The sequence below is a fragment of the Actinoplanes nipponensis genome, assembly GCF_016862275.1.
GTDB lineage: Bacteria > Actinomycetota > Actinomycetes > Mycobacteriales > Micromonosporaceae > Actinoplanes > Actinoplanes nipponensis.
This window is the reverse complement of record NZ_BOMQ01000078.1, coordinates 1-50,850: the sequence shown is the minus strand read 5'-3', so window position 1 is coordinate 50,850 and position 50,850 is coordinate 1. Positions and strand designations below refer to the sequence as shown.

General features: G+C 73.5%; 39 protein-coding genes and 2 pseudogenes. 25 read left to right on the top strand and 16 right to left on the bottom strand.

Annotated elements, in window-relative coordinates; translation table 11 throughout:
• On the bottom strand, window positions 1–596 hold a 596-nt coding region (locus Ani05nite_RS32950), incomplete at its 3' end, for a PadR family transcriptional regulator (protein WP_203774854.1).
• A gap of 62 nt (window positions 597–658) precedes the next feature.
• On the opposite strand from Ani05nite_RS32950, the gene Ani05nite_RS32945 reads away from it, so the two are divergent.
• The 3 genes from Ani05nite_RS32945 (at window position 659) to Ani05nite_RS32935 (ending at window position 4,656) form a co-directional block, all read left to right on the top strand.
• Complete coding sequence (locus Ani05nite_RS32945) at window positions 659–1,840, top strand: FAD-dependent oxidoreductase (protein WP_203774853.1); 1,182 nt, start codon at window positions 659–661, stop codon at window positions 1,838–1,840.
• Between the two features lie 85 nt (window positions 1,841–1,925).
• The gene (locus tag Ani05nite_RS32940) at window positions 1,926–3,443 is read left to right on the top strand and encodes a GGDEF domain-containing protein (RefSeq protein ID WP_203774852.1); all 1,518 of its coding nucleotides are present in this window, start codon (window positions 1,926–1,928) and stop codon (window positions 3,441–3,443) included.
• A 94-nt stretch (window positions 3,444–3,537) separates the two neighbouring features.
• Window positions 3,538–4,656, top strand: coding sequence for a sugar ABC transporter substrate-binding protein (locus Ani05nite_RS32935; protein WP_203774850.1), 1,119 nt, complete (start codon window positions 3,538–3,540; stop codon window positions 4,654–4,656).
• On the opposite strand, the gene Ani05nite_RS32930 is transcribed toward Ani05nite_RS32935, so the two are convergent.
• Complete coding sequence (locus Ani05nite_RS32930) at window positions 4,649–5,305, bottom strand: Pr6Pr family membrane protein (protein WP_239130874.1); 657 nt, start codon at window positions 5,303–5,305, stop codon at window positions 4,649–4,651. The genes Ani05nite_RS32935 and Ani05nite_RS32930 overlap by 8 nt on opposite strands.
• A 61-nt stretch (window positions 5,306–5,366) precedes the next feature.
• Window positions 5,367–6,905 (bottom strand): M4 family metallopeptidase, encoded by a 1,539-nt coding sequence (locus Ani05nite_RS32925; RefSeq protein WP_203774846.1) that lies wholly within the window; start codon window positions 6,903–6,905, stop codon window positions 5,367–5,369.
• 159 nt (window positions 6,906–7,064) lie between these two features.
• Here Ani05nite_RS32925 and icmA point away from each other — a divergent pair, with 159 nt between their 5' ends.
• From icmA to Ani05nite_RS32910, 3 genes and pseudogenes are all read left to right on the top strand, one after another.
• Window positions 7,065–8,738 (top strand): coenzyme B12-dependent isobutyryl-CoA mutase large subunit, encoded by a 1,674-nt coding sequence (gene icmA, locus Ani05nite_RS32920; protein WP_203774844.1) that lies wholly within the window; start codon window positions 7,065–7,067, stop codon window positions 8,736–8,738.
• 94 nt (window positions 8,739–8,832) lie between these two features.
• Window positions 8,833–9,747: a tetratricopeptide repeat protein gene (locus Ani05nite_RS32915; protein ID WP_203774842.1), complete on the top strand. Its 915-nt coding sequence runs from the start codon at window positions 8,833–8,835 to the stop codon at window positions 9,745–9,747.
• Window positions 9,748–9,764: 17 nt separating this feature from the next.
• Window positions 9,765–10,832, top strand: a pseudogene (locus tag Ani05nite_RS32910) (arginase family protein); the annotation flags it as partial.
• Window positions 10,833–12,170: 1,338 nt separating this feature from the next.
• On the opposite strand, the gene Ani05nite_RS32905 reads toward Ani05nite_RS32910, so the two are convergent.
• Window positions 12,171–14,099 carry a penicillin-binding transpeptidase domain-containing protein gene (locus Ani05nite_RS32905; RefSeq protein ID WP_203774841.1) on the bottom strand — a complete coding sequence of 643 codons (1,929 nt, stop codon included), beginning with the start codon at window positions 14,097–14,099 and terminating at the stop codon, window positions 12,171–12,173.
• 215 nt (window positions 14,100–14,314) lie between these two features.
• Between Ani05nite_RS32905 and Ani05nite_RS32900 the strand changes: the two are divergent.
• Together Ani05nite_RS32900 and Ani05nite_RS42460 are read left to right on the top strand one after the other, a co-directional pair.
• Window positions 14,315–18,043: pseudogene (locus Ani05nite_RS32900) on the top strand (NAD-glutamate dehydrogenase); the annotation flags it as partial.
• Window positions 18,041–19,279 carry an NAD-glutamate dehydrogenase gene (locus Ani05nite_RS42460; RefSeq protein WP_377897458.1) on the top strand — a complete coding sequence of 413 codons (1,239 nt, stop codon included), beginning with the start codon at window positions 18,041–18,043 and terminating at the stop codon, window positions 19,277–19,279. The pseudogene Ani05nite_RS32900 and the gene Ani05nite_RS42460, both read left to right, overlap by 3 nt.
• A 96-nt stretch (window positions 19,280–19,375) precedes the next feature.
• Here Ani05nite_RS42460 and Ani05nite_RS32895 read toward each other — a convergent pair whose 3' ends face one another.
• Complete coding sequence (locus Ani05nite_RS32895; RefSeq protein ID WP_203774839.1) at window positions 19,376–20,167, bottom strand: alpha/beta fold hydrolase; 792 nt, start codon at window positions 20,165–20,167, stop codon at window positions 19,376–19,378.
• A gap of 52 nt (window positions 20,168–20,219) precedes the next feature.
• On the opposite strand from Ani05nite_RS32895, the gene Ani05nite_RS32890 reads away from it, so the two are divergent.
• Together Ani05nite_RS32890 and Ani05nite_RS32885 are read left to right on the top strand one after the other, a co-directional pair.
• The gene (locus Ani05nite_RS32890; RefSeq protein ID WP_203774838.1) at window positions 20,220–20,825 is read left to right on the top strand and encodes a TetR/AcrR family transcriptional regulator C-terminal domain-containing protein; all 606 of its coding nucleotides are present in this window, start codon (window positions 20,220–20,222) and stop codon (window positions 20,823–20,825) included.
• A 142-nt stretch (window positions 20,826–20,967) separates the two neighbouring features.
• Complete coding sequence (locus Ani05nite_RS32885) at window positions 20,968–23,100, top strand: heavy metal translocating P-type ATPase (protein ID WP_203774837.1); 2,133 nt, start codon at window positions 20,968–20,970, stop codon at window positions 23,098–23,100.
• A gap of 318 nt (window positions 23,101–23,418) precedes the next feature.
• Here Ani05nite_RS32885 and Ani05nite_RS41515 read toward each other — a convergent pair whose 3' ends face one another.
• From Ani05nite_RS41515 to Ani05nite_RS32870, 3 genes are all read right to left on the bottom strand, one after another.
• Complete coding sequence (locus Ani05nite_RS41515) at window positions 23,419–24,561, bottom strand: TetR/AcrR family transcriptional regulator (RefSeq protein WP_239130873.1); 1,143 nt, start codon at window positions 24,559–24,561, stop codon at window positions 23,419–23,421.
• Entirely contained in the window at window positions 24,542–24,967 is a 426-nt protein-coding gene (locus Ani05nite_RS32875; protein WP_203774836.1) for a thiol-disulfide oxidoreductase DCC family protein, read from the bottom strand. The genes Ani05nite_RS41515 and Ani05nite_RS32875 overlap by 20 nt, the downstream gene beginning before the upstream one ends.
• A 1,037-nt stretch (window positions 24,968–26,004) precedes the next feature.
• Window positions 26,005–27,462: a glycoside hydrolase family 3 N-terminal domain-containing protein gene (locus Ani05nite_RS32870; protein ID WP_203774835.1), complete on the bottom strand. Its 1,458-nt coding sequence runs from the start codon at window positions 27,460–27,462 to the stop codon at window positions 26,005–26,007.
• A 172-nt stretch (window positions 27,463–27,634) separates the two neighbouring features.
• Here Ani05nite_RS32870 and Ani05nite_RS32865 point away from each other — a divergent pair, with 172 nt between their 5' ends.
• From Ani05nite_RS32865 to Ani05nite_RS32855, 3 genes are read left to right on the top strand one after another with little or no spacing between them, the layout of a single operon-like run.
• Window positions 27,635–28,813, top strand: coding sequence for an ROK family transcriptional regulator (locus Ani05nite_RS32865; RefSeq protein WP_203774833.1), 1,179 nt, complete (start codon window positions 27,635–27,637; stop codon window positions 28,811–28,813).
• A gap of 52 nt (window positions 28,814–28,865) precedes the next feature.
• A complete protein-coding gene (locus Ani05nite_RS32860; protein ID WP_377881531.1) occupies window positions 28,866–29,687 on the top strand; it encodes an ABC transporter ATP-binding protein in 822 nt (273 codons plus the stop codon).
• Between the two features lie 8 nt (window positions 29,688–29,695).
• Entirely contained in the window at window positions 29,696–30,601 is a 906-nt protein-coding gene (locus Ani05nite_RS32855) for a ribokinase (protein ID WP_203774831.1), read from the top strand.
• Here the strand turns inward: Ani05nite_RS32855 and Ani05nite_RS32850 are convergent.
• Genes Ani05nite_RS32850 through Ani05nite_RS32835 form a run of 4 tightly spaced genes read right to left on the bottom strand, consistent with a single transcriptional unit; the run spans window position 30,595 to window position 32,906 of the window.
• Window positions 30,595–31,485: a methyl-accepting chemotaxis protein gene (locus tag Ani05nite_RS32850; RefSeq protein WP_203774830.1), complete on the bottom strand. Its 891-nt coding sequence runs from the start codon at window positions 31,483–31,485 to the stop codon at window positions 30,595–30,597. The two genes, Ani05nite_RS32855 and Ani05nite_RS32850, sit on opposite strands and share 7 nt — an antisense overlap.
• Window positions 31,482–32,024: a PAS domain-containing protein gene (locus tag Ani05nite_RS32845; RefSeq protein WP_203774829.1), complete on the bottom strand. Its 543-nt coding sequence runs from the start codon at window positions 32,022–32,024 to the stop codon at window positions 31,482–31,484. Before Ani05nite_RS32845 ends, Ani05nite_RS32850 begins: the two co-directional genes overlap by 4 nt.
• Window positions 32,025–32,076: 52 nt before the next feature.
• Window positions 32,077–32,442, bottom strand: coding sequence for a DoxX family protein (locus Ani05nite_RS32840; RefSeq protein ID WP_203774828.1), 366 nt, complete (start codon window positions 32,440–32,442; stop codon window positions 32,077–32,079).
• Window positions 32,439–32,906: a DUF6232 family protein gene (locus Ani05nite_RS32835; RefSeq protein WP_203774827.1), complete on the bottom strand. Its 468-nt coding sequence runs from the start codon at window positions 32,904–32,906 to the stop codon at window positions 32,439–32,441. The genes Ani05nite_RS32840 and Ani05nite_RS32835 overlap by 4 nt, the downstream gene beginning before the upstream one ends.
• 86 nt (window positions 32,907–32,992) lie before the next feature.
• On the opposite strand from Ani05nite_RS32835, the gene Ani05nite_RS32830 reads away from it, so the two are divergent.
• The 4 genes from Ani05nite_RS32830 (at window position 32,993) to Ani05nite_RS32815 (ending at window position 37,920) form a co-directional block, all read left to right on the top strand.
• A complete protein-coding gene (locus Ani05nite_RS32830) occupies window positions 32,993–33,766 on the top strand; it encodes an enoyl-CoA hydratase/isomerase family protein (protein ID WP_203774826.1) in 774 nt (257 codons plus the stop codon).
• Between the two features lie 74 nt (window positions 33,767–33,840).
• Window positions 33,841–34,401, top strand: a complete 561-nt coding sequence (locus Ani05nite_RS32825; RefSeq protein ID WP_203774824.1) for a hypothetical protein — start codon at window positions 33,841–33,843, stop codon at window positions 34,399–34,401.
• Window positions 34,402–34,441: 40 nt separating this feature from the next.
• Entirely contained in the window at window positions 34,442–36,238 is a 1,797-nt protein-coding gene (locus Ani05nite_RS32820; protein WP_203774822.1) for an Hsp70 family protein, read from the top strand.
• Between the two features lie 59 nt (window positions 36,239–36,297).
• Entirely contained in the window at window positions 36,298–37,920 is a 1,623-nt protein-coding gene (locus Ani05nite_RS32815) for an acetolactate synthase (protein ID WP_203774821.1), read from the top strand.
• A gap of 9 nt (window positions 37,921–37,929) precedes the next feature.
• Here the strand turns inward: Ani05nite_RS32815 and Ani05nite_RS32810 are convergent, their stop codons facing one another.
• From Ani05nite_RS32810 to Ani05nite_RS32800, 3 genes are read right to left on the bottom strand one after another with little or no spacing between them, the layout of a single operon-like run.
• On the bottom strand, window positions 37,930–38,265 hold the full coding sequence (locus Ani05nite_RS32810; RefSeq protein WP_203774820.1) for a PLDc N-terminal domain-containing protein: 336 nt from the start codon (window positions 38,263–38,265) through the stop codon (window positions 37,930–37,932).
• 38 nt (window positions 38,266–38,303) lie between these two features.
• A complete protein-coding gene (locus Ani05nite_RS32805; RefSeq protein WP_203774819.1) occupies window positions 38,304–38,606 on the bottom strand; it encodes a DUF202 domain-containing protein in 303 nt (100 codons plus the stop codon).
• A complete protein-coding gene (locus Ani05nite_RS32800) occupies window positions 38,603–38,944 on the bottom strand; it encodes a YidH family protein (RefSeq protein WP_203774857.1) in 342 nt (113 codons plus the stop codon). Before Ani05nite_RS32800 ends, Ani05nite_RS32805 begins: the two co-directional genes overlap by 4 nt.
• Before the next feature lie 269 nt (window positions 38,945–39,213).
• Here Ani05nite_RS32800 and Ani05nite_RS32795 point away from each other — a divergent pair, with 269 nt between their 5' ends.
• From Ani05nite_RS32795 to Ani05nite_RS32775, 5 genes are all read left to right on the top strand, one after another.
• The gene (locus tag Ani05nite_RS32795; protein WP_203774818.1) at window positions 39,214–39,993 is read left to right on the top strand and encodes an electron transfer flavoprotein subunit beta/FixA family protein; all 780 of its coding nucleotides are present in this window, start codon (window positions 39,214–39,216) and stop codon (window positions 39,991–39,993) included.
• A 14-nt stretch (window positions 39,994–40,007) separates the two neighbouring features.
• Window positions 40,008–40,958 carry an electron transfer flavoprotein subunit alpha/FixB family protein gene (locus Ani05nite_RS32790; RefSeq protein WP_203774817.1) on the top strand — a complete coding sequence of 317 codons (951 nt, stop codon included), beginning with the start codon at window positions 40,008–40,010 and terminating at the stop codon, window positions 40,956–40,958.
• Window positions 40,959–41,060: 102 nt separating this feature from the next.
• Window positions 41,061–42,236, top strand: a complete 1,176-nt coding sequence (locus Ani05nite_RS32785) for a cysteine desulfurase family protein (protein ID WP_203774816.1) — start codon at window positions 41,061–41,063, stop codon at window positions 42,234–42,236.
• A gap of 237 nt (window positions 42,237–42,473) precedes the next feature.
• Window positions 42,474–43,595, top strand: a complete 1,122-nt coding sequence (gene mnmA, locus Ani05nite_RS32780; RefSeq protein WP_203774814.1) for a tRNA 2-thiouridine(34) synthase MnmA — start codon at window positions 42,474–42,476, stop codon at window positions 43,593–43,595.
• Window positions 43,588–44,586 (top strand): uroporphyrinogen decarboxylase/cobalamine-independent methonine synthase family protein, encoded by a 999-nt coding sequence (locus tag Ani05nite_RS32775; RefSeq protein ID WP_239130871.1) that lies wholly within the window; start codon window positions 43,588–43,590, stop codon window positions 44,584–44,586. The genes mnmA and Ani05nite_RS32775 overlap by 8 nt, the downstream gene beginning before the upstream one ends.
• Before the next feature lie 106 nt (window positions 44,587–44,692).
• Here the strand turns inward: Ani05nite_RS32775 and Ani05nite_RS32770 are convergent, their stop codons facing one another.
• On the bottom strand, window positions 44,693–45,109 hold the full coding sequence (locus tag Ani05nite_RS32770) for a type II toxin-antitoxin system PemK/MazF family toxin (RefSeq protein WP_203774810.1): 417 nt from the start codon (window positions 45,107–45,109) through the stop codon (window positions 44,693–44,695).
• A 171-nt stretch (window positions 45,110–45,280) separates the two neighbouring features.
• Here Ani05nite_RS32770 and ligA point away from each other — a divergent pair, with 171 nt between their 5' ends.
• From ligA to Ani05nite_RS32755, 3 genes are all read left to right on the top strand, one after another.
• Window positions 45,281–47,584 carry an NAD-dependent DNA ligase LigA gene (gene ligA, locus Ani05nite_RS32765; protein ID WP_203774856.1) on the top strand — a complete coding sequence of 768 codons (2,304 nt, stop codon included), beginning with the start codon at window positions 45,281–45,283 and terminating at the stop codon, window positions 47,582–47,584.
• Window positions 47,585–47,740: 156 nt separating this feature from the next.
• Window positions 47,741–49,963, top strand: a complete 2,223-nt coding sequence (locus tag Ani05nite_RS32760; protein WP_377881539.1) for a putative bifunctional diguanylate cyclase/phosphodiesterase — start codon at window positions 47,741–47,743, stop codon at window positions 49,961–49,963.
• A gap of 8 nt (window positions 49,964–49,971) precedes the next feature.
• Complete coding sequence (locus Ani05nite_RS32755) at window positions 49,972–50,448, top strand: GNAT family N-acetyltransferase (RefSeq protein WP_203774808.1); 477 nt, start codon at window positions 49,972–49,974, stop codon at window positions 50,446–50,448.
• Window positions 50,449–50,850 lie beyond the last annotated feature (402 nt).

Sequence of the window (50,850 nt, the reverse complement as noted above, 5' to 3'; positions counted from 1 at the left end):
TAGCCGAAGTCGGCGAGCGTCTCCGCGATCAGGTTCTCATCCCAGCTGAGCCGTCCGGTGTGCAGGTCGTCGACCAGCGCCCGCAGCCAGCCCAGCTCGGCGCGCAGCAGGGTGGCGCGGTACTCGTCCTCGATCAGGAAGAGCCGGGGCAGGCCGGGCGGCGCCTGCTGTTCGAGCTGCGTCACCTTCCCGGCCAGCGCCTCGATCCGGCGTTCCAGCAGGGTGGCCGCCTCGGCCGGGTCGAGGATGGGCAGGAAGGCCAGCGCGACCGGGAACTCGGGGAACTCCCGGGCCGGCGCCGGCAGCATCGCGGTCAGCCAGCGGCGCAGGGTCGCCTCGCCGGCCGCGGTGATCTCGTAGACGGTCCGCTCGGGCCTTCCGGCCTCGCGCGCCGTGCCGCCGGGCCGGGCCAGCCCGTCCCGGACCAGCCGGTCCAGCGCCTGGTAGACGCTGTTGCGCTGGGCCACGTTGACCAGCTGGTCCTGCCCGCGGTCCTTGATCATCTGCTGCATCCGGTACGGGTGCATGGGTGCCTCGAGCAGCAGGGCCAGCAGCACCATCGCCAGCGTGGACCGGCGCGGCTCCGCAGACGTCATGGGCCCAGCCTAGGGGTTTCCCGGGGTTGCCTCACGCTAGTCATAAGATGCATATTCATTCTATGACTAAGACAGCCGTGGTCGCGGGTGGCGGCATCGCCGGCGCCGTCGCCGCCCTCGCCCTGCACGACGCCGGGTTCGCCCCGGCCATCCACGAAGCCCGCGACGCCGGGGCCGACGAGCGCGGCGCGTTCGTCACCGTCGCCGTGAACGGCCTGGCCGCCCTCCGCACGCTCGGCCTCGACCCGGCCCGGATCTTCGCCGCCGGCTTCCCGACGCCCACCCTGGACCTGCGCAACGCCGCGGGCCGCCGGCTGGCCCGGCTGCCCCTGGGCGGCCCCGACCCGGACGGCATCACCACCACGACGATCCGCCGCGCCGACCTCTACCGGGCCCTGCGCGCCGAGGTCGAGCGGCGTGGCATCCCGCTCGCGTACGGCAAGCGGCTCACCGGCCGCACCTGCTCGCCGACCGGCGTGACCGCCCATTTCGCCGACGGCACCACCGCGGGCGGCGACCTGCTGGTCGGCGCGGACGGCCTGCACTCGCGGACCCGGGCGGCCCTGGACCCGGCCGCGCCCGCCCCCCGTTACCTGGGCCTGCTCAACGCCGGTGGCTTCACGGCCGGCCCGGTCGGCGCGGCGCTGCGGCCCGAGCCCGGCGTCATGCAGATGGCGTTCGGGCGGCGGGCGTTCTTCGGCTGGGTCGCGGCCCCCGGCGACTCGGTGTGGTGGTTCGCCAACCCGCCGCGCCGCCGGCCCGTCGAGCCGGAGGAGTTCACCCCGGCCGGCTGGCGGGCGGAGCTGCTGGAGCTGTTCGCCGGCGACGCGGCGCCGGCGGCCGCGCTGATCCGGGCCAGCGCGGAGATCGTCGGCCCGTGGAACACCTGGGACCTGCCCCGGGTGCCGGTCTGGCGGGACGACCGCACGATCCTCATCGGCGACGCCGCGCACGCCGTCTCGCCGTCCTCGGGACAGGGCGCGTCGATGGCGATCGAGGACGCGGTGACGCTGGGCCGCTGCCTGCGGGCCCGCTCGGACGTGGCGGCCGCGCTGGCCGACTACGAGCAGCTGCGCCGCGACCGGGTGGAAAAGGTGGTCGCGTACGGGCGGCGCAGCGGCAGCACCAAGACGGCGGGGCGGGTCGGCGCGCTCGTCCGGGACGCGCTGATGCCGCCGGCCCTGCGCCTGCTGCACCGCAAGGGCGATCCGGCGGCCTGGATCCTCGACCACCGGATCGGCTGAAACCCTCATCCGCGCCGCCGCTGTGCCGACAAACCGTTGAGCCGTACCGGCTGGCCCACGGTAAGGACCGACGAGTGAGGTGATCATGCACCGGCGGAACGCACGTCCGGGGCTGCGCGCCGACCCGCTGGCCGTGGCGTTGATCCTGCTCGCGCTGACCGCGGTCGTCGGCTTCGGCCTGCGGCGGGCCGGCACGGGCCCCCAGGTGCTGGTTTTCTGGCTGCTCATGACCGCGGTGCACGTCAGCTTCGCGGTGACCTCGGGGCAGCTGGCCCGGATCGGGGCGCCGGCCGCCCGGCGGCTCTGGCGGTACTTCGCCGCGGGCGGCGCCGCCTTCGTCGTCGGCGACCTGGCCCAGCTCGTCGCGGTGGTCCGGGCCCCGCTGGCGCCCGAGTCGCTGGTCGGCACGGAACTGCAGTACGGCTCCGTCGCGGTGGGGATGGTGCTGCTGGTCGCCGGCCTGCTCCGGTACCCGCTGGGGGAGATGACCGAGAGCGCGCGGGCCCGGCTGCGCCTCGACGCGGCCACGGTGCTGGCCGCGGCCACCACGTTCGGCCTCTGGCTGGTCGAGGCGCCGGCCGGGCCGCACGACGCGGGCTGGGCCCTCGGCCTGGTCGCGGCCCTGCTGGTGATGCCCGGGGTCTTCCTGGTGGCGATCTTCGCGGTGCTGCGGCTGCTGCTCAGCGGGCGGGCCCCGTTCACCCGGATGTGCGGGATCGCCGGTGGCGTCGCGGCGGTCCTGCAGACCGTGCTCCAGTCGGTGCCCGGCTCGGTCTATCTGACCTGGCGGTACACCCCCTGGCTGCTGGCGGCCAACGTGGTCGCCAGCACGCTCGTCGCCCTGGTGGCCCGGGCCCAGCAGCGCGGCGCGCAGCACGCGGCGCAGCCCGCCGGGCGGGAGGTGGACCGGCCCTACAGCGTGCTGCCGTACGCCGGGATGGCCGCCGTGTGGGCCCTGACCGTGGCCGTGCTCCTGACCCGCGGGCTGGACGCGCGTTCGTGGGTGGTGGGCAGCGGCGCGATGGTGACCACCGGGCTGGTCATCGGGCGCCAGCTCAACGCGTTCCGGCACATCACCGAGCTGCTGCGCGAGCGTGACCAGCTCACCGCCCGGCTCACCGAGCTGGCCTACCACGACGCGCTCACCGGCCTGGCCAACCGCGGGCTGTTCATGCGCCGGCTGCACGAGGGGCTCGCGGCCGGGCCGGTGACGGTGTTCCTCATCGATCTCGACGACTTCAAGCCGGTCAACGACGTCTTCGGGCACGCGACCGGCGACCAGCTGCTGATCGAGGTGGCCCGCCGGCTGCGCGCCGGGGTCCGCGCCGGGGACACCGTCGCCCGGCTGGGCGGTGACGAGTTCGCCGTCCTGATGCCCGGGCTGTCGGCCGGCCGGGGCGCCGAGGTGGTGCGGGCGCTGGCCGACGGCCTGCTGGGCACCGTCCGGATCGGCGCCGCCGAAGTGCCGCTGCGGGCCAGCGTCGGCATGGCGGCCGGCCGGCACGGCGAGCACGATCCGGACAGCCTGCTGCACGCCGCCGACATGGCCATGTACGCGGTCAAGGAGGCCCGCCGCGAGCCGGCCACCAGTGACTTTCGGTAGTGCGGCGCATCCATTCAGTTGTGCTGTGGATCAGCGGGTTACGCAGCGCGGATGCCTGGTAACCTTGCCGCCCTCTGCCCGGGAGGAAGTCCTGATGCGTACGAAGATGTTCGCTGTGGTTGCGGTGGGAGTGCTCACCCTCGGTGCGGCCGCCGGCTGCACCGACGACGACGGTGCCACCGACAGCGCCGGCGGCGGCAACACCCGGGCCGGCACAGGCGGCGGCAAGGTCGGCGTGATCCTGCCCGACACGAAGTCCTCGCAGCGCTGGGGCACCGACGACCCGAAGCTGCTGAAGGCGGCCTTCGACGCGGCCGACGTGCCGGTGGACATCCAGAACGCCCAGGGCGACAAGGTGAAGTTCGGGCAGATCGCCGATGGCATGATCGCCAGCGGGGTGAAGGTCCTGATCACCGTCAACCTGGACTCCGGCACCGGCAAGACCGTGCTCAACAAGGCCAAGGCCGCCGGCGTCAAGACGATCGACTACGACCGGCTGACCCTCAACGGCGGCGCCGACTACTACGTCAGCTTCGACAACGTCGCGGTCGGCAAGCTCCAGGGCGAGGGCCTGGTCAAGTGCCTCGCCGCCAAGAAGGCCGAGCTGCCGCTGGTGGCCGACCTCAACGGCTCGCCGACGGACAACAACGCGAGCGAGTTCAAGAGCGGCTACGACGCGGTCCTGCAGGAGAAGTACGACGACGGCAGCTACCTCAAGGGCCCGGACCAGTCGGTCGCCGACTGGGACAACGACGAGGCCGGCACCGTCTTCAAGGAGATGTGGGAGCAGACCAACGAGCAGATCGACGGGGTGCTGGCCGCCAACGACGGCCTGGCCAACGCGGCGATCGAGATCCTCAAGAAGGACAAGCGGAACGGCGACATCCCGGTGACCGGGCAGGACGCCACGGTCCAGGGCCTGCAGAACATCCTCGCCGGTGACCAGTGCATGACGGTCTACAAGCGGATCAAGCTCGAGGCCGACGCCGCGGCCGAACTGGCCATCAAGCTGTACAAGGGCCAGAAGCCGGTGGTGGAGGGCCGCGGGGTCAAGGACCCCGAGTCGGGCTCCTACGTCCCGGCCAAGCTGCTGCCGCCGACGGCCATCGACAAGACCAACGTCAACCTGGTCATCAAGGACGGGTTCGCCGAGAAGAAGGCGGTCTGCGCGGGTCGTTTCGCCGCGCTGTGCAAGGAGAACGGCATCAAGTAACTGGGCTCTCCCCGGTTACCTGCTCCGCGGTCACCTGCTCCGCGGCGCGGCGCCGGCGGAGCAGCCGGCCGCCCCAGCGGTCGATCGCCACGAAGAGCAGCCCGAGGATCCAGAACGCGACCGCGAAGCCGGCCGCGCTGATCGAGACGCCGTCGTAGCCGAGGTCGTTCACGTCGATGAACGGATACGGGTACCGGTCCACGATCAGCCCCCGGATCAGCGCGAACGCCAGGTAGCCGAGCGGGAAGGCCAGCCAGTAGAGCGCGTGGCGCCAGCGGAACCGGCCCCGCTCGTCGAACAGCAGCCAGTCCAGCACCGCCAGCAGCGGCACCACGGTGTGCAGGAGCTGGTTGCCGATCGCCTCCGGCAGGTCCCGCTGCGCCTCCGTGACGGCGAAGCCGCTGGCCGGATTGGTGAGCACCAGGTGGTAGACCAGGCCGGTGATCGCGACGTAGAGGGTGACCGCGCCCTTGAGCGCCGGCGGGGTGGCCCGGCCCCGGAACGCCGCCCAGGCCGCGAAGACGCCGTACGCGACGTTGCTCTGGATGGTGAAGAACGGCAGCAGGCCGGTGACGGTGGCCGGTCCGGCGGCGGTGAGCACGACGCCCGCGACGACCGCGGCCACGGCGAGGAGCCGAATGATCTTCATGGCGACAAGGTAATGCCCGGCGGCGCTGCTCGCGCCGCCGGGCATCGACTCGGTGCTCGGATCAGCAGGCCGCGTCCGTGCCGGTCACGTTGACCGCGGTCCAGGCCTTCTGCACGGCCTTGTACTCGGTGCCGCACTTGCCGTAGAGGTCGGTCGCCGCGGAGAGGGTGTAGCCGCGGGCGGCCTTGTAGTTGGTGCTGGAGGTGAAGTAGGTGGTCAGCGCCCGGTACCAGATGGCGGCGGCCTTGGTGCGGCCGATGCCGGTCACCGCGGTGGCCGACCCGCACAGCGGCGAGGTGCCGTACGCGGTCGCGCCGCTGCCCTCGGCCAGGTTGAAGAAGAAGTGGTTGCCGACGCCGGAGGAGTAGTGCACGTCGACGTTCTTCGTGGTGCTCGACCAGCAGCCGATGCCCTTGCCGTCCAGCGTGGGGTTGTACATGTAACGCAGCGGCTTGCCGTTGCCGCTGATGTTGATCTTCTCGCCGATCAGGTAGTCGCCGGCGTCGGCGGAGTTGGCCGCCGAGAACTCGACCATCGTGCCGAAGATGTCGCTGGTGGCCTCGTTCAGGCCGCCGGACTCACCGGAGTAGGTCAGGTTGGCGGTGCGCTCGGTGACGCCGTGCGACATCTCGTGGCCGGCCACGTCCAGCGAGACCAGCGGGCGGGTGTTGCCGCTGCCGTCGCCGTAGGTCATCGACGAGCCGTCCCAGAACGCGTTCACGTACGCGCTGCCGTAGTGCACCCGCGACGGCACGCCGGTGCCGTTGTTGAAGATGCCCTTCCGGCCGAACGTGGTGTTGTAGTAGTCGTACGTCTTGGCCGCGCCGTAGTGCGCGTCCACCGCAGCCGACTGCCGGTTGGAGGTGGCGCCGGTGCCCCACACGTTGTCCGCGTCGGTGAACAGCGTGCACGTGCCCGAGGTCTTGTTGTTCATGTCGCAGGTGGTGCCGTTGCCGTGCGCCGCGTCCTTGAGGCTGTAGCTCGACGTGGAGACCTGCGTCGTGTTGATCGACACGGTGCCCGAGTAGACGCTGTTGCCGGTGGCGGTCTCGACGGTGTCCCAGGAGCTGAGCACCGCGCCGGTGTTCGCGTCGGTGACCACGTGCAGCTTGGACGGCGTCTGCCCGTCCGCGCCGAAGCCCTCGACCACGGTCTCGTAGGCCAGCGTGCCGGCGCCGGCGGTGGCGTCGACGACCAGCTCCGGCGTGCCCACGGCGGCGACGGTGCCGGTGAAGTGGGCCCGCGCGGCCGCGCCGGCGGTGGCGGCGGTGCGCTTCGGGGTGGTGCTCAGGGTCAGCGGCGCGCCGAGGCCGACGGAGGCCTGGCGGAAGGCGCCGTCCTTGGTGCCGTGCAGCACCACGTCGCCACCCAGCACCCGCAGGCCCTCGTACGTGCGGGTGTAGCGGACGTGGCTCGTACCGTCGGCGTCCCGGGCCGTCGCCTTGACGGCGAAGGCGTCCCCGGCGGCGGCCTTGAGGGCCGCGCGGTGCGCGGAGGGGGAGAGCGGGTCCGGCGCGGCCGCGGCCGAGGTGGCGCCGAAGCCCGCCAGCAGGCCGCCCATGAGCAGGGCGGAGCCGACAGCAGCGAGGGATCGTTTCACGGGGACTCCTGAACGGTGGGGGACCGTGGCGGTAGCCACACAGGTAGATCTACCGATTCACGAGCATTCTGTGAACATGCCGAATTCGTCATAGCTTCCGTGAGAGAAGATCCCCCGGGCCCTTAGCGATCGTTCAGCTCTGGGCCTACGATGAGCGCCATGGACGCAGCCGACATCGCCGCCGGCCGGGAGCGCTGGCAGCAGCGCTACGACGCCGCCCGCAAGCGGGACGCAGACTTCACCACGCTGTCCGGGATGCCCGTCGAGCCCGTGTACGGGCCCGCCGAGGGCGACAGCTACGCCGGTTTCGACCGGATCAGCTGGCCGGGCGAGTTCCCGTACACCCGGGGTCTCTACCCCACCGGGTACCGCGGCCGCACCTGGACCATCCGCCAGTTCGCGGGGTTCGGCAACGCGCGGCAGACCAACGAGCGGTACAAGATGATCCTCGCCGCCGGCGGTGGCGGCCTGAGCGTGGCCTTCGACATGCCGACGCTGATGGGCCGCGACTCCGACGAGCCGGAATCGCTGGGCGAGGTCGGCCACTGCGGGGTCGCGATCGACTCGGCCGCCGACATGGAGGTGCTGTTCGACGGCATCGACCTGCAGCGCACCACCACCAGCATGACCATCTCCGGCCCGGCGGTGCCGATCTTCGTGATGTACCTGGTCGCCGCCGAGCGGCAGGGCGCCGACATCGGCAAGCTCGACGGCACCCTGCAGACCGACATCTTCAAGGAGTACATCGCGCAGAAGGAGTGGCTGTTCGCCCCCGAGCCGCACCTGCGCCTGATCGGCGACCTGATGGAGTACTGCGCCGCCGAGATCCCGAAATACAAGCCGCTCAGCGTCTCCGGCTACCACATCCGTGAGGCCGGCTCGACCGCCGCGCAGGAGCTGGCGTACACGCTGGCCGACGGCTTCGGCTACGTCGAGCTGGGGCTGTCGCGCGGGCTGGACGTGGACACCTTCGCGCCCGGGCTGAGCTTCTTCTTCGACGCGCACGTCGACTTCTTCGAGGAGATCGCCAAGTTCCGCGCGGCCCGCCGGATCTGGGCCCGGCACCTGCGCGACGAGTACGGCGCGACCAGCGAGAAGGCCCTCTGGCTCAAGTTCCACACGCAGACCGCGGGGGTCTCGCTGACCGCCCAGCAGCCGGTCAACAACGTGGTGCGCACCGCGGTCGAGGCGCTGGCCGCGGTCCTCGGCGGCACCAACTCGCTGCACACCAACGCCCTCGACGAGACCCTGGCCCTGCCCACCGACGAGTCCGCCGAGATCGCCCTGCGCACCCAGCAGGTGCTGATGGAGGAGACCGGGGTGACCAACGTGGCGGACCCGCTCGGCGGTTCCTGGTACGTCGAGGCGCTCACCGACCGCATCGAGGCCGAGGCGGAGGAGATCTTCGCCCGCATCCGCGAGCTCGGCGAGGACGGCAGCATGACCGCGGGCATCCTGCGCGGCATCGAGGACGGCTGGTTCACCAGCCACATCGCCGAGGCGGCGTTCGTCTACCAGCAGGCCCTGGAGAAGGGCGAGAAGCGGATCGTCGGCGTCAACGTGCACACCGGCACGGTGGCCAAGGACCTGGAGATCCTCCGGGTCTCCCACGAGGTCGAGATCGAACAGAAGCGCGAGCTGGCCGCGCGCAAGGCCGGGCGTGATCCGGTACGGACGCAGCGCGCGCTCGACCGGCTCGTGGAGGTCTCCCGGACGAAGGAGAACATGATCCCCGCGATGCTCGACGCGGCGCGCGCGGAGGCCACCCTGGGCGAGATCTGCGCGGCGCTCAAGGGCGAGTGGGGCAGCTACCGGGAACCGGCCCGCTTCTAGGCCCTTGGTGATCGGACGGAGCGGCTGTGACGTCCGATATCACCAGCCCGGCGGCGACGCGAACAGTCCGGCGCGCGTGCGAGACTAGGTAACCATGAGCGACCCACGGACCACTCCGTCGATCTTCACCCGCGGCGCGGTCGATCTCGGTGCACTGCGCCCCGCGAGCAAGCCCGCGCCCGCGGGCCCCGCCGGGCCGGCCGCGAGCCCCGCCGCGCCCGCCAACCCGGGTGGTGCGCCGCCCGTGGTCATCGACGTGACCGAAGCGAACTTCCAGACGACCGTCCTCGAACTGTCCATGACCACCCCGGTGATCCTGGACTTCTGGGCCGAGTGGTGCGAGCCGTGCAAGCAGCTCTCCCCGGTCCTGGAGAAGCTCGCGGCCGAGGGCGGCGGCAGCTGGGTGCTCGGCAAGGTGGACGTGGACGCCAACCCGCGGCTCGCCCAGGCGCTGCGCGTGCAGGGCATCCCGATGGTGATCGCGGTCGTCGGCGGCCAGCTCGTCGAGGGCTTCACCGGCGTGCTGCCGGAGACGCAGATCCGGCAGTACGTCGACGCGGTGCTCAAGGCCGGCGGCGTGGAGGTCGCGGCCCCCGAGGACCCGCGGCTCGACGCGGCCGACGACGCGATGATGACCGGCGACCTGGACGCGGCCGAGGCGGCGTACCGGAAGATCCTGGCCGAGTCGCCGCAGGACCACGCGGCGGAGTCCGGCCTGGCCCAGGTCGAGCTCTACCGCCGGGTCACCGGCGTGGACGCCGAGAAGGCGCTGGCCCGGGCCGCGGCCGACCCCGACGACCTGGAGGCGCAGCAGCTCGCCGCGGACATCGAGGTCCTCAGCGGGCAGGCCCCCGAGGCGTACGAGCGGCTGGTCGCGGCGGTGCGGCGGTCCAGCGGCGACGAGCGGGACAGCGTCCGCAAGCATCTGCTGTCACTCTTCACTGTGGCCGGACCCGACGACTCGGCCGTGGCGAGCGCGCGGCGCGCGCTGGCCCGCGCGCTCTTCTAGGCAGTACGGGGGGCTCCATGCGCCGCATCGCCGTGCTCGACGCACCGTCCAACCTCGGCCTGCGCCCGCCGACGGCGACGTCGGTGCCGGGCTGCGCCAAAGCGCCCGGAGCCCTCCGCGACCACGGCCTGCTGCGCCGGCTCAACGCCCGCGATGCCGGCTGCCTGACCCCGCCCCGGTACGACCCGGGCGACTGGCGGCCGGGCGACGGGGTGTGCCACGCGCCGGAGATCTCGGCGTACTCCCGCAAGCTGGCCGACCGCATCGGCGCCATCCTCGACCAGGGCGAGTTCCCGGTGGTCCTGGGGGGCGACTGCTCCATCGTGCTCGGCTCGGCGCTGGCCATGCACCGCCTGGGCGAGGCGGTCGGCGGCCGGATCGGCCTGGTCTTCGTGGACGGGCACTCCGACTTCCGCCACCCCGGCAACGCGTCGTACGTGGGCGCGGCGGCCGGCGAGGACCTGGCGCTGGTCACCGGCCGGGGGCAGACCGACCTGGCGGCGATGGAGGGCCGGCGACCGTACTACCGCGACATCGACGTGGTGGTGATGGGCATCCGCGCCCAGGACGAATACCGGCTCGACCTGCAGGCGGCGGGCATCGTCACGCGCCCGGTGCCCACCCTGCGCGTGGAGGGCGCCGCCCGCAGCGCCCAGTGGGCCCGCGACCAGCTCGTCGACTGCGCGGGCTACTGGGTGCACATCGACGTGGACGTGCTGGACCCGGCGGTCATGCCGGCGGTGGACGCGCCGGAGCCGGGCGGCATCGCCTTCCCGGAGCTGGAGATCCTGCTGGCCGGGCTGGTCGGGTCGCCGCACTGCCTGGGCGTGGAGATCACCGTCTTCGACCCCGACTACGACCCCGACGGCCAGTACGCCGAGGAGATCACCTCGGCGATCGTGGCGGGACTGAAGCCGGCGCAGCTGGTCGACGCCCGGCCCGACCTGGTGGCGGCGCGCCGGGACCTGGCGGGCCCGGGACGGCTCGCGCCCGGTCAGCGCGGCGTGCCGGCGGGTGTGCCGGCGCCTTCCGCCGGTTCCGGGTCTGTTCCCGGCGTCGAGCCGGCTGCCGGGGGAGACGCTGGGCAGTCCGCGGCGTCGAAGATCACGGTGCCCGGGGTCGCGGGGGGCGGCGGTGAGGTCGAGGGGGTCGCGGCCGGGGGTGCGGTGCGCGATCGGGCGGAGTTCGAGGCCTTCTCGCGTCGGTCGGAGGTGGTTGGCGGGGGTGGTGCTGGTCGGATTCGGGATGACTCGCCCGGCGCTGATGCCTTCGGCTGGGCCGGTCCGGCTGATCCCGCCGAGCCGGCTGATCCCGCCGGTCCGGTGGATGTCGTCGACGGGGTTGATTCTTTCGCCGGCGGGGACGCGGTCGATCCGGGCGGGCGGCGCGATTCGGTTGATCTGGGTGGCCTGGCTGATCCGGGTGATTCGGCCGATCCGGGCGACTGGCGCGATTCCGTTGATCTGGGCGGCCTCGCTGAACCGGGTGAACTACGCGATTCCCTAGATTGGGACGACCCCCGCGATCCCGTCGATCCGGGTGACCCGGCCGATTCAGGTGACCTCGCCAATCTGGCTGACCCGGCCGATCCTGCCGAACCGAGCGACCCGGCTGACCCGAGCGATCCTGCCGATCCGGGCGACCCGGCTGACCCGAGTGATTCTGCCGACCCGAGCGACCCGGCCGACCGCGCCCATCCTGCCGATTTGCGCGATTCCGCCGACCCGGTGGCGTTGGGCGACTCGGGCGATTCCAGGGATCGTGCCGAAGCCGTGACGGATGCTGTCCTCGCCTCGGCCGGGGATCGCGGCGCCGATGAGCCGGACCCGGTCTTCGAGCGACCCGGCCACGAGTTGATCGCAGATCCGGACCCCGTCGAACACGCCGACGCCCATCCGCGGGCTGAGCCGGCCTCGGACACTGAGCCGGCGTCGGACTTTGAGCCGGCCTCGGACTTTGAGCCCGCCTCGGACGCTGAGCCGGCCACCGATGGTGAGCTGGAAGCCGACGGCGTGCCCGACGATGGCGTGCCCGCCGATGGCGTGCCTGCCGACAGCGTGCCCGCATCGGTCGAGGCCGCGGGACCCAACCCCGACGACGACCGCGAGCCCGTCGAGGACCACCCCACCGGGCCAGCCGACGACACCACCACGGAAACGGCCGAGGCCGACGTTCCCGACCCCGCACCCGAGGCGGATGCGGAGACCGACCCCGACGACTCCGCCCGGGACCACCCCGTCACCGTGCCGGGGCCCATGCGGCCGCTCGGGTCGGCGCCCCTGCTGGACTCCAAGCCGCTGCCGGCGACCATGCCGGGCATGCTGCGTCCCCGGACCATCGATGACTTCACGCTTCCGGCGCAGCGTCCGGCCTTCGAGGTCGGCCCGGGTCAGCCGGCCGACGCCGGCTGACCCGACCGGCGGCTACTTGTTGAGTGCGGTCAGGAACCGCGCCGCGATCGGCACGGCCGCCTCGGCGCCGGCCCCGCCCTTCTCCACCATGACCGCGAACGCGATGTCGCCCTGCCAGCCCACGAACCAGGCGTGCGTCTCCTCCGCGCCGTCCTTGAACTCCGCCGTACCCGTCTTGCCCGACACCGGCTTGCCCGGCACGTCCGCCAGGTCCGTGGCCGTGCCCTTGGTCACCACCTCGCGCATCATCGTGCGCAGCGGCTGGACCGACGACTCGGCCAGCTCGGGGCCGTCGGCCGCCGGGGCCGCCGGCGCCGGCTCGGTCACCAGCCGGGGCTGGACGAACCGGCCGCGGGCGACCGCCGCGGTGGCGCCGGCCATGGCCAGCGGGCTGACCGCCGTCGCGCCCTGGCCGAAGGTCGCCGCCGCCAGTTCGGTGGGGCTGTCGGCCGGGGAGATCTTGCCGGTGAACGCGTCCGCGCCGAGGTCCCACTGGCCGCCCAGGCCCAGCTTGGCCGAGGCGTCCCGCAGGCCGTCGGCGCCCAGCTTCGGGGCGAGGTTGACGAACGCGGTGTTGCACGACTTGGCGAAGTCGGTGCGGAACGGCACCGAGCCGAGCTCCATGTCGTGCGAGTTCTTGAACGGGCGGCCGTCGACCTTCTTGGTCTTCGGGCAGTCCACCCGGCCGTCCAGGGTGACCGCCTTCTTGTCCAGCAGGCCCAGCGTCGACACCATCTTGAAGGTCGAGCCGGGCGGCACCTGACCGGTCATCGCGGTGTTGACGCCGGCGCCCTCCGGGCCGTTGGCCACCGCGAGCACGGCGGAGTCGCTGATCCGGATGGCCACCAACGCGCTGGGCTGCTTCTCGGCCGCCACCGCGGTGTCGGCCGCGTTCTGGGTGGCGACGTCCAGCGTCGTCCGGATCGGCTTGCCGGCGACCGGCTCGGTGCTGAACAGCTGGGAGTCCTCGACCTGGTCGTCCGGGGTCTTGCGGGCGATCACCACGGACTGCCCGGGCGTGCCGCGCAGCTGGACGTCGTACCGCTGCTGCAGGCCGCCGTGCCCGACCTGGTCCTTCTGCTGGAGCGCCTCCGGGTTGGCGTCGAGGTCCTCGCGGGTCGCCGGCTCGACGAGGCCGAGCAGGGCCCGGGCGAACGGCCGGGTGGGCGCCAGCTCGCGCTGGCCCTCCGCGAAGACGGTGCCGTCGAGGGCGCGTACCCGATCGCGGATCTTGTCGTAGTCCGGGCGCCGCAGCGTGACGATGTCGATGAACGCGCCGTCGTCGGTGGCGTTCTTGACCCGTTCCCCGATGGCCTTGAGGTCCACGTCCACGGCGATCGACTTGAAGATCTTGCCGAGCTCCTTGAACAGCGCGGCCTGGTCGGTGATCTTCGCCGGGGTCACGCCGACCGTGACGACCGGCCGCTGGGTGACGATCGGCTTGCCGTCCCCGCCGAGCACGTCCGCCCGGTCGGCGCTCTTGCGGCGCAGCTCGAGCCGGTCGCCGGCGGTCAGCTCGGTGTGCACGACGGCCGGCTCCCAGATCACCCGCCAGCCGTCCGCGTCACGCTTGGTGAGCCGCACGGTGCTCTGGTACGACCAGGGGGTGCCGCCCGGCAGCGTCCAGTCCAGCTTGACCGGGGCCGAGGCGATCTCGCCGGTCTCCTTGGGCTTGGCCAGCGCCGAGACCAGCAGCGAGGACTTCTTCAGCTCGCCGGTCAGCCCCTGGAGCTGGGCGAAGACGTCGTTCGCGGAGATCTTGGCGCCGTCCGGGGTGACGAAGCCGGTCTTGCTCAGGTCGCCGTTGCGCCAGCCCTTGAGGAAGGCGTCGAGGGTCTGACCCGGACCGTCCGAGCTCGAACAGGCGGCCACCCCGCCGGTGAGCAGCAGCAGGCCGGCCATGACGGCCATGGCCCGCACCGTACGTCCGCTTCGGCGCATGACGCCACCTTCCCTCCACCTCACCAGCAAAACCTACGGAACGGTAACCGGAGTCGCCCAGCCCCGTTGACCCATGGTGGGTGAGATGTGTCAAATTCGGGTGTCGGATCTCGTCCGCGCACCCCGGGTGAGCCGCGCGCTGTCAGAGGCAGGCTCTAGGCTGATGGCCGACACGTCGAACCCACAATGTCGTGGGTGAGGGGAGCCCTGAGGTCATGGCCGTCGCCGATGAGGCAGCGATCGAATCCGATCCCGAGCTGGATTTCGGGCCCGGTCCCGGGCTGGCCCTGACGGGCCGGCTGGGCACGTCCGACGACGAGCTCGACGAGCCGCTGCCCAACGCCGAGCGCCTGGTGGCGCTGGCCGTGGAGCTGGCTGGTCAGGACCACACCGCCGCGTCGCTGGTCGGCCGCTTCTGGCGGTTCGCGCCCGACGAGGAGTTGGTCGGCTACACGCCGGCCGAGATGCATGCGGCAGCGCTGGCCCACCGCGAGCTCGCCGGCACCCGGCTGCCCGGCGAGCTGCGGCTGGACATCAGCGCCCCGACCGAACAGCAGCCGCACACCGTGCTGTCGATCGTCACCGACGACATGCCCTTCCTGGTCGACTCGGTCACCGCCCTGCTCGTCGCGCACCAGCTCGACGTCCACCTGCTGGTGCACCCGCTGATCGTGGTGCGGCGCGGGCCGGCCGGCGAGCTGACCCAGCTCGAGGCCGACGTCGAGCCGGACGACGCGATCGACGGCGACCTGGTGGAGAGCTGGATCCGGGTCGAGATCGACCCGGTGCGCAACGCCGCCGCCCGCGACCAGCTGCGCCAGGAGCTGTGCCGGGTGCTGACCGACGTGCGCGTCGCCGTCGAGGACTGGCCGCGGATGCGCCAGCGCGCGGTGGTCATCGCCGACGAGCTGGCCGCGGCGCGCGGCTCCGAGCGCAAGCTGCCGGTGCCGGACAAGGACGTCACCGACTCCATCGAGCTGCTCAAGTGGCTCTCGCACGACCACTTCACCTTCCTCGGCTACCGGGAGTACCACCTGGACGGCGACGTGCTCAACGTCGTACCGGGCACCGGGCTGGGCATCCTCCGCGGCGACAGCAGCACCCCGCGCAAGCTGTCCTCGATGGCGCCGGAGGCGCACCGCCGCGCCCTGGAGAAGCGGCTGCTGGTGATCACCAAGGCCAACTCCCGGGCCACCGTGCACCGCTCGGCCTACCTGGACTACATCGGCGTCAAGGTCTTCAACGACGCCGGCGAGGTCGTCGGCGAGCGGCGCTTCCTGGGCCTGTTCTCCAGCTCCGCCTATCGCACCAGCGTGCGGGAGCTGCCGGTGGTGCGCCGCAAGGTGATGGAGGTGCTGGACCGCTCCGGGCTCTCGCCGCGCGGGCACTCCGGCAAGGACCTGCTGCAGATCCTCGAGACCTACCCGCGGGACGAGCTCTTCCAGATCAAGACCGATGACCTGTACGAGGCGGTCGTCGGCGTGCTGCGGATGGCCGGCCGCCGGCAGCTGCGGCTGTTCCTGCGCCGCGACGGGTACGGCCGCTTCATCTCGTGCCTGATCTACCTGCCCCGGGACCGCTTCACCACCAGCAACCGCCAGGCCATGCAGGAGATCCTGCTGCGCGAGCTGAACGGCATCGGCGTCGACTACACCACCCGGGTGACCGAGCGGATGCTCGCGCGGGTGCACTTCATCGTGCGTACCGACCCGGCCGACCCGCCGGGCGCGGTGGATCCGAACGTGCTGGCCGAGATGCTGGCCGACGCGACCCGGATGTGGGACGACGACTTCTCCCTGGTGCTCGAGCGCAAGCTGGGCGAGGAGCCGGCCAAGGACCTGTTCGGCCGGTACGCCGCGGCGTTCCCGGACAGCTACAAGGACGGCCACACGCCGTACGAGGCGGTGCAGGACATCGCCAAGCTGGAGCTGCTGGAGGAGACCGGCCAGCTCGAGATGCACCTGTACCGCAAGCGTCACGTCACCCGCGACGGCGCCACCGAGCCGGACGACGCCGACGTGCGCTTCAAGGTCTTCCGGTACGGCGAGCCGATGATGCTCTCCGCCGTCCTGCCGGTGCTGCACTCGCTGGGCGCCCAGGTCGTCGACGAGCGGCCGTACGAGGTCCGCCGCCCCGACGGCACCGTCTACCTGTACGACTTCGGCCTGCTGCCGCCGGCCGCGCACCGGGAGCTGTCCGAGGTGCGGCCGCAGGTGGAGAACGCCTTCGCCGCCGCGTGGCGGGGCGAGGCCGAGGTGGACGGCTTCAACGAGCTGGTGCTGCGCGCCGGGCTGACCTGGCGGCAGGTGGTGGTGCTGCGGGCGTACGCGAAATACCAGCGGCAGACCGGCAACGTGTTCTCCCAGCGCTACGTCGAGTCGACCTTCATCGCGTACCCGGAGATCGCCCGCCTGCTGGTGCAGCTGTTCGAGGCGCGATTCTCGCCGCGGCTGGAGCTGGGCGAGGAGGAGCGCGAGCGCCGCGGCGGCGAGCTGGCCGACCAGATCACCACGCTGCTGGACGACGTCGACAGCCTCGACCAGGACCGCATCCTGCGTTCCTACCTGACGCTGATCCAGGCCACCCTGCGCACGAGCTTCTTCCAGCGCGGCGCCGACTCGCGCCCGAAGTCGTACGTGGCCTTCAAGCTCGACCCGCAGGCCATCCCGGACCTGCCGGCGCCCCGGCCGAAGTACGAGATCTTCGTGTACTCGCCGCGGTTCGAGGGCGTGCACCTGCGCTTCGGCGCGGTCGCCCGCGGCGGCCTGCGCTGGTCGGACCGGCGCGAGGACTTCCGCACGGAGGTCCTCGGCCTGGTCAAGGCGCAGATGGTGAAGAACGCGGTGATCGTGCCGGTCGGCGCCAAGGGCGGCTTCGTGCTCAAGCAGAAGCCGGGCGACCGGGACGAGGCCGTCGCCTGCTACCGGCTGTTCATCGGCGCGCTGCTGGACGTCACCGACAACATCCACAGCGGCAAGATCGTGCCGCCGGTGGACGTGGTGCGCCACGACGGCGACGACCCGTACCTGGTGGTGGCGGCGGACAAGGGCACGGCCACGTTCTCCGACATCGCCAACGAGATCTCGGTGAGCAAGGACTTCTGGCTCGGCGACGCGTTCGCCTCGGGCGGGTCGGCCGGCTACGACCACAAGAAGATGGGCATCACCGCCCGAGGGGCGTGGGAGTCGGTCAAGAAGCACTTCCGCGACCTGGGCCTGGACACCCAGTCGCAGGACTTCACCGCGGTCGGCGTCGGCGACATGTCCGGCGACGTCTTCGGCAACGGGATGCTGCTCAGCGAGCACATCCGGCTGGTGGCCGCGTTCGACCACCGGCACATCTTCCTCGACCCGGAGCCGGACGCCGCGACGTCGTACGCCGAGCGCCGCCGCTTGTTCGACCTGCCGCGTTCCTCGTGGGCCGACTACGACGCCGCGCTGATCAGCGCGGGCGGCGGCGTCTTCCCCCGGACGGCGAAGTCCATCCCGGTCACGCCGCAGGTCCGCGCGGCGCTCGCGCTGGGCGACGAGGCGGCGGTGAGCCCCACCGACCTCATGCGGGCCATCCTGGCCGCGCCCGTCGACCTGCTGTTCAACGGCGGCATCGGCACCTACGTCAAGGCCAGCGTCGAGACCCACGCCGACGTCGGCGACAAGGCCAACGACCCGATCCGGATCAACGGCCACGAGGTCCGCGCCCGGGTGGTCGGCGAGGGCGGCAACCTCGGCCTGACCCAGCGCGGCCGGATCGAGTACGCCCGCGCCGGCGGGCCGCCGGACGAGAGCGGGACCGCCCGGGGCGGCCGGATCTTCACCGACTTCATCGACAACACGGCCGGGGTGGACTGCTCCGACCACGAGGTGAACATCAAGATCCTGCTCGGCGGGGCGGTGACCGACGGCGAGCTGACCCTGCCCGACCGCGACGAGCTGCTGGCGGCGATGACCGACGAGGTCGCGGCGCTGGTCCTGCGGGACAACTACGAGCAGGCCACCGCGCTGGGCAACGCCCGGTCGCAGGCCCACTCGCTGCTGCCGGTGCACCGCCGGATGCTCACCACGCTGGAGCAGTCGGGTCAGCTCAACCGCGAGCTGGAGGCGCTGCCGAGCGACAAGGAGCTGGCCGCCCGCCACGAGGCCGGGGAGGGGCTCACCGCGCCGGAATTCGCGGTGCTGCTGGCGTACGTGAAGATCTCGCTCGAACGCCAGGTCCTCGCCGACGTGCTGGTCGACGAGGCGTGGACCAACGACGTCCTGGCCCGGTACTTCCCCACCCCGCTGCGCGAGCGTTACGCGGCCCGGATGGCCGGCCACCGGCTGCGCCGCGAGATCATCTCCACGGCCCTGGTCAACGAGGTGGTCAACCGCGGCGGCACGTCGTTCGTGTTCCGGGCGATGGAGGAGAGCGGGGCCTCGGCGGCGGACGTGATCCGGGCGTACGTCGTGATCCGCGACGTCTACGGCCTGCCCGCCCTGTGGTCCGCCGCGGAGGAGCTCGACAACAATGCGCCCACCTCGGCTCAGACGCTGGTCTACCTGGAGACCCGGCGGCTGCTCGACCGCGCGGTCCGCTGGCTGGTCAGCAACCGCCGCTCGCCGATCGACGTGGCGGGCGAGATCGCCCGGCTGCGCCCGGGCATCGAGGCGCTGCTGGCCCAGCTCCCGACCGTGGTCCTCGGGGTGGAACGCCGCTCCCAGGAGAACCACGTGACCACGCTGACCGAACGCGGCATCCCGGAGCCGCTCGCCGAGGCGGTCTCCCGGGTGGTGTACGGCTTCGGCCTGCTCGACATCCTGGAGACGGCCCGGGCCACCGGCCACGACATGACCGAGGTGGCCAAGGTCTACTTCGTGATCTCGGAACGCTTCCAGATCGACCTGCTGCTCTCGCACATCTCCCGCCTCCCGCGCGGCGACCGCTGGCAGACCCTGGCCCGGATGGCGCTGCGCTACGACCTGTACGCGGCGCTGGCCGGCCTGACCGCGGAGGTGCTGCAGTCGACCCCGGAGTCGGCCTCGCCGGAGGACCGTCTGGCGGAGTGGGAGCAGGTGAACGCGGCCTCGATGGCCCGCACCGGAAACGCGATGGGCAACGTGGAGGAGACCCCGGCGGATCTGGCGGCGTTGTCGGTGCTGCTCCGGCAGATCCGTACGCTGGTCAAGACCTCGTCGGCGGGGTGAGCGGCGACCGCGCCCGACCCGACCGGGGCGGGCGCGGTTCGCTTGTCCGGAGGCCGTCGGGGCTGGTCGGCGTGGTCGGCCGGCCTCTTCCGCCGGTCAGCGGGGCGCGATCTCCTCGTCGATGAAGGCGGCGATGGCCCGGGCCACCCGCTGCGGCGCCCGCCGCTCGGCGTTGTGGCCCTGGCCGTGCATCAGCACCCGGCGCGTCCGGGGCAGGGCCCGCTCCAGCGCGTCCAGCCGTTCCGTCAGATGGCGCGGCGACCGGTCGCCGCCGAGCAACAGGATCGGCATCTCCAGCCGCGCGTACGCCGCCAGCCGGACCCCCAGCGCGTCGATCGCATCGTTGTCGTCCAGCTGCCGCACCACCCGCCGCCGGTACTCCGGGTGCCGTCCGATGAACGATCCCACCAGCCAGGCCGGCACGGCCGACATCCCGACCACGTCACGCATGAAGATCGACAATGCCCTGCCCGGCTTGTCCCGGGCGAGCGCCGCCCGGGCCGCCGCGAGCCGGTCGGCGCTGAGCGGGGCGTCGATCACCAACGGCGGTTCGTAGAGCACCGCGCCCGCGTACGCCTCGGGCTCCGCCACCAGCGCCTCCAGCGCCAGCACCGCGCCGGACGAGTGCCCGACCAGCACCGGCCGGTCCAGCTGGCCGGCGATCGCCGTCACGTGCCCGACCTCGTCGGCCATGCTCACCGGCCGCGGCAGGTCCATCCGGTACTGGCGGCGATGGAGCCGTACCGTCCGGAAGCGGTCGTGCAGCAGCTCCGTGACCGGCTGCCAGACCGTGGGATCTCCCATGCCGCCGTGGATCACCAGGATGGGCGTGCCGATCCCCTCCTCCGCCGCCTCCGCCTCCGTGCCGTCCGCTGTCATCACCCTCATGAGCGCCTCCTTAGCACCGCTAAGGCGAACTTAGCACTGCTAAGGTAGGCCCGTGAAGGGCCTGACGCGGGACGTGCTGATCGAGGCGGCGTTACGCCTGCTCGACGAGGTCGGCCTGGACGGGCTGACCGTGCGCCGGCTCGCGTCCGAACTGGGCGTCCAGTCCCCGGCGCTGTACTGGCACATCCGCACCAAGCAGGAGCTGCTCGACGGCATGGCGAACGCGATCATCCTGCGCGCCGGGATGGGGCCGCCCCGCCCCGGCGAGCCGTGGCAGGAGTGGCTGGCCCGGCGCGCCCGGTCGTACCGGGCGTCCCTGCTCGCCAGCCGCGACGGGGCCCGGGTGGTCGCCGGCGCCGTGCGCGGCGGCGATGCGGTCCGGCACTTCGAGCGGGAGCTGGCGGCGATGGTGGAGCGTGGTTTCACCCCCGTTCAGGCGTTGCGCACGATCGCTGCGGTGAGCCACTACATCAACGGGCACGTCCTGCAGGAGCAGGCGGTGTCCGCCGCCGGACCCGGCGGTGCACCCTCGGACCTCGGCGACCTGCCGACCCTGGCCGCGGCCCTGCGGGCCGGCAGCCCGATCGGCGACGAGGTCTTCGAACACGGCCTCGCCGTCCTCATCAACGGTACGGAAGCCCTCCTCGCCCGCCGCTAGTTATCCACAGCCCCGGCGTTGTCCACAGGGCTGCCCACCCGGCCGGCGAATGCGGCAGGCTCTTCGCATGACGCACGAACGGTGGCGGCCGACACAGGTCTCGCGCCGGACGAGGTACCCCCGAGGGGTATAAGGTGGTGGCATGACGCGGCAGATCGAGCTGGAAATCGGTGGCATGACCTGTGCCGCCTGCGCCAACCGCATCGAGAAGAAGCTCAACCGTCTCGAGGGGGTCACCGCGACGGTCAACTACGCCACCGAGAAGGCGCGGGCCGTCGTGCCGGCCGGGCTCACCGCCGCCGACCTGATCGCCGTCGTCGAGAAGACCGGCTACACCGCCGCGGAGCCGCAGGCCGAGCCGGCCGCCGCGGTGCCGGGCGCTGATCCCCTGCGCACCCGGCTGCTCGTCTCCGTGGCGCTCAGCGTGCCGGTCGTCGTGCTCGCCATGGTTCCGGCCTGGCAGTTCGACTACTGGCAGTGGCTCTCGCTGACGCTGGCCGCCCCCGTCGTCGTCTACGGCGGCTGGCCGTTCCACCGCTCGGCGTTCGTCAACCTGCGGCACGGCGCGGCCACGATGGACACCCTCGTCTCCATCGGCACCCTGGCTGCCTTCCTCTGGTCGCTGTGGGCGCTCTTCCTCGGCGACGCCGGCATGCCGGGGATGACGCACCCGTTCGAGCTGCGGGCCGGCTCCGCCGGCGACGCCATCTATCTGGAGGCCGCCGCCGGGGTGACGACCTTCCTGCTGGCCGGCCGCTATGCCGAGGCCCGGGCCAAGCGGCGGGCCGGCGATGCGTTGCGGTCCCTGCTCGAGCTCGGCGCCAAGACGGTCACCCTGGCCGACGGCCGGGAGATCCCGGTCGAGCAGTTGCAGGTGGACGACGTCTTCCAGGTACGTCCGGGGGAGAAGGTCGCCACCGACGGGGTGGTCACCGACGGCTCGTCCGCGCTGGACCAGAGCTTGCTCACCGGCGAGTCGGTGCCGGTCGAGGTGGCCGCGGGCGACCCCGTCACCGGCGGCACGGTCAACGCGGGCGGCCGCCTGGTCGTGCGCGCCACCCGCGTCGGCGCCGACACCCAGCTGGCGCAGATGGCCCGCCTCGTCGAGGAGGCGCAGGACGGCAAGGCGGCCGTGCAGCGGCTGGCCGACCGGATCTCCGGCGTCTTCGTGCCGGTCGTGCTCGTCCTGGCCGCCGGGACGCTGGGCTACTGGCTCGGCACCGGCGGGTCGAGCACCGCCGCGTTCACGGCCGCGGTCGCCGTGCTGATCATCGCCTGCCCCTGCGCTCTCGGCCTGGCCACGCCGACTGCCCTGCTGGTCGGCACGGGCCGGGGCGCGCAGCTGGGCATCCTGATCCGGGGCGTGGTGGCCCTGGAGTCGACCCGGCGGGTGGACACCATCGTGCTGGACAAGACGGGCACGGTGACCACCGGCGTCATGACCCTCTCGGCCGTCGTGCCGGAGCCGGGGGAGGACGCCGACGAGGTGCTGCGGCTGGCCGGCGCCGTCGAGGCGGCCTCGGAGCACCCGCTGGGCCGGGCGATCGCCCGGGCTGCCGCCGCCCACGGGCCGCTGCCCGCGGTCAGCGCGTTCCAGGCCACGGCCGGGGTCGGCGTGCGCGGCCGGGTGGAGGGCGCCGAGGTGGAGATCGTCCGCGGCGCGGGCGACACGGCGCAGACGTGGGTCGAGGTGCGGGTCGACGGCACGGTCCGGGGTCGCCTGGCCCTGGCCGACGCGGTCCGCCCGAGCAGCGCCGCCGCTGTGCGGGCGCTGCGTGGGCTGGGCCTGGAGCCCGTCCTGGTCACCGGCGACGCGGCCGCGGTGGCCGAGGCCGTCGCGGCGGAGGTCGGCATCACCGAGGTGATCGCCGGGGTGCTGCCGGCCGGCAAGGTCGACGTGGTCAAGCAGCTGCAGGCGCGGGGACGGTCGGTGGCGATGGTGGGCGACGGGGTGAACGACGCGGCGGCGCTGGCCCAGGCCGACCTGGGCGTGGCGATGGGCGCGGGCACCGACGTGGCGATCGAGGCGTCCGACCTGACGCTGATGCGGGGCGACCTGAGCGCGGCGGTGGACGCCGTACGGCTGGCGCGGCGCACCGTGACCATCATCCGGGGCAACCTGTTCTGGGCCTTCGCATACAACGTGGCCGCGCTGCCGCTCGCTGCGGCCGGCCTGCTCAACCCGATGATCGCGGGCGCCGCGATGGCGCTGAGCTCGATCTTCGTGGTGGCGAACAGCCTGCGCCTGCGCCGCTTCCAGCCGGTGGCAGTGTGAGCCGGGCGCCTCGCCCGTTGACTGCTCCCGAAGTCAACGGGGCGCCCGGCCCACCATCCGTGCCGCAGGGTGGTTCTCCGAACCGGTCCCGAGGTTCGAAGCCCTGCGGCATCCCCAGATCCACCTGCAGACGTGACGCTACGTGGTGACGAGCGCACGAGGGAAGCGGTGCGTGTGCGATTTGACCGTTCGGCCAGCCCAACCTGGGCGACAGATCCGGCTATTGCCGCCCTCGCGGTCGAGAACCACCTAGGAGCGACGCGCCGAGCCATCACCTCGGTAACTCACCGTGATACAACGGCAGGACACCGAGCGTAATCAGTCCTCGCGGCGAATCATCTCCAGCAGGGCCAGGATCTGGCGCAGGGCCGGGCGGAGCACCCGCAGCCGGGAGAGCCCCACCAGCCGGTCCACCAGCGGCACGACACCGTCGATGAGGCGGCGGGTGCGACGCTGATCGGGGGAGCGGTCGTAGACCCAGAAGAGCACCACGCCCATCCAGCCCAGCCAGAGCAGCTCGGGCAGCTCCTTGCGCAGCTCGGGGTCGAGCTTGGCCGAGGAGCCGTCGACCACGTCGCGGAAGATCGTGATGGCGGCCTCCCGCGCCGGCGAGGACTCCCGAGAGAACGGGCTCAGCGGCGACGACGGCTCCGCGGCGGTCTTGAAGAACGTGGCCGCGAACGAGTGATAGGGCTGGTTGACGTCGATCCCGGCGTGCAGCACCCCCCGGAGCCGCGCGGCGAAGTCCTTCTCGGTGGCCAGCACCACCTCGGCCGCGGCCCGGTGCGCGGCCTGATTGCGGTCGTAGAACCCCTGGATCAGGTGTTCCTTGGAGTCGAAGTAGTAGTACGCGTTCCCCACTGCGACCCCGGCCTCCTTGGCGACGGCCCGCATCGTGGTCTCGGTGTAGCCGCGCTCCCGGAACAGCCGCAACGCGGTCTCCAGAATCAGCTGCCGGGTCTGCTCACCCCGCGCGCGCCGCGGCTTCTCGTCACCGCTGTCGGCTCGTTCCTGGGTGGCGCCCGCTGCCCCGGAGCTCCCCGAAGCGGCGGGCTTCGAGCTGCCGGCCGTCACAGCGGGCAAGGCTCCGGACCCGACCCGATCGTCAAGCTCCACGCTCATGTCCTGCTCGTCCGTGGCCTGCACGCTCGTGGCCGGTTGGTCCGCGGCCTTCACGCCCGTGGCCTGCTGGTCCGTGGCTCCCTGGTCCGCGGGCTGCACGCCCGTGGCTCGCTGGTCTGCGGTCTGTTCGTCCGCGGGCGGCGTGTTCGCGGCCGGCGTTTCCGCGGCCCGCGCTGCGACGGCCCGCTCGTCGATGGCGGCCCGCTCGTCCGCGGCGGCCCGCTCGTTCGCGGCGGGTCGCTCGTCCGCGGCGGGTCGGTGGGGAGGCTGGTCGAGCGGCAGCCCCGGCGAGCCGGCGCCGGGCTCGTCGGCGGCGGAGTCAGCGGCACTGGTCGTCACACCCGCCACCGTAGTCTTCCGATCGTGTAGACCGCCGGACGGCGGCGGCCGCGGCGATGAAGCGCCGCGCCGTCGGCAGCAGCCGAGGCGAACTCAGCCGCTCGGCCATCCCCCGGTAGTCCGCCAGCGCCCACAGGCAGGCCAGCCACGCCCCGTCCGACACGTAGACCAGACCACCGTCGGTGATCACGGTCAGCTCCCGCAGCGTCGCGGCATGGTCCAGCCCGGGGAAGCGCTGCCGGGCCTCGGCCGAGCCGGCCGGCACGAAATGCAGTGGTACGAGCTGAGCGCGCCCGGCGAGCCACCGGTGCGCGGCCCGGCAGAGCGGACAACTCTGGTCGTAGAGAACAGTGAGGTACCCGACCCGGCTGGCCCCGTGACCGGCCGGATCGGTGGCCTCGGTCATGCCGGGGACGGCGGCGGAACGGGCCCCGCCTCCCCGCCGGACCCGGCCCCGCCCGGATGGGCCACCCCGCCGGACCCGCTCCCGCCGCCGGCACCGCCCCTCCCGCCGGATCCCGCCGTGCCCGGCCCGCTCGTTCCACTGGATCCGGCCGTCCCCGGTCGGCTCGTTTCGCTGGATGCTGCTGGGTCCGGCCCTCCGGTCCCGCCGGATCCAGCCGTGCCCGGTCCGCTCGTCCCGCCGGGGCCCGCCGTGCCGGGCCCTGCCGTGCCCGACCTCGGGACGGCTGGGCCTGCCGGGCCCAACCCGCCCGCTCCCGCCGTGCCGGGCCCTGCCGTGCCGGGCCCCGCGACGCCTGGGCGCGCGACGCCTGGGCTCGCGACGCCTGGGCTCGCGACGCCTGGGCTCGCCGCGCCCGGCCAAACCATCCCACCAGGCCCTGCCATGCCCGGGCCCGCCGTCCCCGGCCCGACCGTGCCCGGCCCGACCCACCCACCGGGCCCACCCGGACCACCCGGACCACCAGGCCGACCCATTCCCCCACCCTGCGGATACCCCGGCAACCTCCCGGCCGGCGGCAGCGGCGGCACCCCCTGCAGCTGCCGCAACCTCCCCCGCCGATACCGCCCGAGGAAGAACACATTCCCCACATGCAGCACCCCGAGCACCAACAACACAAACCCGATCTTGTAGGACAACGTCTCCAGCGCCCCGGCCGCATCCGGCACCCGCGAGCCCGACCGCATGGCCACCGCCACGAATCCCAGATTGAGCAGGTAGAACCCCATCACCAGCAGCTGGTTGACCGCCCGGGCCAGGCGGCTGTCGGCGAAGACGTCCTCCAGGAAGACCAGCCCGTTGCGGGACAGTGTGGTCGCCACCCAGATTGTCAGCGCGACGCTGATGACCAGGTACGCGAGGTACATCCAGACCTTGTGGTCCATGACCGTCCGCCCCTCTTGAACACGTTCAACTATTGTCAGCGTAGAGCTAAAGTTGAACATGTTCAAGGAAGGAGGGGCAGAAGACAGCGGCCCGCCTCAGCTCTTCGCGGTCAGCCCCAGGGCCTCGGCGGCGGCGCGTCCGTTGGCGTGGCTCGCGCCGTACGTGGTGATGAAGGCTCGCACCCCGGCCGGCCGCCAGCTGCCCGGCCAGCCCATCTCCACCACCGCCACGTCGTGGCGCGCCGCGAGCGTCTCGATGAGCGTTCGCGTGGCCTCGGCTCGATGGGTGTGTCGGCCCACCACCACGATCGGCCGGGACCCGGCCCGCGCGGCCAGACCCGCCGGCGAGGACTCCGCGGCCACCACGGACACCTGCTCGGTGCCGTCCAGGTGTGGCCCGAGCCCCCACGGCACCCGGCCCTCCGCGATCGACGGGCTCGCCTGCAGCTGGACCACCAGCGGGTCGGTCAGCCCGGCCGGCGAGCCCTCCACCCGGAGCGCCCGGCGGGCCGCCGCGTAGCCCAGCTCCGGGTCGTGCCCGGCCGGCGTGACCGGGCGCTGCGTCCACGCGGCCAGGGCCGCCGTACGCTCCGCCGCCTCCTCCAGCCGGCGCAGCGTCAGCCGGCCGTCGCCCAGCCCGGCGACGATCTCCGCCGCGACCCGTTCGACCAGCTCCGGGCTCACCCGCGCGCCGATGCAGAGCAGGTCGGCGCCGGCCGCGAGGGCCAGCACCGCCGCCTCGCCGATGCCGCCCGCGGCCTGGGCGGCGCCCTTCATCTCCAGGGCGTCCGTGATCACGGCGCCGCGGAAGCCGTACTCGCCGCGGAGCAGGCCGGTCAGGGCCGCGGGGCTGAAGGTGGCCGGGCCGGCGCCGGTCAGGGTGGGCACCCGGATGTGCGCGGTCATGATCGCCTGGGTCCCGGCCGCGATGGCCGCCGCGAACGGGGGCAGGTCGCGTTGCCGCAGCCGCGCCGGGCTCGCGTCCACGGTGGGCAGTTCCCGGTGCGAGTCGGCCGTCGTGGCGCCGTGGCCCGGGAAGTGTTTCGCGCAGGCCGCGACGCCGGTGGATTGCAGGCCCGCGACCGCCGCCGCGGTGTGCCGGGCGACCCGCGCCGGGTCCGCGCCGAACGAGCGGGTGCCGATGATCGGGTTGTCGTCGGCCGTGTTCACGTCGGCCGTCGGGGCCAGGTCGAGGTTGATGCCCACCGCGGCCAGGTCGGCGCCGATGGCCGCGTAGACCGTGCGGGTCAGGTCCGGGTCGTCGACCGCGCCGAGGGCGGCGTTGCCCGGGTACGGGCTGCCGGTCCGGTGCGCCAGCCGGGTGACGTCACCGCCCTCCTCGTCGATCGCCAGCAGGACGTCCCGCCGTACCGTGCGCAGCCCGGCCGTCAGCAGGCCCACCTGGGCCGGCTCCGCGATGTTGGTCCCGAAGAGGGTGTGTCCGGCCAGCCCCTCGGTCAGCAGTCGCGCGGCCCAATCGGGAGCGGTCGTTCCCGCGAACGCGGCGAGCAGCGTGCGCAGGGCCAGGCGGCGGAGTCCCGGGTCGATCGCCATGGTGTCCTTCCTCGGTGAGAACCTGGTGTTCCGGCCGGTCGGCCTGCATGATCGTCAGATGTCTATCGGGCCCGCGGCGCAACCAGTCTGCACGCTGACCGTTACGCTGCGGCTACATGATCTGTGCCGGTCACCGCTGTAGGAAGCCATCCTGAATACCGAGGGACGAGTTATGGCCGCCACCCGCCTACCGGGCACGCCCCGACTGCTGCGCGCGCTCAACGACCGGGCCGCGCTCGAGCTGCTGCTGGCCAAGGGTCCGCTGACCCGCGCCCAGCTCGGCGAGATGACCGGCCTGAGCAAGGTCACCGCCTCGCAGCTGGTCGAGCGGCTCGAGGAGCGGGGCCTGGTGCGCCGGGTCGGCGAGCAGGCCGGCGGCCGCGGGCCCAACGCGCAGCTCTACGCCGTCACTCCGGGTAGCGCGCACGTCATCGGCGTCGAGGTGCTGCCGGACCGGGTGATCGCCGCCTGCGCGGACATCACCGGCGAGGTGGTCGGCCGCAGCGAGCAGTCGACCCGGGACAGCGACGATCCGGTACGCGCCGTGCACAGCGCCGTCGTCCAGGCGGCCGGTCGGGGCGGCACCGACATGGCCTCCGTGCGCCGGGTGGTGCTGGGCACGCCGGGTCTGGTCGACCCGCAGACCAGCGAGGTCTCCTTCGCCTTCGACCTGCCCCGCTGGCACCGCGGCCTGCTCGCCGAGCTGCGCAAGGACCTGAGCACGCCGGTGGTCTTCGGCAACGACGTCAACCTGGTGGCCATCGCCGAGCAGCACCACGGCGCGGCCAAGGGCGTCGACGACTTCGTGCTGATCTGGGTCGGCCGCGGTGTCGGCCTGGCCACGGTGATCGGCGGCCGGCTGCACCACGGCAGCACCGGCGCCGCCGGCGAGATCGGGTACCTGCCGGTCGCCGGCGCCGAGATCCCCCGGGACGTGACCAAGCGCGGGGCCAAGGGCGCGTTCCAGACGCTCGTGGCCTCCGACGCGGCCAAGGCGCTCGGCAAGAAGTACGGCTTCGGCGGCGACGAGTCCGCCGACGTGGTGCGGGCCGCCGTCGCCGCCGGCCCGGCCGGTGAGGCCCTGCTCGACGAGCTGGGCGCCCGGCTGGCCCTGGGCGTGGCGGCCACCTGCGTCGTGCTGGACCCGCCGCTCGTGGTGCTGGCCGGCGAGGTCAGCCAGGCGGGCGGGCCGGCCCTGGCCGAGCGGGTCGAGAAGGAGGTCGCGGCGATCACGCTCGTCGCGCCGAGGGTCGTGATCAGCGAGGTCGCCGTGGAGCCCATCCTCAACGGTGCGCTGCTGACCGCGCTCGAGTCGGTCCGCGACGAGGTGTTCGGATCCACCACCGGCTGAGCGGCCGGGCACGGCGTCCGGGGCCGCGGCTGCTGCATGGTTGGATGGTTGCGTGCTCGAGGCAGCGACTGCGACCCCCACCCCACCCGACGACGACACCGTCATCTCCTTCGACCGGGTGAGTGTCATCCGCGGCGGCAACCACCTGCTGCGCGGCATCTCCTGGCAGGTCGAGCTGGACGAGAGATGGGTCGTCCTGGGCCCGAACGGCGCCGGCAAGACGACCCTGCTCAATCTCGCGTCCGGACGCCTGCACCCGTCCCGCGGCACCGCCTGGATCCTCGGCGAGCGGCTGGGGCGCACGGACGTCACCGAGCTGCGGACCCGGATCGGGCTCACCACCGGGCAGTTCGCCGACCAGGTGCCGCCGGCCGAGCGGGTGCTCGACGTCGTGGTCACCGCGGCCTGGTCCGTGGTCGGCCGCTGGCGGGAGAGCTACGACCCGCAGGACGAGGCCCGGGCCCGCGCGCTGCTCGAGCAGCTGGGCATGGGCGCGCTGCTCGACCGCCAGTTCGGCACCCTGTCGGAGGGGGAGCGCAAGCGCACCCAGATCGCCCGGGCGCTGATGACCGACCCCGAGCTGATGCTGCTCGACGAGCCCACCGCCGGGCTGGACCTGGGCGGCCGCGAGGACCTGATCGGCCGGCTGACCGAGCTGGCCGAGGACCCCGACGCGCCGGCGATGGTGCTGGTCACCCACCACGTCGAGGAGATCCCGCCGGGCTTCACCCACGCGATGCTGCTGCGCGAGGGCTCGGTGGTGGCGGCCGGGCTGCTCGGCGAGACGCTGACCGCCGGCAACCTGTCCAAGACGTTCGGGCTGCCGTTGCAGGTGCAGCGCTCCGGCGACCGGTACATGGCCCGGGCGGCCTGAGGCATCCGATGGCCGACTCCCCGCCCCGGATCGTGGTCGCCGGCAGCGCCAACATGGACCTCGTCGGGCTCGCCCCCCGGCTGCCGCGGCCCGGCGAGACCGTGCTCGGCGACGACTTCGTCATGACGCCCGGCGGCAAGGGGGCCAACCAGGCCATCGCCGCCGCCCGGGCGGGCGGGACGTGCGTGCTGCTCGGCGCGATCGGGTCCGACGCCTTCGGCGTCACCATCAAGGCCCGGCTGAACGCGTCCGGGGTGGACACCGAGAACGTCCGGACCAGCTACGGGTCGTCCGGCGTCGCGGTCATCATGGTGGACCGCGCGGGCGAGAACTCGATCATCGTGAGCCCGGGCGCCAACAACTCCTTCGCCGGGCTCAGCGCCGCCGAGGAGGCGGTCATCGCGGCCGGCGACGTGCTGCTGTGCCAGCAGGAGATCCCGGCGGAGACGGTGGTGGCGGCGGCGCAGGCGGCGCGGGCCGGCGGCACCCGGGTGATCCTCAACGCGGCCCCGGCGCGGGAGCTGTCGCCGGAGCTGCTGGCGGCGGTGGACCTGCTGGTGGTCAACGAGGGCGAGGCGACCGCGATCACCGGGTCGGCCGAGCCGGACCTGGCCGCCCTGCTGGCGCTGGTGCCCCGGGTCGTGTTGACCCTGGGCGGCGCCGGCTCCCGGTACGCCGACCGGGACGGCCGCGACGAGCGCATCCCGGCGTGCCGGGTGGAGGTCGCGGACACCACGGCGGCCGGTGACGCCTTCACCGGTGCGCTGGCGGTGGCCTGGGGCGAGGGCCGGGACCTGGTGGACGCGGTGCGCTGGGCCAACGCGGCCGGGGCGGCGTGCGTCCGCAAGGTCGGCGCCAGCAACTCCCTGCCCGGCCGCGCCGAGATCGACGCGCTGTACGCCCAGAGCTACTGACTCTGCCGGGCCAGCGTCACGAAGCGGTGCACCTCGCTGCGCAGCACCTCGGCCAGTTGACTGAGTCCGGCCGTACCGGCGTCGTGCCGGCCGTCGACGGCGGCCGCGATGCCGTTGACCAGGCCGCTCATCTCCCGGATGCTGCCGGTCACCACGTCGAGCACGCCCACGGCGTCCGCCGCCGCCTGCTGCACCGTGTTGACCTGTCCCAGGATCTCCGCGCTGGAGTCGCTGGTCTCGTTGGCCAGATTCTTGACCTCGCCGGCGACCACGCTGAAGCCGCGGCCGGCCTCGCCGGCCCGGGCCGCCTCGATCGTCGCGTTGAGGGCCAGCAGCCGGGTCTGCGACGCCACCGAGTTGATCAGGTCGACGGCCCGGCGGATCTGCTCCGAGGCGCTGCGCAGCGAACCCACCGTCTCGACGCCCCGCTCGGCCTCGCTGACGGCCTCCCGCGCGAAGTCGGCGAGTCCGTTGGCCGACGCGCCCATCTCCGTGGCGGCCGTCGCGACCTGCTCGGAGACGGTGAGGACGGCGTTCTCCAGCTCGTCGGCGAGGGCGAGCCGGGAGCGCGCGGCCTCGTCCAGCCGCGCCGCGTTGCGGTGCATCGCCTCGGTCGACTGGCCGATCTGCGCCGCCGCGTCGCGGAAGGCGCCGCGCATCCCCCGGGTCAGGAACCGCCGGTGGAAGCGGCCCTCGGCGGCCGCGGCGAGCGCCGCCCCGGACTCGCGGACGAACGAGTCGATGCTGTCCAGCAGCCCGTTGAGCGCGTGGCGGGCGGCCACCTCCTCGGCCGAGTCGCCGATGTCGGGCAACCGCGCCTCGAAGTCGCCGTCGGCGGTACGCCGGCAGACCTCCGTGATCAGCCGGAGCGTGTCGGGGCTCATCGCGCCGGGCCGTTGGTCAGCGCCCAGAAGAACTCGTCGTACGTCTGACCGCGCTCGGCCAGCACGGCCCGCAGTCGGGCCCAGGAGGCGTCCAGCCCGGCCGGCGAGTTGTCGTGCCGGCGCTCCTCGGCCCGCAGCTCCGCGTAGATCGCGGCGATCGCGGCGACCGGCGCCGGATCCGGCCGGCGCCGGTTGGAGTGGTAGCCGACCAGCCGGCCGTGGCTGTCCAGCGACGGCGTGACGTGCGCCAGCACCCAGTAGTGCGCGCCGTCGGTCGCCAGGTTGACCACGTACGCGAAGACCTCCTGCCGCTGCTCCAGCGTCTCCCAGAGCAGCTTGAACACCGCCCGCGGCATGTCGGGGTGCCGGATGATGTTGTGCGGCCGGCCCAGCGCCTCGTCCTCGCGCAGCGCGGACATCCGCAGGAAGACGTCGTTGGTGTAGGTCAGCACGCCGCGTGGGTCGGTCTTGGTGACGATCAGCTCGTCGTCGCCGAGCACACGTTCGACGCCGGTCGGGCGAAGCCGGGTGGTTCTCATGGTTCTCGTATCGTCGCTGCCCGGTGGCGTCCCCGGAGCGAATTGCACGAAATCAGCGGCGGGCGACGCGCAGGCCCCAGAGCACCAGCGGGATCTGCAACGGCAGCCGCCCGTAGGCGATGGCCCGGCGGGCCGGCGGGGCGTGCCGCCAGTCCACCGCCATCTTGACGTTGGCCGGGAAGACGGCGGCGAACAGGCCCGCCGCGGCCAGCCCGCCCAACCGGCGAGTGCCGGGATGGGCGACCGCGGCGGCCACGGCCAGCTCGGCCGCGCCGCTGAGCAGGGTCCAGGTGCGCGGGCCGCCGGGCAGCGAGCGCGGCACGATCGCGTCGAACGGCTTCGGGGCCAGGAAGTGCAGCACCCCGGAGGTGGCGAGCAGGCCGGCGAGCGGCAGGGCGCCCCGCGAGGTCGTCGTCATGCGCGGGGGACGGAGTCGTGGTCCAGGGCGCGCTGCAGGGCCCGGTAGATCTGGCCGAAGCGCTGCGCGTTGTCCGTGTCCAGCAGGAGCACGTCGGACCCGCGGACCCGGGCCCAGATCTCCCGGCGGCGGCTGCCCCGGTCGTACGAGCGGTCGACGAACTCCAGCAGGACGTCGGCCAGGGGAGCCGCGGCGAGGCCGATCAGGATGCCGCCGCCGGCCAGGGCGATGGTGGTCGCGGTGGAGGCGTCGATGACCAGGGCCACCATGATGCCGAGCAGGCCGACCAGCACCGGGATCACCATGGCAAGGCCGAGGGCGCCGCGCCCGGCGACCGCGCTCCACGAGCGGCGGCCCTGGCGGTGCCACACCTCGGCGAGGTCGCCGAGGCGGTAGTCGCGCCCGCTCATCCGTACCCCGGTGGACGTGACCAGCACGTCCGGGTCGCGGTAATAGGTGATCATCGGCCCTCCCTCGATCCATGCTACTTACCCGCCCGGGCCGGGCCTTACGCTGTCGGTGACTGAACGATCGCTAGGGAGGCACGCGCGTGGGTGAGTTCGTACGGCTCGAGACCAGCGACGGCATCGGCACGATCCGGCTCGACCGGCCCCCGATGAACCCGCTGAACACGCAGGTCCAGGAGGAGCTGCGGGAGGCCGCGCAGGCGGCGGCCGCCGACCCGCAGATCCGGGCGGTGATCGTGTACGGCGGCGAGAAGGTGTTCGCCGCGGGCGCCGACATCACCGAGTTCACCGCGACGACGTACCAGGAGATGACCGTCCGCGCCGGCGCCCTGTCGAGCGCCTTCGACGCGGTGGCGCGGATCGAGAAGCCGGTGGTGGCCGCGGTGACCGGCTACGCGCTGGGCGGCGGCTGCGAGCTGGCGCTGGCCTGCGACTGGCGGGTCGTGGCCGACGACGCCAAGCTCGGCCAGCCGGAGATCAGGCTGGGGCTCATCCCGGGCGCCGGCGGCACCCAGCGGCTGGCCCGGCTCATCGGCCCGGCCAAGGCCAAGGACCTGGTGTTCTCCGGCCGCATGGTGGACGCCGAGGAGGCCCTGCGGATCGGGCTGGCCGACCGGGTGGTGCCGGCCGCCGACGTGTACGCGAGCGCGGTGGAGCTGCTCAAGCCGTACCTGAACGGGCCCGCCCTGGCCCTGCGGGCCGCGAAGCTGGCCATCGACGGCGGCCTGAGCACCGACCTGGCCTCCGGCCTGGCGTGGGAGAGCCAGCTCTTCGCGGGCCTGTTCGCCACCGACGACCGGATCGAGGGCACGACGGCGTTCGTGGAGAAGCGCAAGCCCAAGTTCACCGGGCGCTGAGACCGCCCCGCTGATCCGGGAAAGGGTCCCGTAGATCTCGCGCTTATCGATCTGTTGCCATAAAGTTCCCCTCTGTGACGATGCCCGGTGTGCGCGTGACCTCGGTCCGGCGCACCGTCCGCGTGGCGGTGGCGCTGGTGATCGGTCAGGCGCTGCTCTGCGGGATCATCGGGTTTCTCACCTTCGGCGGCCGGGGCGAGCCGGCGCCCGGCGCGCGCGCCGCGGAGCCACAGCTCGCCGGGCCGCCGCTGGTGGCGCCGGCGCCGAGCGTGCCGCCGGACGGCGACCGCCCCGAACGCCGCAAGCCGGGCGTGGCCAGGACCAGCCGCACCCAGCGGCCGGCCGCGCCACCCGCCTCCGCGGCGGTCCGCAACTCGGCCACCCGCTTGATCGGCCCGTCCCCGACGGTCCCGCCCCCGCCGGCCGCCGCGCCGGTGCCACCCCCCACGCCGACCACCTCGCCGACGGACCGCTCGCTGCTGCCGCCGTCGTCGCCGGTGTCGGGCGACGACCCGCCCGTCCCGGTCGTCGGCGAGCCCTGCGAGGAGGAGGGCGCCACCGGCCGGACCGCCGACGGCAAGGCCGTGCGCTGCGAGCGGGACCCCGACGGGGACCTGCGCTGGAGCCTCGTCTAGCGAGATCATCAACTTCTCGGCGGGGCCTACACTGGCGCGCATGTCCATCGACCAGGGTCGGCACTCGCTCGGCGTCGACTTCGGCACCTCGAACACCGTGGCGGTGGCCCGCTGGCCGGACGGCCGCGCCCGGCCGATCCTCGTCGACGGTTCCCCGCTGCTGCCCTCGGCGGTCTACGCCGAGTCCAGCGGGCACCTGGTCGCCGGCCGCGACGCGGTGCACAGCGCCCGGCGCGACCCGGGCCGCTTCGAGCCCAACCCGAAGCGGCGCATCGACGACGGGCTGGTGCTGCTCGGCGACGAGGAGTTCGCGGTCGTCGACATGATCGCCGCGGTGCTGGTGCGGGTCGCCGACGAATGGCACCGCACGGTCGGCCCGGTCCGTCCCGAGCTCACCCTCACCTGCCCGGCGACCTGGGGCGCGACCCGCCGCGGGCTGCTCGCCGAGGCCGCCGCGCGGGCCGGGCTGACCCGGGCCCGGCTGGTGGCCGAGCCGGTCGCCGCGGCCACCTACTTCGCCGAGGTGCTGGGCCGGGACGTGCCGATCGGCTCGGTCGTGGTGGTGCACGACTTCGGCGCCGGCACCTTCGACGCCAGCGTGGTCGCCCGCACCGCGGAGGGCTTCGAGGTGCTGGCCGTGGACGGCCGGGACGACCTCGGCGGCCTGGACATCGACGCGGCCCTCGTGGCGCACCTCGGCAAGCTGTGCGCGGAGCGTGATCCGGCGGTCTGGCAGCGGCTGACCGAGCCCGCGACCCTGGAGGACCGGCGCGCCCAGCGCCAGCTCTGGGACGACGTGCGGATCGCCAAGGAGCGGCTGTCCCGGCTGCAGTCCGCCGACGTGGTGGTGCCGCTGCTCGACCTGGAGCTGCACGTCACCCGGGACGAGCTGGAGGACCTGGCCCGCCCGGTGCTCGACCAGACCGTGCAGGTGACGCGCGACCTGCTGCGCTGGGCCGACCTGGCCGACGGCCGGCTGGCCGGGGTGTTCCTGGTCGGCGGCGCGAGCCGGATCCCGCTCGTGGCGACGCTGCTGCACCGCGCGCTCGGCGAGGCGCCGGTGGTGATCGAGCAGCCCGAGCTGGTGGTGGCCGAGGGCAGCATCCTCGCGGACGCCGCCCTGCTGGCCACCGAACCGGCCGCGCCCGGCCCGACCGCCGAGATGCGGCTGGTCTCCCGGCAGCAGCCGCCGCTCGCGCCCGCGTCGCCGTCGCCGGCTGCCCCTGCCTCGCCGTCGCCGGTCGCCTCCGTCTCCCCGTCGCCGGCCGCTTCCGCCCCGCGCTCGCCGGCCGCCTCTGCCCCGCGCTCGCCGGTCGATGACGCGGAGACGGTGCGGTCCGCGCGGTCCGAGCTCCTGCCGCCGCCCGCGGTCGACCCCTGGCCCGATGCCCAGCAGCACTGGGTGCCGGACCCGGACCAGACCGTCGCCTCGGAACCGTCCTGGGACGTGCACGCCCTGCCGGCCACGCCACCTCCGGGCCGTCCGGAGCCGGCCGCCGCGCCGACCCGGCCGACCCGGCGGATCACGGCCCCGGCCCGGCCCGCGGCCGCCTCCCGCCCGGTGTCACCACCGGCGGCCCGGTCCGGATCCGGGGCGGTGAGCGCCCGGTCCGCGCGCACGGCGGGATGGGACGCGCCGCCGGCCCCGTTGCCCCCGAAGCGCCGGCGCACCGGCGCCTTCCTGCGCTTCCTGCAGATCGTGCTGAGCGTGCTGGTGCTCGTCACGGCGCCGCTGGTGGCGCTGGTGGCGGCCTACAGCGTCAGCGCGGGCGTGCCGATGGACGCGGCGGCCGAATTCGTCCTGGACGACCTGTACAGGTTGCTGGAGCGAGTCTGATTCATCTTTTCCCCGTCGCCCGGTAGCGTGCTGGCGAGGACCGAGCGGCGGGAGCTGGCATGGCGGAGATGATCGAGGGCCACGGCGGGGAGCTCGCGCTGGCGGCGCTGCGGGCGTACGGCGTGACGGAGATGTTCACCCTCTCCGGCGGCCACGTGTTCCCGCTGTACGACGCGGCGCACAAGACCGGCTTCCCGATCTACGACGTGCGGCACGAGCAGTCCGCCGTCTTCGCCGCCGAGGCCGTCGCCAAGCTCCAGCGCCGCCCGGGTCTGGCCGTGCTCACCGCCGGCCCCGGCGTCACCAACGGCGTCTCCGGCCTGACCAGCGCGTTCTTCAATGCCTCGCCGGTGCTCGTGCTGGGCGGCCGGGCGCCCGCCTTCCGCTGGGGCGCGGGCAGCCTGCAGGAGATCGACCACGTGCCGCTGGTCACCCCGGTCACCAAGTACGCCGCCACCGTCACCGCCACCGACCTGATCCCCGGCGAGGTGGCGAAGGCGCTGACCGCCGCGCTGACCGCCCACCGCGGGCCGGCGTTCCTCGACCTGCCGCTCGAGGTGCTGTTCTCCACCGAGGCGGCGGGCCCGGTCCCCGCGCCCGACATCCCGGTCGTGCAGCCCGACCCCGAGGACGTCTCGCGGGCCGCGACGCTGCTGGCGTCGGCCGAGCGCCCGGTGATCATCGCCGGCTCGGACGTGTGGGGCGGCGACGCGATCGCCGAGCTGCGCGCCGCCGCCGAGGCGCTGCAGATCCCGGTCTTCACCAACGGGATGGGCCGGGGCGCGCTGCCGCCGGGGCACCCGCTGGCCTTCGCCAAGGCCCGCCGCCCGGCGCTGAACGAAGCCGACGTGGTCGCCGTCATCGGCACCCCGCTGGACTTCCGGCTCGGCTTCGGCGAGTTCGGGGCGGCCCGGGTCGTGCACATCGTCGACGCGCCCGGCCAGCGCGCCGGGCACGTGGAGACCGCGGTCTCGCCCGCCGGCGACCTGAAGCTGATCCTGGCCGCGCTGGCCGACCACACCGGCGCCCGGGCCGACCACACCGGGTGGATCGAGGGCCTGCGCGCCGCCGAGGACGCCGGCAAGGCCCGCGACGCCGAGGCGATGGCCGCGGAGACCGACCCCATCAAGCCCGCCCGGATCTACGGCGAGCTGCGCAAGGTGCTGGCCCCCGACGCGGTCACCATCGGCGACGGCGGCGACTTCGTCTCGTACGCGGGCCGCTACCTCGAGCCCGCCCAGCCCGGCACCTGGCTCGACCCGGGCCCGTACGGCTGCCTCGGCACCGGCCTGGGCTACGCCATGGGCGCCCGGGTCACCTACCCCGACCGGCAGATCTGCGTGCTGATGGGCGACGGCGCCGCCGGCTTCTCGCTGATGGACGCCGAGTCGCTGGCCCGGCAGGGGCTGCCCGTGGTGATCGTGGTCGGCAACAACGGCATCTGGGGCCTGGAGAAGCACCCCATGCAGGCCATGTACGGCTACGACGTGGCCGCCGACCTGCAGCCCGGCCTGCGCTACGACCGGGTGGTGCAGGCGCTGGGCGGGGCCGGGGAGACCGTGGAGAAGTCCGCCGACCTGGGCCCGGCGCTGGAGCGGGCCTTCGACGCGGGCGTGCCGTACCTGGTCAACGTGCTGACCGACCCGGCCGACGCCTACCCGAGGTCGTCCAACCTGGCCTGAGCGGGCGCCTCACTCGTCCTTCTCCAGATCACGCTCCCACTGGGCGAGCAGTTCGCGGTCGCGCCGGGACTGCTCGGTGTCCACCGAGCGCAGGAAGTCGGGGTCGTCGTCCGGCGCGGCCGGGCGCGGTTTGCCCCGCGGGACGGGCCCCTTCTCCCGCGGCGGCGCCTTGGGCCGTCCGGAGAGGAAGTAGGCGAGCGGACCGAGCAGGGGGATCAGCAGGATGACGAGCACCCAGAGCGCTCGGGGCAGGTTGCGGACCCGGGGGGCCGACAACGCGCTGATGAGCGCGAGCACGAGAAGGACGAGCTGCGCGGCAGCCAGGAAGACGAACAACCGGACCATGAGGCAATGATGACGCGCCGCCGGACCAACGGCGACGATCAGAGCGTGACAAGCACCGTGCCGAGGATCGCGAAGGCGACGGTGATCGCCGCGTACGCGGTGATGGTGCGCCGGCCGGGCCGCGGCGGCTCGGCCTCGAGCCCGCGGGCGCGGCGGTACGCGAGCCCGACCAGCCCCGCCCAGCCGGCCAGCGCGGCGGCCGCGGCCAGATAGGTGCCCGGCCCCGCCCCGGGCGCGAAGGCCGGTCGCGCCGCCAGCAGCGCCACCGCCGTGGCCGACAGCCCGGTACGCCGCCAGGCCAGCCGGGTGCGCTCCGCGGCGGCCCCGGGATCGGGCGTCACGAGACCGCTTTGATCACGACGGCCACCACGAGCAGCAGCGCGCCGAGGGCCACCACCAGCGCCAGCACGGCCGGGAACCGCGACTTGGGCAGGTCGGCGCCGAGCCGCATGGCCCGCTCCGTACGGGCCCAGTGGTCCACCGCCCGCAGCGCCACCACGCCGCCGAGCAGCAGCAGCGCGATGGCGATGCCCTCGCGCAGGTGGGCGATCGGCAGCGGCGGCAGGAACTGCGCGCAGGCCAGCCCGCCGGCCAGCAGCGCCAGCGCGGTGCGGATCCAGGCCAGGAAGGTGCGCTCGTTGGCCAGCGAGAACCGGTAGTCCGGCTTCTCGCCGACCATGGGGGTGTTCTGCGGGTTGAACCACTGGGCGAGCACCCGGTGATTATCGACCAGCCGGGTGTCCGCGGGGGCACCACGCTCCCTCCGGCTTGGTCATCCGGCGCGGTGGGAGAAGATGGGGTCGGAGTAGCGAACGGCCGGTCGCTGCGGGTGAGGTGAGTCACTCTCGGTGGTGGAGACCCCTAAGCTACCGACGGGTAACATCGGCGGGGGACAGGCAGCCCCGGCTGCAGGCGTGCGTCCATCAACAGGAGGGTCGTCGAAGCGCGATGAACATCGTCGTACTGGTCAAGCAGGTCCCCGACTCCGGTGCTGAGCGCACCCTGAGCGCGGGCGACAACACCGTCGAGCGATCCTCGGCGAACAACGTCATCAACGAGATGGACGAGTACGCCATCGAGGAGGCGCTGAAGATCAAGGAAGCGCACGGCGGCGAGGTGACCGTCCTGACCATGGGCCCCGAGCGCGCGACCGAGTCCATCCGCAAGGCGCTCTCGATGGGCCCCGACAAGGCCGTCCACATCACCGACGAGGCCCTGCACGGCTCCTGCGCCGTCGCGACCTCCAAGGTCCTGGCCGCCGCCCTCGGCACCCTCAACGCCGACCTGATCCTCTGCGGCGCCGAGTCGACCGACGGCCGCGTGCAGGTCATGCCGCACATGCTCGCCGAGCGGCTCGGCGTGGCCGCGCTCACCGGCGCCCGCAAGCTCACCGTCGACGGCAGCCAGCTGACCGCCGAGCGGCAGACCGACGAGGGCTACGAGGTGGTCACCGCGGCCACGCCGGCCGTCGTCAGCGTCTGGGACACCATCAACGAGCCGCGCTACCCGTCCTTCAAGGGCATCATGGCCGCGAAGAAGAAGCCGGTGCAGACCCTGACGCTCGCCGAACTGGGCGTCGCCGCCGACGAGGTCGGCTTCGCCGGCGCGACCTCCGCGGTCGTCGAGTTCGCGAAGCGGCCGCCCCGGTCGGCCGGCACCAAGATCACCGATGAGGGTGCGGCGGGCGAGCAGCTCGTCGCGTACCTCGCCGCCGAGAAGTTCGTCTGAGAGGGGCTCCCACCATGGCTGAAGTACTGGTCGTCGTCGAGGCCTCGCAGGCTTCCGGCGTCAAGAAGGTCACGCTCGAGATGCTGACCATCGCCCGCACCCTGGGCTCGCCCAGCGCGGTCGTCTTCGGCGACGCCGCGGCGCTGGCCGGCAAGCTCGGCGAGTACGGCGCCGAGAAGATCTACGCCGCGTCCGGCGACGATGTCGAGAACTACCTGGTCGCCCCCAAGGCCACCGCGGTCGCCGAGCTCATCAGGTCGGTCCAGCCCGCGGCGGTGCTGCTCGGCTCCACCCAGGAGGGCAAGGAGATCGCCGGCCGGCTCGCCGTCAAGCTCGACAACGGCCTGCTGGTCGACGCGGTCGAGGTGGCCGCCGACGGCACCGCCACCCAGGTGGTCTTCGCCGGCTCGACGATCGTCAAGTCCAAGGTCACCAAGGGCCTGCCGATCATCACGATCCGCCCCAACTCGGTCACCCCGGCCCCGCAGCCGGCCACCCCGGCGGTGGAGCAGTTGACCGTCGCCGTCACCGAGGCGGACAAGCTCACCAAGGTCGTCGAGCGGGTGGCCGAGCAGAAGGGCTCGCGCCCCGAGCTCAGCGAGGCCTCGATCGTCGTCTCCGGCGGCCGCGGCGTCGGCAACGCCGACAACTTCAAGCTGGTCGAGGAGACGGCCGACCTGCTCGGCGCCGCGGTGGGCGCGTCCCGCGCGGCGGTCGACTCCGGCTACTACCCGCACCAGTTCCAGGTGGGCCAGACCGGCAAGACCGTCTCCCCGCAGCTGTACCTGGCCCTGGGCATCTCCGGCGCGATCCAGCACCGGGCCGGCATGCAGACGTCCAAGACGATCGTGGCCGTCAACAAGGACCCCGAGGCGCCGATCTTCGAGCTCGCCGACTTCGGCGTGGTGGGCGACCTGTTCAAGGTCGTACCGCAGGCCAACGACGAGATCCGCAAGCGCAAGTAGCAGCGCGATCACGACGGCCCGGCGGAGCCTCCGCCGGGCCGTCGTGCGCTCCGTCGATCCGGGCCGCTTCGGTTGACGGGTCAAGGCATAAGCTTCATGGTGATGGCCTACCTGGATCACGCGGCGACCACGCCGATGCTCGCCGAAGCGCTCGACGCCTACGTCGCGGCCGCCCGCGAGGTCGGCAATCCGTCGTCCCTGCATGCGGCCGGCCGCGGCGCCCGCCGCCTGGTCGAGGAGTCCCGCGAGCGCATCGCCGCGGTGCTCGGCGCCCGCCCGTCCGAGGTGATCTTCACCAGCGGCGGGACGGAGAGCGACAACCTCGGGACCAAGGGCATCTACTGGGCCCGCCGGGGCGCCGACCGCCGCCGCAACCGGGTGGTGGCCGCGGCGGTCGAACACCACGCGGTGCTGGACGCCGTCGAATGGCTCGCCACCCACGAGGGCGCCGAGGTCAGCTGGCTGCCGGTCGACGCGACCGGCCGGGTCGACCCCGAGTCGCTCGCCGCGCTGCTGGCCGAGCACGGCGACGAGATCGCCGTGGTCAGCGCCCAGTGGGCGAACAACGAGGTGGGCACGATCCAGCCGGTCGAGGAGCTGTCCCGGCTGGCGACGCGGGCGGGCATCCCGTTCCACACCGACGCGGTGCAGGCGGTGGGCCAGGTCCCGGTCGACTTCGCGGCCAGCGGCGTGGCCGCGCTCACCCTGACCGGCCACAAGCTGGGCGGCCCGGTCGGGGTCGGCGCGCTGCTGCTGGGCCGCGACATCGCCGCGACCCCGCTGCTGCACGGCGGCGGCCAGGAGCGCGACGTGCGCTCCGGCACCCTGGACACCCCCGGCGTGGTCGCGTTCGCGGTGGCGGTCGAGTCCGCGGTCAAGACCCGCGCCGAGTACGCCCAGCGGGTCGCCGCCCTCCGCGACGACCTGGTGGCCCGGGTACGCACGGCGATCCCGGACGCGATCTACAACGGCGATCCCGAGCGGCGGCTGCCGGGCAACGCGCACTTCTCCTTCCCCGGCTGCGAGGGCGACGCCTTGCTGCTGCTCCTGGACGCGCAGGGCATCGCCTGCTCGACGGGCTCGGCCTGCTCGGCCGGGGTGGCCCAGCCGTCGCACGTGCTGCTGGCGATGGGCGCGGACAACGACCGGGCCCGCTCCTCACTGCGCTTCACCCTGGGCCACACCTCGACGGCGGAGGACGTGGACGAGCTGCTGAAGGCCCTGCCGGGCGCGGTGGAACGCGCCCGCCGGGCCACAGCCTGGAAGACCCCCCGCTGACCCGACCGCCCTGACGGCGTGCTCAATCTCACTGCCGGCCCGGCCCGGGCCGCCGCGGGGGAGCGGCTCGGCGCCGGCCCGGCCACCGCTCTCAGCCCGGATGGCGGCGTGATCAGGCCGGGACGGCACTGCCCGGGCGCGGTGCCACGGGACTGGTTCGCTGCCCGTACCGGAAAGGGTCGAGCCCGGGGTAACCGCCGCCGGTAGCGGAAGAGGATCCCCGGATAGGCTTGCTGGATGCGAGTGCTTGCAGCTATGTCCGGCGGGGTCGACTCCGCCGTCGCCGCCGCGCGCGCCCGCGACGCCGGCCACGACGTGACCGGGGTGCATCTCGCGCTGGCGCGCAATCCGCAGACCTACCGGACCGGCGCGCGGGGCTGCTGCACGCTGGAGGATTCCCGCGACGCCCGGCGGGCCGCCGACGTCATCGGCATCCCGTTCTACGTCTGGGACATGGCCGAGCAGTTCCACGACGACGTCGTGGACGACTTCGTCGCGGAGTACGCCGCCGGCCGCACCCCCAACCCGTGCCTGCGCTGCAACGAGAAGATCAAGTTCGCGGCGGTGCTGGACCGGGCGGTCGCGCTGGGCTTCGACGCCGTCGTGACCGGCCACCACGCCCGGCTGGGCCCCGACGGCCGGCTGCGCCGCAGCGTCGACCCGGCCAAGGACCAGTCCTACGTGCTCGCCGTGCTGACCCGCGCGCAGCTCGACCGGGCCGTCTTCCCGCTCGGCGACTCGACCAAGGAGCGGGTGCGCGCGGAGGCCGCCGAGCGCGGCCTGGCCGTCGCGGACAAGCCGGATTCGCACGACATCTGCTTCATCGCCGACGGCGACACCAAGGGCTTCCTGGCCCAGCGGCTGGGCCAGGCCCCGGGCGACATCGTCGACGGCCGCACCGGCACCGTCCTCGGGCAGCACGACGGCGCGTACGCGTACACGATCGGCCAGCGCAAGGGCCTCGACCTGCGGGTGCCCGCCCCGGACGGCCGGCCCCGCTACGTGCTGTCGATCACCCCGAAGACCAACACGGTGACGGTCGGCCCGCGCGAGGACCTCGCGGTCGACACGGTGACGGCCACCCGGGTCATCTGGCACGGCACGCCCACCCCGGTCGAGTGCGAGGTGCAGTTGCGCGCGCACGGCGAGGTGGTCCCCGCGGTGGTGACCGTCGGTTCGGACGGGCTGGTCGCCCACCTGCGCACGCCGGCCCGGGGAGTCGCGGCCGGGCAGGCGATCGTCGCCTACCGGCCGGATCCGGACGGGGATGTCGTCCTCGGCTCCGCGACGATCACTTCCGGTGCTCTGGCCTCGGGGCCGGCCGCTTCCGCCGCCTCCGGGCCGGCCCACCGTGCCTGACTTCCCCTGGCCGGCCGGGTCGGCCACCGGGGTCGGCTCGCTGCCCGGGACGGACATCGCCGAGGCGCAGCGGCTGATCATGGGTGAGCTGCCCGACCTGCCGCACCTGGCCGAGCTGCCCGCCCGCGGCCCGGGCGCCGACATGATCGGCCGCAGCGCCGGGTTCCTGGTCGAGCTGCCCGTGCAGCTCTACGTCGGCCGCTGGCAGCTGGCGCCGCGCCCCGGCCGGGACCTGCGCCGCATCGCCGACCTGCTGGAACGCGACCTGGACCAGCTCACCGAGCAGGCCGACCGGTTCACCGGGCCGGTCAAGCTGCAGGCCGCCGGGCCGTGGACCCTGGCCGCCACCCTGGACCTGCCGATCGGCGGCCGCGTGCTGCGCGACGCCGGGGCCGTGCGCCACCTGACCGAGTCGCTGGCCGAGGGGTTGCGCCGGCACGTGGCCGACGTGCGCAAGCGGCTGCCGCAGGCCACCGTGCTGCTCCAGCTGGACGAGCCCAGCCTGCCGGCCGTGCTGGCCGGGCACATCCCGACCGAGAGCGGGCTGAGCGCCTACCGGGCGGTCGACGGCGCGGACGCGGCGACCGGCCTGCGCACGGTCGTCGAGGCGGTGGAGGCGCCGGTCGTGGTGCACTGCTGCGCTCCGGGACTGCCGCTGCAGGTGGTCCGGGACGCCCGGGCCGCCGCCGTCGCGCTCGACCTGTCGCTGATCAAGGATCTCGACCCGCTGGGCGAGGCGCTGGAGGCCGGTCTCGGGCTCTTCGCCGGCGCGATGCCGACCCAACCGCCGGCCGACGGGCGCGCGCTGACCTCGGCCCAGGTGGCCGAGCGGGCGCGGAAGCTGTGGAGCCGGCTCGGCTTCCCGGCGGCCCGCCTGCCGGAACAGGTCGTGATCACCCCGGCGTGCGGGCTGGCCGGGGCCTCCCTGCCCTTTGTGCGCGCGGCGCTGAAGTCCTGCCGGGACGCCGGGCGGCGCCTGGCCGAGGTCTGATCCGGCCGGTCCTCCTGGTCCGGCCGTCTTACCGTCCCGCTGTCCCGCCGTCTTGCTGTTCCGCCGTCTTGCTGTTCCGCCGTCTCGCTGTCGTGCTGTCGTGCCGTCACCGGGCCGGGCGGCCGGCCGATCTCGTGCGGAAGCGGGCCACCGCGCGGCGGGTGCGCAGGTCCGCCGCGCCCGCGCGGCGCTGGAAGGCCGCCGGCCGCACGACGATCGGCTCGCCCAGGTTCAGGTACGAGTCGTGGTCGGCGCGGGCGTCCCAGCGGCGCGTCGGGATCAGCACGTGGTCGCGGCGGTGGCTCTTGTCCTGACTGGTGATCTTCAGAACCTCGATGCCGTCCCGGCCCCGCCGCAGCACCAGGCACGGGCGCAGCTTCGAGCCCCGGCCGCGGGCGTACGGCACGTCGGCCCACCAGATGTCGCCGCTGCTCGGGCGCCCGGCCCGCCACCGCCGGCGCAGCAGCCAGCCCGCCGCGAGCAGCACCGCGACCCCCACCGCCCACAGCCACCGGTCCGTCATCGCCAGACCGTACCCGGGGTGCCACCGGCCGCGCCACGTCCCCGTTTTTGTCGGACCGGGCGACTAACGTGCCGGTAGCAGAGCGCGAATCACGGAGGTCTCCCGGTGTCTGAGAAGCAGCCCGTCGACACACACCCGGCCGATGCCGGCGCGGCCGTCGTCGCCGAGCAGGTGGCGGAGGGCCGGCCGACCGCCGAGCAGGTCGCCGCCGCCGGTCCGGAGCCGACGCCCGAGGCCAGCACCCGGCATGCCGAGCTGAGCGACGAGGTCCGCGGCCATCAGTACCGCTACTACGTGCTCGACTCGCCGACCGTCTCCGACGCCGAGTTCGACACGCTCCTGCGCGAGCTGGAGGCGCTCGAGGAGCAGTTCCCGGCGCTGCGCACCCCCGACTCCCCGACGCAGAACGTGGGCGGCAGCTTCTCCACCCTGTTCACCCCGGTCGAGCACGCCGAGCGGATGATGTCGCTCGACAACGTCTTCGACGAGGCCGAGCTGGCCGCCTGGGCCGAGCGTACCGAGCGGGACGCCGGCGGCCCGGTGCAGTTCATCTGCGAGCTCAAGGTGGACGGTCTGGCCATCAACCTGACGTACGAGAAGGGCCGCCTGGTCCGCGGGGCGACCCGCGGCGACGGGCGCACGGGCGAGGACGTGACCTCCAACGTCCGCACGATCCGCGAGATCCCCGACCGGCTGGCCGGCGAGGACCCGCCCGAGCTGCTCGAGGTGCGCGGCGAGATCTACTTCCCGGCGTCCGCGTTCGCTGACCTCAACGCCTCGCTGGTCGAGCAGGGCAAGGCCCCGTTCGCCAACCCGCGCAACGCCGCCGCCGGCAGCCTGCGGCAGAAGGACCCGCGGGTCACCGCGTCCCGGGGACTGCGGATGGTCGTGCACGGCATCGGCGCGCGCAAGGGCTTCCGGCCGGATTCGCAGTCGCACGCGTACGAGGCCCTGCGCTCCTGGGGGCTGCCCACCAGCGAGCGCTGGCGGCAGGTCGACGGGATGGCCGAGGTCGCAGAGTACATCGACTACTACGGCAAGCACCGGCACGACGTCGAGCACGAGATCGACGGCGTGGTGGTCAAGGTGGACTCGGTCGCCATCCAGGGCCGGCTGGGGTCGACCAGCCGAGCGCCGCGCTGGGCCATCGCGTTCAAGTACCCGCCGGAGGAGGTCACCACCAAGCTGCTCGACATCGCCGTCAACGTGGGGCGCACCGGGCGGGTCACGCCGTACGCGGTGCTGGAGCCGGTGCTGGTGGCCGGTTCCACGGTGGCCCAGGCGACGCTGCACAACGCCCGCGAAGTCGAGCGCAAGGGCGTGTGGATCGGCGACACGGTGGTGCTGCGCAAGGCCGGCGACGTGATCCCCGAGGTGCTGGGCCCGGTGATGGACCTGCGCCCCGAGGACGCGCACCCGTTCGTGATGCCGACCACGTGTCCCGAGTGCGACACCCCGCTCGCTCCCGCCAAGGAGAGCGACATCGACATCCGCTGCCCCAACACCCACCACTGCCCGGGCCAGCTGCGCGAGCGCCTCTTCTACCTGGCGAGCCGCAACGCGCTGGACATCGAGGTGCTCGGCTACAAGGCGGCCCGCGCGCTGTACGAGTCCGGCGTGCTGACCGACGAGGGCGACCTGTTCGCGCTGACCGCCGACGACCTGCTGCGCTCGCCGTTCTTCGTCAACATGGACGGCACGCTGGGCACCAACGCGGTCAAGCTGCTGGAGAAGCTGGCCGAGGCCAAGGAACGGCCGCTGTGGCGGGTGCTGGTGGCGTTGTCGATCCGCCACGTCGGCCCGACCGCGTCGCGGGCGCTGGCGTTGGAGTTCGGCTCGATGACGGCCATCGAGGCCGCGGTCCAGGAGGGCCGGATCGAGGAGCTGTCGGCGGTCGACGGCGTGGGCCCGACGATCGCGGAGAGCCTGCGGGAGTGGTTCGCCGTCGACTGGCACCGCGAGATCGTGCGCAAGTGGCGCGCGGCCGGCGTCAAGATGGCGGAGGAGCGTTCCGACAGCGGCCCGCGTCCGCTGGCCGGCATGACGCTGGTGGTGACCGGCACGCTGTCCAGCCACACCCGCGACGAGGCGTCCGAGGCAGTGCTGGCGCGCGGCGGCAAGGTGAGCGGCTCGGTGTCGAAGAAGACGGCCTTCGTGGTGGTGGGCGACAACCCGGGCAGCAAGTACGACAAGGCGCTGGCCCTCAAGGTGCCGGTGTTGAACGAGGAGGGCTTCGCGGTGCTGCTGGCCGACGGGCCCGAGGCGGCGCGCGCGGTCGCCGAGATCGCCGAGGACGCCCCGAAAACGGACGAGCCGAAGAAGGCCGCCCCCAGAAAGCCCCGCAAGAAAGCCGCCGGGGCCGCCGCTCCGTCGGAGGCCGGGGGCGCCGCTTCGTCGGACGCCGGGGCTGCCGCTCCGCCGGACGGCGAGGCTGCGCCGTCGGACGGCGAGGCCGGGCCGGGCGAGGCCGGATAGGCGGCGGTCGAACATCCACCAACGGGTGAATCCTGGGTGGTTCTACGTTTAAGCGGATGTGCGGGTTTGATACCGGACGAGTCGGTTTCGCGTAGTTTGGTCCATGCGGATCTATGGTGAGGAAGATCGTTCGGTCGACGCCACCGTGGAGGTCGCATGGGTGCCGCACAACAGCGCAGCTCCATGCCGGGTGAGGAGCAGCGGGCCGGCGAGCCGGCCGCCGACGTGCCCGTGGCCCCAGGTTCGCTGGATCATGCATCACCGGGTAGGAGGTCCGCCGGTCGCACGAAGCGCGGCTGGCGGCCGAGGCGCTCACGCCGGGGGACGGCGCGCCCGCCCGGCGCGCGGTCCGTCACGGCGCGGCGGGGTGCGGTCGCCGCCGTCGGTGGAGCGATCGCCGTCGACCTCGGGCTGTGGGCCGTCACGCCCAACACGTTCGAGCGGCTGCCCGCCGCCTTCTGGGTGATGGCCGCGCTCGCCCTCGCCGTCGACGCCCGCCCCTACGTGGTCGCCAACCGCCGGGCCAGCTCGGTGATCCTGCCGTCCATCTGCTTCACCTTCGGCATCGTGCTGGCCTGGGGATTCGTGCCGGCCCTGGCGGTGCAGCTGGCGGCCATGGCCGTCGCCGGCGTACGGATGCGCGAGTCCGCCCGCCGCGGTCTGCACCTGGCCGTGCAGCACGCCGTGGCGCTGGCCGCGGCCGCGGTGGTGGCCGCCCTGGCCGGGCTGCACGTCGGCGCGGAGCCGCACTGGGAGGACGCGGTGCTCACCGTCGCGGCCGCGGCGGCCTGGATCGGCGCCCGCACCGGCCTCGACGCCTTGATCGTCCGGTGCGCCGGCGTCGGGCGGCGTCCACGCCGCCTGCGGCGGCGCGGGCTGGAGCTGTTCGCCACGGCCGCGCTGCTGCTGCTCGGGCCCGTGGTGCTGGCCGCCGCGCAGGTCGGGCTGGCGCTCGTGCCCCTGGTCCTGCTCGCCCTGCACGCGGTGCACCGGATGGTCCGCTCCGCCGGCGAGTACGAGCGGGCCGCCCGCGTGGACTCCCTCACCGGCCTACCCAACCGGCGGGCGTTGCAGACCTCCGTCGCGGAACGGACGGCCGGCCGCGGCCCGCGCCGGCCCGAGCGCCACCTCGCGCTGCTGCTGCTGGATCTCGACCGGTTCCGGACGGTCAACGACGCGCTCGGTCACACCGTGGGGGACAGGCTGCTCGTGGAGGTGGCCCGCCGGCTCGCCGCGGTCGTACCCCCGCACGATCTGGTCGTGCGGCTCGGCGGCGACGAGTTCGCGGTGCTCGCCACCCGGCTCGACGGCCCGGCCGCCGCTCGCCGGCTCGCCGCGCACCTGGCCGAGGAGCTCGGCCGGCCGTTCGCCCTCGATGGCCTGCCGATCGACGTCAGCGCCTCCATCGGCATCGCCCTGCAGGGCGAACGCGGCGGCGACAGCGCCGCGCTGCTGCGCCAGGCCGAAGCGGCCATGTACGACGCCAAGGAACGCGGCGACCATGTGGCCGTCTACGCCCGCGACACCGAGCACCACACGCCCGACCTGACCCTGCTGGCCGACCTGCGCCGGGCCGTGCAGGCCGAGCCGGCCGGCGACGCCGCGGCCGACGGGATCACCCTCTACTACCAGCCGCAGATCGCCATCGCGACGGGCGAGGTGGTCGGCGTCGAGGCCCTGCTGCGCTGGCGGCACCCCGAACGCGGCATGGTCGGCCCGAGCGAACTGCTCCGCGTCGCCGAGCAGACACCCGTCATGCGGCTGCTCACCAGCCGGGTGCTGCGCGAGGTGATCGGCCAGCTCGGCGCCTGGCGCGCGGCCGGCCGCCCGCTGCGCGCGGCCGTCAACGTCAGCGTCCGCGACCTGCGCGCGGGCGACATCGCGGTGGAGATCGAAACGCTGCTGCGCCGGTACGACGTACCGCCGGACCTGCTGCAGCTGGAGATCACCGAGAGCGCGCTGATGGCCGACCCGCACCGGGTGCTGGACACCATCACCCGGCTGGACCGGATGGGGGTGGCGATCTCCCTCGACGACTTCGGCACCGGCTACTCGTCGCTGCAACACCTGCGCCGGCTGCCGTTCTCCGAGGTGAAGATCGACCGCTCGTTCGTGCTCGGCATGGCCGCCGACCGGGGCGACGCGGCGATCGTCCGCTCGGTGATCGCCCTGGCCGACTCGCTCGGGCTGCGCGTCGTGGCCGAGGGCGTGGAGGACGAACGGACCTGGCGGCTGCTCGCGGCGGCGGGCTGCCACGCGGCGCAGGGCTGGTTCCACGCCCGGCCGATGCCCGCGCCGGAACTGGCCGTGTGGCTGTCCCGCTACCGTCCCCTGCGACCCGGCCGAGAGCCCGGCGCCCTGGCGGTGCCGGCGACCTGAGGAGTGCCATGCCGATCGAGGTGCGTGCGCTTACGCCCGCCGACGCCGCGTACGTGCGGCAGGCCCTGACCGCCGCGTTCCACGGCCCGCTGGTGGCGGTCCACGACGAACTGATCGACGCGTCCGCCCTGCCGGGAGCTATCGCCCAGGACGGCGGCGAACCGGTGGGGCTGCTCACGTACCGGGCCGTCGGCGGCGAATGGGAGGTCGTGACGATCGCGGCGGACCGGCCGGGGAGCGGGGCCGGCGGAGCGCTGCTCGACTGGGTGCGCGTGGCGGCCACCGCGGCGGGGGGTGTTCGGCTGTGGTTGGTCACCACCAATGACAACGTTCGGGCGTTGCGGTTCTACCAGCGGCGTGGCTATGACCTGGTGGCTGTGCATCGGGAGGCGGTTACGCGGGCGCGGGCGCTCAAACCGGGTATTCCGGAGGTTGTCGACGGTATTCCGGTTCGGCATGAGGTTGAGTTGGAGCTTCGGCTTTAGGGGTGGGAGGGCTGGGCCGTTTTTGGGGGTGGTCTGCGTCGATCGGTGGATGGGGGTCGGGGTGGGCGAGCCTGGCCGCCCCTTTCCTGCCCGCCTGCTTGCCCGGCCGCTTGCCCGCTCGCCCGCCCGCTGGCCGCTCGGCCGCTCGCCCGTCCGCCTGCTTGCCCGGTCCGCCGTTCGCCGCCCGCTGCTCACCTGCCCGCTGCTCACCTGCCCGCTGCTCATCCGCTCGCCGCCCGTTCGCCGCCCGCCCGCCCGCCCGCCTGCCTGCCCGCTCGCCGTCCGCCTGCCTACCTGCTTGCTCGGCCGCTTGGCCGCTTGCCCGTCCGTCTGCTCGGCCGCTTGCCCGTCCGTCTGCTCGGCCGCTTGCCCGTCCGTCTGCTCGGCCGCTTGCCCGTCCGT

What these genes read in the sequence shown, in the direction of transcription:
- Ani05nite_RS32770 (WP_203774810.1), bottom strand. Translation starts at nt 45,109, where the DNA reads ATGACGGACCGGTGGCTGTGGGCGGTGGGGGTCGCGGTGCTGCTCGCG.
- Ani05nite_RS32800 (WP_203774857.1), bottom strand. Translation starts at nt 38,944, where the DNA reads ATGGTCGGCGAGAAGCCGGACTACCGGTTCTCGCTGGCCAACGAGCGC.
- Ani05nite_RS32810 (WP_203774820.1), bottom strand. Translation starts at nt 38,265, where the DNA reads ATGGTCCGGTTGTTCGTCTTCCTGGCTGCCGCGCAGCTCGTCCTTCTC.
- Ani05nite_RS32870 (WP_203774835.1), bottom strand. Translation starts at nt 27,462, where the DNA reads ATGGCGATCGACCCGGGACTCCGCCGCCTGGCCCTGCGCACGCTGCTC.
- Ani05nite_RS32945 (WP_203774853.1), top strand. Translation starts at nt 659, where the DNA reads ATGACTAAGACAGCCGTGGTCGCGGGTGGCGGCATCGCCGGCGCCGTC.
- Ani05nite_RS32885 (WP_203774837.1), top strand. Translation starts at nt 20,968, where the DNA reads ATGACGCGGCAGATCGAGCTGGAAATCGGTGGCATGACCTGTGCCGCC.
- Ani05nite_RS32865 (WP_203774833.1), top strand. Translation starts at nt 27,635, where the DNA reads ATGGCCGCCACCCGCCTACCGGGCACGCCCCGACTGCTGCGCGCGCTC.
- Ani05nite_RS32895 (WP_203774839.1), bottom strand. Translation starts at nt 20,167, where the DNA reads ATGAGGGTGATGACAGCGGACGGCACGGAGGCGGAGGCGGCGGAGGAG.
- Ani05nite_RS32785 (WP_203774816.1), top strand. Translation starts at nt 41,061, where the DNA reads ATGGCCTACCTGGATCACGCGGCGACCACGCCGATGCTCGCCGAAGCG.
- Ani05nite_RS32850 (WP_203774830.1), bottom strand. Translation starts at nt 31,485, where the DNA reads ATGAGCCCCGACACGCTCCGGCTGATCACGGAGGTCTGCCGGCGTACC.
- Ani05nite_RS32835 (WP_203774827.1), bottom strand. Translation starts at nt 32,906, where the DNA reads ATGATCACCTATTACCGCGACCCGGACGTGCTGGTCACGTCCACCGGG.
- Ani05nite_RS32755 (WP_203774808.1), top strand. Translation starts at nt 49,972, where the DNA reads ATGCCGATCGAGGTGCGTGCGCTTACGCCCGCCGACGCCGCGTACGTG.
- icmA (WP_203774844.1), top strand. Translation starts at nt 7,065, where the DNA reads ATGGACGCAGCCGACATCGCCGCCGGCCGGGAGCGCTGGCAGCAGCGC.
- Ani05nite_RS32935 (WP_203774850.1), top strand. Translation starts at nt 3,538, where the DNA reads ATGCGTACGAAGATGTTCGCTGTGGTTGCGGTGGGAGTGCTCACCCTC.
- mnmA (WP_203774814.1), top strand. Translation starts at nt 42,474, where the DNA reads ATGCGAGTGCTTGCAGCTATGTCCGGCGGGGTCGACTCCGCCGTCGCC.
- Ani05nite_RS32875 (WP_203774836.1), bottom strand. Translation starts at nt 24,967, where the DNA reads ATGACCGAGGCCACCGATCCGGCCGGTCACGGGGCCAGCCGGGTCGGG.
- Ani05nite_RS32790 (WP_203774817.1), top strand. Translation starts at nt 40,008, where the DNA reads ATGGCTGAAGTACTGGTCGTCGTCGAGGCCTCGCAGGCTTCCGGCGTC.
- Ani05nite_RS32820 (WP_203774822.1), top strand. Translation starts at nt 34,442, where the DNA reads ATGTCCATCGACCAGGGTCGGCACTCGCTCGGCGTCGACTTCGGCACC.
- Ani05nite_RS32760 (WP_377881539.1), top strand. Translation starts at nt 47,741, where the DNA reads ATGGGTGCCGCACAACAGCGCAGCTCCATGCCGGGTGAGGAGCAGCGG.
- Ani05nite_RS32915 (WP_203774842.1), top strand. Translation starts at nt 8,833, where the DNA reads ATGAGCGACCCACGGACCACTCCGTCGATCTTCACCCGCGGCGCGGTC.
- Ani05nite_RS32845 (WP_203774829.1), bottom strand. Translation starts at nt 32,024, where the DNA reads ATGAGAACCACCCGGCTTCGCCCGACCGGCGTCGAACGTGTGCTCGGC.
- Ani05nite_RS32840 (WP_203774828.1), bottom strand. Translation starts at nt 32,442, where the DNA reads ATGACGACGACCTCGCGGGGCGCCCTGCCGCTCGCCGGCCTGCTCGCC.
- Ani05nite_RS32940 (WP_203774852.1), top strand. Translation starts at nt 1,926, where the DNA reads ATGCACCGGCGGAACGCACGTCCGGGGCTGCGCGCCGACCCGCTGGCC.
- Ani05nite_RS32930 (WP_239130874.1), bottom strand. Translation starts at nt 5,305, where the DNA reads ATGAAGATCATTCGGCTCCTCGCCGTGGCCGCGGTCGTCGCGGGCGTC.
- Ani05nite_RS32855 (WP_203774831.1), top strand. Translation starts at nt 29,696, where the DNA reads ATGGCCGACTCCCCGCCCCGGATCGTGGTCGCCGGCAGCGCCAACATG.
- Ani05nite_RS42460 (WP_377897458.1), top strand. Translation starts at nt 18,041, where the DNA reads ATGACCGACGAGGTCGCGGCGCTGGTCCTGCGGGACAACTACGAGCAG.
- Ani05nite_RS32795 (WP_203774818.1), top strand. Translation starts at nt 39,214, where the DNA reads ATGAACATCGTCGTACTGGTCAAGCAGGTCCCCGACTCCGGTGCTGAG.
- Ani05nite_RS32815 (WP_203774821.1), top strand. Translation starts at nt 36,298, where the DNA reads ATGGCGGAGATGATCGAGGGCCACGGCGGGGAGCTCGCGCTGGCGGCG.
- Ani05nite_RS32905 (WP_203774841.1), bottom strand. Translation starts at nt 14,099, where the DNA reads ATGCGCCGAAGCGGACGTACGGTGCGGGCCATGGCCGTCATGGCCGGC.